This window comes from Agathobaculum sp. (assembly GCF_034098985.1).
Classification (GTDB): Bacteria; Bacillota; Clostridia; order Oscillospirales; family Butyricicoccaceae; genus Agathobaculum.
Genome location: NZ_JAXEOA010000014.1, coordinates 56,173 through 111,439, shown reverse-complemented (window position 1 = coordinate 111,439; position 55,267 = coordinate 56,173). Strand labels below are relative to the sequence as shown.

Here is a 55,267-nt window from a genome sequence, read left to right as displayed (position 1 = left end):
AAATCTGATGAACGGTGCCTTTCCCTATTCTCTGGACGCGGCTGTGCGAAGCATGGTTGGCGCGCTGGACAGCTTTCCCCTTCTCGCGGTGCCACTGTTTATGCTATCCGGCATCATCATGGCGCTCGGTGGCGTTTCTGAAAAGCTGTTCAATTTTTTTGCCTATTTCATTGGCAATAAAACCGCCGGATTTCCCTGCGCAGTCATCGTGACCTGCCTCTTTTATGGCGCGATCTCGGGTTCGGGGCCTGCGACTACTGCAGCTGTCGGCGCGATGGCTATCCCATTTTTGACGGCAATGGGATATGACGCATTGTTTGCAACCTCGCTTGTCGCCGTATCAGGCGGGTTGGGCATTATCATTCCGCCTAGCATCCCTTTCATCGTCTTTTCCTCTACGGCTGGTGTGTCTACTTCCACGCTATTCATCGCGGGCGTGATCCCAGGACTGCTCATCGGCGCCTGCTTGATGGTTTACACCTATTTTTACTGCCGTAAACACGGAGAAGACAAGGAAAAACTTCGAACAAACTATGCCGCAATTCGCAGCAAGGGCTTTTTGCCACTTCTGAAAGAGAGCATTTGGGCACTGCTTACACCGGTAATTATTTTGGGAAGCATCTATGGTGGTATCGCTTCTCCTACCGAGGCTGCAGTAATTTCGGTGTTTTATGCGTTGATTATCAGCCTGTTTGTTTATAACACCATAACACTCAAGGATATTCCCAATTTGCTGATGGAAACCGTAAAAACCTATGGGCCTATTTTGTTCGTAATTGCCAGCGCTGTGGCGTTCAGCCGTGTTTTAACCATGCTGCGCATCCCGCAGGAAATCAGCGAAGGGCTGCTTTCCGTCCTGTCTAACAAAATCGTGATCCTGCTGGTCGTCAACCTCATTTTGCTGGTAGCCGGCATGATTATGGACGCGCTGCCAAATATCATGATCCTCACGCCGATCCTGCTGCCGGTTATGCAGGCGATCGGCATTAACCCGATTCATTTCGGCGTATTCATGATTGTCAATCTCGCAATCGGTTTTGTAACGCCGCCAATGGGCATCAACCTTTACGTGGCCAGTTCGATGACAAAGATTCCGGTAACGCAAATCGCGCGTATGGCCCTCCCGTTTATTGGGGCGTTCTTGGCTGCACTGGCGATGATTACTTTCATCCCTCAGATCAGCTTGTTCCTAACGCAGTTGTAACTATTTAAAACATAGGAAAAGAAAAGGAGATCGGAACATGAAAAAGACCAAGAAATTATTTAGTTTAACAAGTATGCTGCTTTGCGGGGCTATCCTGCTTTCCGCCTGCGGCACGCCGGCACAAAACGCGGACGTGGCTGAGCCTGCTGACAATGGAGACGCAAAGAATACGGCGGTTACCTATGAATTCACCGCGGCCTGCAATGTGCCAGAAGACACGCTCAACTATGCAATTTTCTCGAAAATGAAAGAGCTGCTTGAAAAGGACGAGCGTATCAAGTTTAACATTTATACAAACGGCCAGCTTGGCGGCGACCGTGAAATGATGGAAGGGCTGGTTGCTGGAAATATCGACTTTGTGACAACAATCACTGCCGGTATCATCGACTTTATTCCGGAAGTCGGCGTGTTCGATATGCCCAACGTGTTTCCCGATGTGGAAACCGCCAGAAAGGTTTTGGATGGAGACTTCAATACCGTAATGAGTGAAAAATATGAAGCCGGCGGTATCAAACTTTTAGGCACGGTCGATTCCGGCTTCCGTCAGCTTACCTCCAACAAGCCAATTCAAACGATCGACGACCTCAAGGGCCTCAAAATCCGCACGACCACCAATAAAAATCACATTGCATACTGGACTGCTCTAGGCGCGAACCCCACGCCGATGGATTTCGGCGAAGTCTATATCGGCTTGCAGCAGGGCACGATCGACGCGGAGGAGAACCCCTATGACTTTATCGTAAGCAACAAATTCTATGAAGCGCAAAAATATGTGGTGGAGACCAACCACGTAATCCATGCCACCGTTTTGATTGCAAATAATAAAACGTATCAAGCTTTGCCGGACGATATTAAGGCATTTGTTGACCAGTGTGCGGCAGAAGCAATTGCCAGCACCCGTCTGCTCTCCGACAAAAATATTAAGGAGAAAAAGCAGTTTGTGCAGGACAACGGCATGACCATCCTTGTTCCGGACGACGCACTGCGCGCTGCGATTAAGGAACGTGCAGAAACCGTGTATGACAGTATTCGCCAAGCTGTGGGTAACGATTTGGTCGACAAACTGCTCGAAGAAGTAGAGAAGGCATCCCATTAAGAACGTTGATATTTTACGGTACAATGAACAGGAATGAGGGCAATTATGCTGGATATCATTATAAAAAACGGCCAAGCGCTGGATCCGCTGCTTGGAACTTGCAGCGGGATGGACATCGCGATACAAAACGGGAAAATTGTTAAAACCGATGCCAAAATCGAGGAAAACGCCAAAATCGTATTGGATGCGGCGGGCTGTCTGGTTTCGCCGGGACTGATCGATTTTCATATTCATATGTTCCGTGAGGGCTCGGAGCATGGTATCGACGGGGACGTCGGCCTGCTTCCGAATGGCGTTACTACCGCGGTTGATGGCGGCACTTGCGGCGTCAGTAACTATCGCGCATTTCATAATACCACGGTTGCACATTCGCTGCTGCGCGTCAAGAGTCTTGTTAACGCCTCGTCCACTGGACTGATGAGCACGTTATACGATGAAGTCGTCGATCCCAGGTTTTTTGACATTGATAAGCTTCAGGCGCTTTTTCAGGAATATCCGGATGAGATTGTTGGGCTTAAAATCCGAACTTCAAAGCAAATCACCTGCGGTCTGACGAGCGAACCGCTCGCTGGCGCGATTGAGGTGGCCGAAAAGCTGGGCTGTCCAGTGGTCGTGCATGTCACCAACCCTTCGATCGACTGCGCGGAAATCGCGCGAATGTTGCGTCCGGGCGACGTTTTCTGCCACGCGTTCCAAGGACGAAACAACACCATCATCGGGGAAGATGGAGGGATAAAGCCCGAGGTTTGGGAAGCGCAGCGGCGCGGCGTCCTGTTTGACGCTTGCAACGGAAGCTGGAACTTCTCGTTCGACGTGGCGCGCCCCGCGCTTGAGCAGGGATTCCTGCCGGATATTATCAGCACGGATCTTAGCTGGTCTTCTTTCTATAAGCACCCTGTCATTTCACTACCATTTATTATGTCAAAATACCTGAATATGGGTATGTCACTTGAGGATATTTTCAGTCGAACCATCCTGCGTCCAGCGCAATATTTGGGGCTTGAACAGGAGCTTGCGACGCTTCGTGAGGGCTCGGAGGCCGATGTGGCAATCTTCCGCATCTCCGAGCAGGACGCGGTGTTCTATGACTGCGACCAAAAGGAACTGCGCGGCAGCCGCCTGATCATCCCACAGGCCACGATCAAGGGCGGAAAAATGATGTACCGGCAAAGCACACTAGTCTGATTACCGCGCGGTCAATTACTCAATGTGGGACAAAGAGGAGTACATCAAAAACGAAAGCAAACACATCTGAACCATCGCGCAGATTGAGCATGTCGATGTCGTCCCAGACTTAGAGGCTATTGCGGCGCTGCCCGTTATTTTCGGTTTTGCCATTTGCCCCCAACGACTATGCAATGAGCATGAACACCCGGGAATAACATTTTACGGCCGCCTCCCCCTGAGACTAAGGCAGTAATAAAATCGGCGAAATTCTTAAGAAAACCGGCAAGCCTTTTGGTGTGTCTGGCGCATATAGGGAGCAGTTCGTTGCCGACTGGCTTCAGCGCGGTGTTAATTGGATGTGCATGAATTTTGATTTTAACTATATTGTCAACCGCGACAACGCGGTGCTCCGACAGCCCTGGACAATTGTCCGGGGCTGTCCTATCAGCAAGCAGGCAAAAAATAGGGCGCACCCAATAGAAAGGGTACGCCCTTTTTCTGCGCTGGAAACACCAAACAAACACCAAGCACAATTTCAAAAGAATCAAAATCGCCTTAAAAGTACGAAAAAGCCGCTATTTCTTTCGAAATAACGGCTTAATCTTGGTACGCCAGAAGGGATTCGAACCCCCGACCTTTTGGTTCGTAGCCAAACACTCTATCCAGCTGAGCTACTGGCGCATATCACAATTCATTCAACTGCCTAAATAGAATACCACAAAGTTTTCCACGTGTCAATCATTTTTTTCAAATTGTGTATGGTTGGTTGTGTAAAAGTCAAATTCGTGTTAGGATATAGAAAAAACGGTGTGATTTTGTCGAGGAAAGATACCATGCAATTAATTGATGTCCCCCAAAAACCGGGGGTGGATGTGCGTCGGGATGTGCTGTGGGGCGCTTTTTTTCTCAGTGTTCTGTGGTGTGAAGCGGTGTTTCGTTTTACACTCGCTTCTCCGGCGTTTTCCGGACTGCTGTTCGGCACGCTATTCGCGGGCGCCTATGCGCTGTTTGCGTGCGGTGTTTCCATGCTGCTGCCGCCGCGCGGCGCGCGTGTTTGGACGGTCGTGGCTGCGGCTTCGCTTTGGTTTTTTTACTTATCGCAGGCTGTGTATTACCGCGTATTCCAGACCTGCTATCCGGTCTATTCCATGCTCAACGGCGGGCAGGTGATGGGTTTCTGGCGGCAGATTCTCTCCGCGTTTGCCGACCGCTGGTGGCAGTGCGCGCTTATAAGCGTGCCGCTGATCCTGCTGTTGACCTACACACTAAAGCGTACTTACCGTCCGCGCGCGCCCCGCTGGGGAGTTACGCTGCTGTTCACCGCGCTGCTGTGGCACATGCTGGTGCTTTCCGCGGTTCCCGCGTTCGGGACGGGTGCGGGTACGCCCTACGACCTTTACTATAACGGTGGCAGCATCAAGCAGGCGGCGCAGCAGCTCGGTCTGATGAACGCCTTTCGACTGGATGCGGAGCGCACGCTGTTCGGCTTCCCGGCGGGCACGGGGCTACAAGCGGTCGAATTGCCGCCTGAGGAAGAGAAGCCATCCGGGGGAACGCCTGAAGAACGGGTCTATGCGCCGAACACGCTTCCAATTGACTTTGACGCGCTGCTCGCAAGCGAGACCGACCCGGGCGTACGCGAGCTGCACCGGTTTTTCTCGTCCCGCCAGCCGACCATGCAAAACGAGATGACCGGCATTTATCAGGGCTATAACCTGATCTACCTGACCGCTGAGGGCTTTTCGCCCTATGCAGTCGACCAGACGCTGACGCCCACCCTATATAAAATGGTGCACGAAGGCTACCAGTTCACCAACTTTTACAACCCCATCTGGAATGTGTCCACGATCGATGGAGAGTATGTCAACTGCCTTGGGCTGGTGCCAAAGGCGGGGGTGTGGAGCCTATACCAGTCGCGCGAAAACGCGCTGCCGTTTGCGCTTGGCAACCAATTTGAAAAGCGCGGCTATCAGACCAACGCTTACCATAATCATACGTTCGATTATTACCGCCGCGAGGTGTCGCATCCCAATTTGGGCTACACTTATAAAGGACTTGGAAGCGGCGTCAACGTCGAGGCGGTCTGGCCCGAATCCGATCTGGAAATGATGCGGGTAACCATGCCGGAGTATGTCGGGAATTCACCGTTTCACATTTATTATATGACAGTTTCCGGCCATATGGAGTATAATTTCTATGGCAATACGCAGTCGGCCCGCCATAAGGACGAGGTGCAGGGACTGCCGTATTCGGACGCGTGCAAGGCATATGTCGCGTGCAACATCGAGCTTGACCGTGCGATGGCCTATCTACTCGAGCAGCTCGAGCAGGCCGGGATCGCAGACAAAACAGTCATCGCCATGGCACCCGACCATTATCCCTACGGACTGACCAACGAGCAGATTAGCGAATTTCTAGGACATCCGGTCGACCCAGCGTTTGAGCTTTACCAATCGACGCTGATCCTCTATGTGCCCGGCATGGAGCCGCAGACAGTCGATAAGCTGTGCTGGAGCGCCGATATCATGCCGACGCTTTCCAACCTGTTCGGCCTGCCGTACGATTCCCGCCTCATGACCGGACGCGATATTTTTTCGGACGCGCCGCCTTTCATCCTGTTTGAGGACCGCTCCTTTATCACCGACCGTGTGCGCTATAACGCGAACACAGGTGAGGCTTTCTGGGCGGAGGGACAGCAGCCGGATGAGGAGTACCTTACGGCGATGCGGCAGGCTGTCTCCGCTGAATTTACGGCCGCTGCGCGTATCATTGAAACCGATTATTACCGGCATGTTTTGCCCTGAAAGCCGCGCCGCCGGCAGCGGGGACGGCTTTCCCTTGTCAAAACGTGAAAATGGGTGTATAACTGATTTATGCTGCATCAAGATGGCGCGCACCGGGGCACGCATACGGCGGACAGCCGACCCGGGAAAATATGGCCGTGGCGGCACAATCTTTTATGGGACATTCCTATCGGGCTGTTTCTTGCGCTCGGCATCTGGTTTTTATGTCTGAAAACCGCGCCGGTGATCCCCTCAACCTTTTTCACTATGCCGCTTTTAGGGCTTTTGAATTTTGTGCCCGTCGTGCTCGTACTGTTGGGCGCGGCGTGCCTGTTTGGAAACGTATTCGCGGGCGGGACGCTGACGCTCGCGCTGTTCGGCGTGCTTAATTTCGCCAACCGCCTCAAGATCGACGCGCGCGACGATCCGCTCGTGCCGCAGGATCTGACTATGGTGCGCGAGGCGCTTGAAGCCGCCTCCGGCTATGACCTGCAAGTAGACGGAGGCCTGCTCGCGCTGTGCGTTTTGGCAGGGATTGCAATGCTGCTGTGCGCCGCGTTGCTGCGGACGGAAAAGCTGCGTCTCCCGCGCGGGATTTGCTGGGGGATGCGTGCTGCGGGGTGCGTGGTGAGCGTGGTAACACTCGTATTGCTAACGCACACGGTATACGCTTCAGCGGATATTTACGCCTCTTTTCCGATCACCAACCGTTTCAATATGACCACGGTCTATAACGAAGCAGGCTTTAATTACAGCTTCCTGCACAATGCGACGCAGTATTCCGTCCAGAAGCCGACCGGCTTTTCCAAGACGGAAACCGAGCGGCGCATTTCGGAAACACCGGTGGGGGAGAACGATCCCAACCACGTCAATGTGCTGTTTGTGATGAGCGAGGCGTTCTGCGATATCACCAACAACGAGCACTTCACCTGGTCGCCCGGCAACGACCCGCTTCAGAATTTTAACAAGCTTAAAGGGTCGGACCGCGCGGTGTCCGGCCATTTGGTCGTCTATAACTATGGCGGCGGCACGGCCAACACCGAATTCGACGTGCTTACCGGTATGCAGACCGGTATGCTGTCGGACGCGGGTCTGTCCGCGTTCCGTGTGCTGCACAAGAACGTCAGCTCCGTGTTCCGCGAGGCGGCGGACGAGGGCTATCAGACGCAGTTCATCCATCCGGGCAAGGCATGGTTTTACAACCGTCAGAATATATACCGCTTTTTGGGAGCGGACGAGATCATTTTTGAGGATGCGTTTGAAGAGCCCAAGTATCGCGGCGGCTATATTTCGGATGAAACACTGACCGGATATGTGCTGCGAAACTATGAGCAGCACGCGGCGGCGGGGCAGCCGCAGCTGACTTATGTGACAACGATTCAAAACCACATGGCCTATTCGGACAATAAATACGGCGGCGTGGACGGCGTGCTGGCGGAGCTGGAGACCGACCAGCCGCTCGACGAGACAGCCGACCATATGCTTCGCGTGTACACCGAGGGCGTTCGCGACGCGGACAAGATGCTGGGTGAGCTGACCGCGTATTTTGAGACGCGGGACGAGCCCGTGTTGCTCGTCTTTTACGGCGACCACCTGCCCAGCATGGGCGAAGACTATCTATGCTACCGCGCGCTCGGCATGGACATGACGGACGACCCTGAAAGCGAGGCGTGGCTGACCGCGTATGCGCCGCCTTTTCTGATGTGGACGAACGAGGCCGGCGCCAAGGCACTCGATTTTAGCACGCTCGCTTCGCGGCTCGGCATTCCGGAGGACGGCAAGCTGAGCGCGTCCTATCTGGGCTCCGCTGTGCTCGACGCGATCGGCTGCGGACAGGACGATCCGTTTTTCCGCTTTGTGAGCGGAATGCGGAGGCAGCTCCCGGTCCTCCAGCGCGGCACCGCGGTCGACGCGCGGGGGGATTATCACAGCAGCATCCCGCCCGAATACGCGGACGCGGTCAGCGAATACCGCGACCGGGTGTACTACCGCATGAAATATGAGACAGTTCCATAAAAAAGCCGTGGGCGTATGCCCGCGGCTTTTTTATATTTCAGGAAAGCAGTTTGCGGTACACGTCCCCGCTGCCGGGTTGGCCGACCACGGAGAGCGACGCCTTGGAAAAATCGAACACCTGCCGCGCGAGGTGCAGCACATCGTCGGCCGTTACCGCGTCGTAGCGCGCAAGCACCTCTTCGATCGGGCTGACCTCGCCGCGCATCAACTCGCTCCGGCCAATGGTCATCATGCGGGTGCCCGTGTTTTCGAGGCCCATCAGTATCGTCGTCTTGACCTGCTCGCGGCAGCGCGAGAGCTCGTCGGCCTCGGGGCCGTCCTCGCAGAATGCGCGCAGTTCTTGTACGATCAGCTCGAGCGCCTTTTGTTCAGTCTCAGGGCTGAGGCCGGTATAGAACGAGAGGATGCCGGTGTCGAGATGCGGCGCGGTGAAGGAGTAAATGGAATAGCACAGGCCGTTTTGCTCGCGCACGGTCTGGAACAGGCGGGAGGACATGCCGCCGCCCAGAATGGAGGACAGCAGGTTCATTTCATATCGCTGCTCGGAAAGCAGCGATACGCCCGGGAATGTCAGGCACAGATGATTTTGCTCGATCTCCTTTTCACGCAGCAGAAGGCTGGGCTGGTAGAGCGCGGGTGTGACCGTGTTGCGGCCCTCCCCCTCCATTTGTGAAAACAGATCGCAGATATAATCGAGGTCGGCCTCCGTAAAGCTGCCCGACACCGAAATGACCGTGTCCGCCGGGCGGTAATAGTCGTGCAAGTAGGCGTGCATGGCCTCGGAATTGATGGTCTGCAGCGTTTCCGCAGTGCCTAAGATCGGGCGGCCGAGAGAGGAATCCCGATAGCACTGCTCGAACAGCTTGTCAATCGCCACATCCTCGGGCGAATCTTCGTACATGTCGATCTCCTCGAGCACAACGCCGCGTTCGAGCTCGATGTCGCTTTGGGCGAACAGGGAATGCATGAACATGTCGGCCAGGATGGATACGGCGGTTTGCAGCCTCTTGTCGAGCACTTTCATGTAATAGCAGGTGCATTCTTTGTCGGTAAAGGCGTTGGCCTGCCCGCCAAGCGCGTCCATGGCGATGGCAATATGCCGCGCCGAGCGCTTTTCCGTGCCTTTGAAGATCATGTGCTCGATGAAGTGCGAAATGCCGCCGAGTGCGGCCGGCTCATACCGGCTGCCGTTTCCGATCCAAATACCGACCGAGGCCGTCCGCACATGGTCGATCCGCTCCGAAATCAGGCGGACTCCGTTTGGCAGCACGCGTTTTTCATACATATCCTGTTTCCCCTTTTCTTGATATAGCTAAACGGCCGGGCGAGGCGCCCGGCCGTCTGTCTGCAGTTAATCGGAAAGGCCGGCCTTGTAGGTCTCCTGGTCGTAATACAAGCGGTTTCCGTTCTCGTCGAGGCGGTAATAATCGCCCTCGGAGTCGCAATAGTCGCCGGTAGCGGGATCGTAGGAACCGCCCTCTTCAGCGAGGGAGGCCGGGTCGTCCCCGCCTGCCTGGCCGGAGGAGCCGGCGCTTCCCGCGGGGCCGGTCGGCTCGGTGTCGAAATCGAGGCCGCCGAGCGGGCCGGTACCCGTACTGCCGCCGGTCTCATTTTCCCCGTCGTCTCCGGACGGTGACGGGCTTTGTCCGTGCGAGGCCGACGTATTGCCCGGGAATACATCGTTGTAGATGTATTCGTGGATATGGTCGGCCGCGGTTTCGAGGTTAAACAGGATGTATTCGCTCGAAGAGCCGTAATACTGCCACTCGTCGTCGAGCGGCAGGCGGGTATGCTCAAGCGCAGGCATGCCGCCCTTGACAGCGCCGACAATCAACGGCGCGAGCTCGGTCGGGGAGAGCGAGGTCGTCACATTGGGCACGAGCTTCTGCATCAGGCCAAGCAGCTTGTTCGCGTTCATGTCCTGAATGCTCTGGAACAACGCCTGCAGTACGATGGACTGCCGCTCGACGCGGCCCCAGTCATCGCCCGTGCCGCCTTTTCGAATGCGGCCATAGCAGAGCGCCTGCACGCCGTCGAGCTTTTGCTTGCCGGCTTTTTCGACGGATGCAAACTCCTTTTTCTGCTCGATGCCGTAATCGCGGATCACGCGGTTGAGCTCGTCCAGCTCATAGTCCTGCACGTCGATCTCCACGCCGTCGAGCGCGTCGATGATCGTGACGAGCTGCTCGAAATCGACCGCGATATAGTCGGTGATATCGGTGCCAAAATTCTGGTTGATCGTCTTGATGGCAAGCGTGGGCCCGCCGAGGAAATAGGCGGAATTGAGCTTGTCCTCTCCGTGGCTCTCGATGGTCACAAGACTGTCTCGCATGAGCGAGATCAGCTTAATCTTGCCCCGCGTATTGTCCACGGTCACGATCATCATGCAGTCCGAATGGCTCTGCGTGTCGCCCTCGCGCGTGTCCAGTCCGAACAGCGCGATGTTGGTGATGTTTTCATCGGCCTTAACGCCCGCTGCCAGATCTTTGGAGTTGAGGCCGCTGTCGTAGTTATAGCCGAAGAACGTCCGGTAAGCATATAGGCCAAGGCAGAAAACGGTTGCCAGAATGACGACGAGGGACAGCACGCGAACCAGCGTGCGCTGCAAACGTTTGAGCGACATAAAATCAGTCCTGGAATCCGTGCGCGAGGATCTGCTCGGTTAGCTGCAGAACGCGCAGGGTATTGGTATAGTTGACCTTGCCGACCGGCATGCCGGCCGTGACCGTGATAATGTCGCCGGCTTTGGCGCCGGTGGCTTCGGTAGCGGCGCAGGCGGACAGCTCGAACAGCTCGGTGTCCGAGGAGGGACGTGTGGGAACGAGCACCGGCGTCACGCCCCACGACATGGTCAGGCGGTGATAGGTTTTCTCGCTCGGCGTCGCGCCGACGATGGGCGCACCCGGACGGTAGGACGAGACAGCGCGCGCGGTCGAGCCCGACTCGGTGAACGCGACGATGCACTTCGCACCCAGATCGTGCGTGGTCGAACAGGTCGCGTGGGCGATGGCGTTGGTCTTGTCGTCACCCGAAACATCCATGTTCTGGAACTCGAGGCGGGTGGTGCGGCGGCGGTCATAGTGGATGGTGCGCTCGGCGTTTTCGGCGATCGTGCTCATCGCGCACACGGTCTCGACCGGATACTTGCCCACCGAGGTCTCGCCCGAAAGCATGATGGCGGAGGTGCCGTCGTAAACGGCGTTGGCCACGTCGGACACCTCGGCGCGGGTCGGACGCGGGTTTTTGGCCATGGATTCGAGCATCTGCGTCGCGGTGACAACGCGCTTGCCGCGCGAAATGCAGGTCTTAATCAGGTGCTTCTGGATTTCCGGCAGCTCTTGGAAAGGCACCTCAACGCCCAGGTCGCCGCGGGCGACCATGACGCCGCTGGCCTCGTCGAGAATCTCGGCGATGTTGTTGACGCCTTCCATGTTTTCGATCTTGGCGATGATCTCCACATCCTCCTGGCCGTTCGCCTTGAGGATGGCCTTAATGTCGCGCACGTCCTGCGCGGTGCGGCAGAACGAAGCCGCGATAAAGTCGATGCCCTGCGTAAGGCCAAACTCGATATCCGCGCGGTCCTTATCGGAAAGGTAAGGCATATTCAGCTTGATGCCGGGCACGTTGACCGATTTACGGTTGGACAGCGGGCCGCCGTTTAAGGCTTTGCAGACGATGTCGGTGCCGTTTTTCACCTCGACCACGTCGAATGCGACCAGGCCGTCGTCAATCAGGATGCGGGTGCCGGGCTGCACATCGGCCGGCAGGCCCTCATAGGAAATGGAAACGATCGTGCTGTCGCCCTCGATATCGCGCGTGGTCAGCGTGAAAAGCTGGCCGTCCTGAATTTCAATTTTGCCGTCCTTATAGGTCTTGGTACGGATTTCAGGACCCTTGGTGTCCAGCATAATGCCGATCGGCAGGCCGAGCTCCTTGCGGGCATGTTTTACCGCATCCATGCGGGCTTTATGCTCCTCGTGTGAGCCGTGGCTGAAATTCATGCGGGCAACGTTCATGCCGGCTTTCATCAGCTCGGCGAGCACCGGGCCGTCGGTCGCGGGACCAAGCGTACAAATAATCTTCGTTTTGCGCATCGATTCTAATACCTCTCTCTGACATTTCATTCTGCTATACACTCTGACACATTTTTAACACGCCTATTTTACCAGTTTCGCGGGTTGTTTGCAATCTTTGCGGCGGCCTGTTTGTCCATTTTCATGTTTTTCTACAAAAAACGGGGTGCGCGGCCCTTTCATCTTGTGTTTTCTGATACGGTTTAGTATAATAAGGGAGCAAAGGCCGCGTTGGCTTTCACAATTTGTACACATTTTGCGGAGAAACAGGGGAAATTATTTATGCAGCAGCCGGTTTTGGTGATTATGGCAGCGGGGATGGGCTCGCGCTACGGCGGCCTCAAGCAGATCGACCCGGTCGGTCCGAGCGGGCAGGCCATCCTTGATTATTCGATTTACGACGCGCACCGCGCCGGGTTCCGGCGCGTGGTGTTCATTATCCGCCCCGAACTGCGGGGCGCGTTTGAACAGGCGGTAGGCCAAAAGGCGTCGCGCTTGATGCAGGTTGATTATGCGTACCAGACGCTTTCGCGCCTGCCCGAAGGGCTTTGCGCGCCCGCGGGACGGGAAAAGCCGCTCGGCACAGCGCACGCCGTCTGGTGCGCGCACGAGCTGGTGGAGGGCTGCCCGATAGCGGTCATCAACGCGGACGATTTTTACGGCGCGGACGCGTTCCGCAGGATCTATGACTATCTTGCCGCGGCGCGGGATGACGATAAATACCGCTACTGCATGGTAGGCTACCGCGTGGAAAACACGCTTACCGAAAACGGCACGGTGTCGCGCGGGGTATGCACGACGGATGAAAACGGCTTTCTCACCCGCATCGTCGAGCGTACGGCGATCTCCAAACAGGCGGACGGCCGGATTGTCTACGCGGCGGACGGCGGCGAAGATGCGGGCGAGATCGCGGAGGGAACGCCCGTCTCGCTGAACCTTTGGGGATTTACTTCCTCGTTTGTGGGAGAGCTGGATGCAGGGCTGCGCCGGTTTTTCGAGGAAAAGCTGCCCGGAAACCTGCTGAAAGCCGAGTATTACCTGCCGTCTGCGGTGGATGAGCTGCTGAAAACGGGCAAAGCGACCGCACAGGTGCTGAAGACGGATTCGCGCTGGTTCGGCGTAACCTACCGCGAGGACAAGCCGGTCGTTACCGAAGCCGTGCGGCGGATGACGGAACAGGGCGAATACCCCGCCGATTTGTAAAGGAGCCGGGAAAATGGATTTTTCGACCGCGTTTATCGCGCTGCGAGACCGCATGGCCGACGCCATGCAAAAAGACTTTGTAAACCGCGTCAATTACGAGATCGGCGGGCGCATGGCCGCATTGTACGGCTCGTTCGGCGTGACGAGCGAGCGCAAGCTGCTCGGCCTTGTCGGTCTGGGCAATTCGGGGCACGCGCATGAATATCGCGCCCTTTTCGCCGCGCCCTCGCTCGACGCACAGGCAATGGAAGACTGGTGGCAGTATGCGCTCAGCCTGGAAAAGCAGCTTGTCGAGCCTGACCGCGATCACGTGTTCTCCATCGTCTCGATTATTTTGGTGACCGATGGACTGGAGAAGCCCCTGCAGAAGCAATTGCGCAAGCTCAACCAGGAGCGTCAGTTTGACGGTGAAGCGCAGGCGGGCTGGTCATCTATCCGCTTTGCTGTGGCCGACCTGGGATCGCGCAAGGTGTTTTCCAACCGGTTCGGCGAGCCGCTCAAAAAAGTGGTTGCCGCGTGGCTGTGACCGCGAAAAAAAGCAGAAAACTCTTGAAAACGCGGAAAAATTGTGATATAGTACCTTGTACGCAAGCAGAAACGCGCCTTTCCCGGCGCCAGAAATAGTTGGAGGAATGGAAAACATGACTACCGCACAAATCGCTTTATCTGTTGTAATGATCGTCGCCAGCCTGTTCCTGATCATCGTCGTGCTGCTGCAGAGCGGCGCGCAGCAGGGCTTGGGCGCTGTATCCGGCGGCGCGGAAACGTTCTTCGGCGCGGGCAAGGCCACGGCGGCCGATAAAGTGCTCGCCCGCCTGACCTCGGTCGTCGGCGTGATCTTCGTCATCGCCGCGATCGTGCTCAACCTGATCCACTGATGACACGCACGGCGCAGGGCTTGCTGCTCGCAGGCTTTCTCTTGTGCGCCGCGTTCACCGCGCTGCAGCAGGTGCAGTACGGCATGATCTGCGGCCGCAGCGAACAGAGGCAGGACGACCCGAAAGCCAAAGCCTGCCGGAAACGGGCGGCTGTTTCCGCGATTTTGGGCGCGGCGCTGCTGGTGGCCAATATCGTCATTGGAATGCTGACACGGTAAAACAAGAAAAAGCATGGAGTCGAGGCTCCATGCTTTTTTATTTTACAAACAGGCTTTCGAGCAGAGGACGCACGCCGTCCCACTCGCTTTGGTGCAGGCAGCAGAGGCGGTCATGCGCGATCTCCCGCATTTCGCCGCCCAGTAGGCGGATGGGTAGGGGAACGCCCGGCTGATGCGCGCGGTCGAATGCCTCCAGCGCCGCGAACGCCATGCCGCACACCTCGCTGCCCGGCCGGAACGCGGGTACGCCGTCCGCGCGGTGGAGGAACGCGTGCGCCAGCTCGTCGTCAAAGCCGCCTGCGCCGCCGCGATCGTACTGCTGGCGGTATGCGCCCGCGACGGTCAACATGCCCGTGGGAAGCGTGAGCCCGACCTCCTCGCGTGCTTCGCGCGCGGCGGCTTCGGCGGGCGTTTCGCCCGGGTCGATGTGCCCCGTGGCGGTCAGGTCGTAAAAGCCGGGATAAAGCGGCCGGTCTTCCGCGCGCTGCTGCAGCCAAAGGCCATACTCTCCCTGCCAGACGCCGCATACCCATAAATGGCACACCTGATGATACAGCCCCTGCGCATGTACGACCGATCGGGGCCGCTCGCCGCACGGCCTGCCGTCTGCGTCGTAAACGGTGATGAGCTCACCGTCCTGCTGGGTCAACAGGAGGGCTTCCTTTTGCGGGCGCGTCAGTTTTTTAAGCGCGGCTTCGCGGCGCATGGCGGCGCTTTGGCTCTCGTGAAGCTCGCTGTAAGCCAGTTTGACCGGGCCGCGCCCGCGCGTGTATTTCGCGCCGCGGCCGCTGTTGTGCGCGGCGAGCCGCGCGGTTAGGTCATTCGTCCAGCCGCAGTACAGTGTGTCGTCCGCGCAGCGCAGGATATAGGTGTAACCGGGGCTTTCCATCAGAGTCAGACTCCTTTGCCATGGAAAACAGGAGGGCGTCCATGCGGCGCCCTCCTGCTTTGATGTTCGGTTTATACTTCGCCGTTCTGCTGCTCTTTTTCGGCTTTGCGCTTGTTGTACATACGCTTGGTGATGAGATAGCCGATGCCGGCGCAGATAATAGCCATGATGGTGGCGCTTGGCATCTTGTCACCGTAGCCCATTTTATCCAGCGCCATGCCGATCAGGCCGGTCAGGATGTAACCGAGCGCGACGCCCAGCGCAGCGCCGTGAAAGCAGATGCGGGGCAGGCCGAAAATTCTGATTTCAGACGGGTCCAGATCTTCCTCGATCTCCTCTTCGGCTTCCTCCGGGGTCAGGACGATCTGATCCTCGCTTTCGGCCGGAACGGCGGACAGTTCGTTCGTTTCGGCTTCCGTCTGCTCCTCCAGCTTGTCGTTCGGTTCGCTCATGGGGCACATCCTCTCTTTAGATCGATTATTGCACAGCGCTTTGCGTCGGGATGATGATGGCGGCGACGATATACACCCAGAAACCGGCCGATCCCAATGCGCACAGCAACACCCACGCCAGACGAACCAGCGTTGGGTCGATGCTGAAATACTCACCGACGCCGGCGCATACGCCGCACAGCATCCGGTTGGTTTCGCTGCGATACAATTTCTTGTCGTTCATAGCAATTGCTCCTTTTTACTATCATAAGGTTTTTGGAATGGGTAGTCAAGTTAATCTTGCGTGGTGACGTCAATCGTGCCCGCGCCGACATTGAGTTCGAGCTTGCGCGAGCCTCCCGATGAGGAACGGTAAGTTCCGGCGAGTCCGCCCGCAAGCTCGTTTCCGTTTAGGGTCACGCTGCCCATCGAGGCGGCGACTTCGTAGCCGTAGTCGCTTTCCTGTCCGGTAAGCTGGAGCGAGGCGTTTCCCAAACCGCATTCTACTTCGATCTTTGCTGCGTCCAGCGGTTCGTTTAAGAACAACTCGCCCGCGCCGATATTAAACTCAGCCTTTTCGACGGCAAGCGGTATATCAATGGTGAGCGAGGCCGCGCCGATATTGCATTCCAGCTTGTCGAATGCCATTTCAGGCAGCGTAATGGTCGTTTCAGTGCTGTTTTTATGGCGGAGAGAAAGCTCCCAGGTGCCGCCGTGCATCTCGCTTTTGCGTACGATCGCGCCGCTGCAATCAAATTCATCGCCTTCGACGATACGGTAGTCCCCGCCGTCAAACGAGAGCTCGAGCTTGCGGATGTCGGGGGCGGGGACATCGTCAATGTCCGGCACGTAGACTTTGTCCCAGCCAACCACGCTGAAAGAACGGTCGTCGTCATCATCGAAGAACCAGCCGGAATGATAGCCGCCGTCGTCGCGCCATTCGCGGAAACGAAGGCCGTCGCGGACGTGCGAGTCAATGAATTCGCCCGCGTCCCATAGGGACTCGCGCACCGAATGGAGCGCGCCGTCGTAATAGGAACCATAGAGTTCACCGCCGGCAAACGCGCCAGCGATACCCATACCGCAGCCCAAAGCGAATAGGATCAGACAGATGGTGATAAGTTTTTTCATTTCTTGACACCTCGAATCTTGTCAATCGGCCACCGCAGGATGGCGACAAAGCCGCGGAAAACGGGCGGGATAAACAGCGTGCACAGCTTGACGACCAGCATCGCCGCCAGAATGCCGAGCGCAAGGCAGGCAAACCCCGCGCCGAGTGTGACGACCGCCGAAGCAGGGGTCCACCAGATGAAAAACGAGCATATAATGAAGCCTGCGCCCAATGCGAGCAGCACAAGCGGGACGCACGCGGCGAGCACGACCACAGTGACCACTGCCGCAAATATCACGCCGAGTACTGCGAGCAGCACGCCAAACACCGCTGCGGCAACCGGTATGCCGACCGGGATCGCAAAAATCGCGATCACCAGCAGCAGCCATGGATTGATGCCGCGCCATGTGCGCTTGGGGGCGGCCTGCGCCGCGCCGGCTCCCGTCTGCCCGGTTTGGGACGAACCGCCCGCATGGGGCGCGGCGGTCAGTTCACGATAATCGGCCAAAATCTGCGCCGCCACCGTGTCGGGCGCGCCCAGGTCGCGCGCGGCCTGTTCCTCGCCGGCGGGGCCGGCCTCATCGAAGTATTCCTCATAGTAGCGCAGGGCGTTGGCGCGCTCTTCGTCCGGCAGGCCGGACAGCGCTCCCCGCAGCGCTGCAAGATATTCGTTTCTGTTCATGATGCCTGCCCTCCGAAAAAGATTCTGTCGATCCCATTGCGGTAGTTCTGCCAATCGATGCAGTGCTGCCGCAAGCGTGCGCGTCCGTGCTCGGTGATGCGGTAATACCGGCGGTTTCGTCCTGCATAGTTTTCGTCGTAGCTCGTTAGATATCCGTCTTTCAGCAGCCGCCGCAGCACAGGGTACAGCGTGGATTCGGAAATTTCGATCACCTGCCGCACCTCCTGTGTGATGCGGTAACCGTATGTGCTTTCCCGGTCAACTACTGCCAGCACGATGCCGTCCAGCAGAGGAGACGCGATGGGATAGGACATGGGATCACCTCGTTTCTGTGTTTGTAGCAATATTATATGATGTATAATATGCGGTGTCAACAGGTATTTCAAAAAAAGATTTGAACGGCTTGTAAATTTCGTCAAAAGCATACACCGGAATGCGTGAAATTACATTGTATTTCTTGCGAAAATAGCGTATAATGGTATCCGTATAATAATAGCTGCTAAAGAAAGGGCGTTTTAGCGGAATGAAGCTAGCCATATTGTTCGGAGGCGTTTCGAGCGAGCACGAGGTATCGTGCTTGTCGGCCGCCTCAATTTTACGAAATCTGGATCAAAGCAAATATGAAATTTACGCCGTCGGCATCACGAAGACCGGACGGTGGTTCTATTATCCGGCGCACGATCCCGCGCTCGTTGAAAACGGCGCTTGGGAACGTGAAGCGGCGCTTGTGCCCGCGCTTTTGTCACCCGACCGGGAAACGCACGGCCTGCTCCTCCTGCGCGGGGACAGGACAGAGGCGGTCCGCGTCGACTGTGTGTTCCCGGTGCTGCACGGCATCGGCGGGGAGGACGGCACGGTGCAGGGACTTCTGGAGCTTGCGGGCATCCCATACGTCGGCTGCGGTGTGGCCGCTTCGGCAAACTCGATGGATAAATCGATCACTAAGGTGCTGGTGGACGCCGCAGGCGTGCGGCAGGCGCACTATTATCTCGCGCTGCGCCCTGATTTTGAGCGGGACGCGGCTGCGGTCGCAGCGAAAGCTGCGGAAACGATCGGCGCGTTCCCGGTGTTTGTCAAGCCCTGTTCATCGGGCTCGTCGGTTGGCGTGGCCAAGGCGGTGGACGCGGAGAGCCTGCTCGCCGGGCTGCGCGAGGCGTTCCGGCACGATGAAAAGGTGCTGGTTGAGGAATTTATCGACGGGCATGAGGTCGAATGCGCGGTGCTGGGCAACCGCGACCCGCTGGCCTCGACGGTCGGCGAGATCGCGCCCGCACAGGAGTTCTACACGTTCGACGCAAAGTACCACGACGCTTCGTCACAGCTGTACATCCCGGCGCATATCTCGCACGAGCAGATCGAGACCGTGCGGCAAAACGCGGTGCGCGTTTATACCGCGCTCGGCTGCCGTGGGCTTTCTCGCGTCGATTTTTTCTGCACGTATCGGGATGGGGAGATCGTTTTCAACGAACTCAACTCGATCCCGGGCTTCACTTCGATCTCCATGTATCCCAAGCTGTTCGGGCATGGTGGCATCGGCTATGCCGAGCTGCTCGACCGTCTGATCTCCCTTGCGCTGGAGGAGCACCATGGATAACCGCGCGATCGGCGTGTTCGATTCCGGCCTCGGCGGGCTGACCGCCGTGCGCCGGATGCACGAGATCATGCCGGAGGAGAGCATCATTTACTTTGGCGACACCGGCCGTGTGCCCTATGGTACGCGCGGACGGGACACCATCATCAAATACACGCTGCAGGATATCAATTTCCTGATGCAGTACGACCTGAAAGCGATTGTCGTTGCCTGCAACACGGCTTCCGCCGCGGCGCTCGATACGGTGCGGGGCGAATGCCCGGTGCCGGTGTTCGGCACGGTCGAGCCGTCGTGTGACAAGGCGCGGAGCGTGACGAAAAATGGCAGGATCGGCGTGATCGGCACGGCGGCGACCGTGCGGAGCGGCGTATTTGAGCGAAGCCTTTGCGGCGCTGAACCCGCGCTTCATGTGCGGACGCTGGCGTGTCCGCTGTTCGTGCCGCTTGTGGAAAACGGCCGCGTACAGCGGGGCGATATCGTGATTGAAACCGTGGTGCGCGAGTATTTGCAGCCCATGCGGGACGCGGGCGTGGATACGCTCATCCTTGGCTGCACGCACTACCCGTTGCTGCGCGACGTGATCGCGGATTTTATGGGCGGGGGCGTAACGCTTGTCGATTCAGGCGCGGAGGCTGCCAACGCGGTCAGGCGCGCGGTCGCGCCCGCCGCAGACGGGGCAGGAAAAACGCGTTATTTCGTATCGGACGATCCGGCGGGATTTTCCCAGCTTGCCAGCCTGTTTTTGCAGGAGGACGTGTCCGGCCCGGCCGGCCTCGTCGACATCAGCGCCTATTAAACCCTGATTGAAAACGTGTTTTCAATCGAACACGGAGTATTATATGAAAAAAGACGTATGGCTGTCGATCTCGTCGACCCAGCAGTTTGAGGACTGCGACGAAGAGCAGATCGATCTGGTCACCGCAGCGACGCTGTATCATCGCGCGGGGAAGTACTATATTATTTATGAGGAAAGCGAACTGACCGGCCTTATGGGCACCAAGACCACGGTCAAGCTCGATGGGAAATCGGTTTCGCTTATCCGGACGGGCGCGTATCCGTCCCATATGCTGTTCGCCGAGGACCAGCGGCACGTCGGCTTGTACCAGACCCCGGTCGGCACCGGCATGACGATCGCCACACACGCCTCGCGTGTGTACAATACGGTCGGCGAGGACGGCGGTGAGCTCATCATCGACTATACGGTCGAGGTGGACAACAGCGTGATGGGCCAGCACCATTTTGAAATGACCGTCACCACAGAACCCCTGCAATAAATTCAAAAATACACGGAGAGTGAACAGATGAACGCATATGAATTTGCGCGCACAGAAGCGGCGCGGGTCGTAGAGGCGGCCTACCGTAAGGCGGTGCAGGCTGGGGAACTGCCCGAGGGCGAGATCCCGGCCGTCGCGGTCGAAACGCCCAAGGACGCGTCGAACGGCGACTGGGCCTCGACATTCGCCATGCAGTGCGCAAAGCCGCTTCGCATGGCCCCGCGTAAGATCGCGGAAGCGCTCGTGTCCCATCTGGAGCTGGCGGAGAGCTGCTTCGACACGGTCGATATCGCAGGCCCGGGCTTTCTCAATTTTACGCTGAACCAGTCCTGGTATCAGGACGCGGTGCGCGGCGTGTTCGAGATGGGCGCGGACTACGGCCGCACAACGGCCCAAAAGCCGGAAAAGGTCATGGTCGAGTTCGTGTCGGCCAATCCGACCGGGCCGATGCACATGGGCAACGCGCGCGGCGGCGTGCTGGGCGACTGCCTTTCCGAGGTGCTCGACTGGTCGGGAAATAACGTGACCCGCGAGTTCTATATCAACGACGCGGGCAACCAGGTGGATAAATTCGCTCACTCGGTCGAGGGGCGGTATATCCAGGAGGTGCGCGGAGAGGACGCGGTCGCGTTCGATCCCTCGTGGTACCAGGGCGACGATATCAAGGCGCTCGCGCACGATCTCGTAGAGCAATACGGCGGAAGCCTTTTGGATAAGGCTCCGGACGAGCGGTTCCGCATCATTGAGGAATACGGCCTGCCGACCAATATCGCGCGCATGGAGCGCGACCTCAAGCGCTACAAGATCGATTACGACGTCTGGTTCCGCGAAAGCGAGCTTCACGAGAGCGGATACGTCGAGGAAACCATGAAGATGCTGACCGAAAAGGGCGCGACCTACGAGACGGAGGACGGCGCGCTATGGCTCCGCTCGACTGATTTCGGCTGCGACAAGGACGATGTGCTGCGCCGCGCAAACGGGTTCTACACCTATTTTGCCGCCGATATCGCCTACCACCGCAACAAATTTGAAAAGCGCGGGTTTGACCGCGTCATCAACATCTGGGGCGCCGACCATCACGGCCACGTCAAACGCCTGCAAAGCGCGCTGGACGCGCTCGGGCTGGACGGGACGAACCGGCTCGAAATCGTTTTGATGCAGCTCGTGCGCATGATGCAGGGCGGCGAGGTCGTCCGCATGTCCAAGCGCACGGGAAAAAGCCTGACGCTTACCGACCTGCTGGATGAGATCCCGGTGGACGCGGCGCGTTTCTTCTTTAATTCGCGCGCGGCTGAAACGCAGATGGAATTTGACCTTGACCTGGCGGTCAAGCAGGATTCGGACAACCCGCTGTATTACGTGCAGTACGCGCATGCGCGCATCTGCTCGGTCATCAAAAACTGCACGGAGGAGGGGATCGCGCTTCCTAACCCGCTGAACGCCGACCTTTCCGTTCTGACCGGGGCGGACGAGCGCGCGCTCATCAAGGAGATTGCGCTGCTTCCCGAGGAGATCGCGCAGGCCGCACAGAGCCGCGACCCATCGCGCCTGAACAAATACGCGGTGTCGCTCGCGCAGCTGTTCCACCGCTTCTACAACGCGTGTCGCATCAAATGCGACAACGAGGCGCTGTGCACCGCGCGGCTGACGCTGTGTATGGCGGCGCGGCAGACGATCGCGAACGCGCTGCGGATCATCGGCGTGGACGCGCCCGAAAAAATGTAAGGAAAGAAACAGAAACACCGCGGATGCAAAGGGGATAACCGTGAAAGCTCTGAAAAAACTGACCGCAATCGTACTTTCCGCAGCGCTTTTGCTCACGCCGGCCGGCGCGGTGACAAAGGACGGCGAAAGCGAGACTTGGTTCGACGGCATCTGGGCGCTGATCGACGCGTTCGGCCTTAAGGCCGAGGACAACCCGTATGTGCTGCAAAACTATATCAACAGCTATCTGGAAAAGCACCCCGAGGAGATGTACGAGGTCTTGAACGCGATTCTCGCCCAACTTGACACCCACTCGATGTACCTGTCGAGCGAGCAGTATTCACAGGGCTTTTCAACGCTTGAGGGCTATGTCGGCATCGGCGTGGGCATGGAGCAGACCGCGAACGGCGTGCTGATCGGTGAGGTTCTGCGCTATTCTGCGGCGGAAGAGGCCGGATTGCAGGTGGGTGACCTGATCCGCAAGGTCGACGGTGAGGACGCCTCCGCGTGGACAACCACCGAAATGGCCGAAAAGCTGCGCGGCGCGGAGGGTACCAGCGTCAAGCTGACAGTCCTGCGGCAGGGCCGCGAACTGACGGTGACCGTGACGCGCACGACCATCAACCGCGTCTATGTTTCGAATAAAACGCTGGCGGACGGCGTGGAATACATCAAGGTCAGCGCGATGGGCTCGACAAACGACTGGAAAGCCTTCGAGGAGATCTGGGACGGCCTGCCCGCCAAGGGCACGCGCGCGGTTGTTTTGGACCTGCGCGGCAACGGCGGCGGCGTGATCGACGTAGCGCTTAAAATGGCCGATAAGATGGTTGAGGACAAGGACGTCTATCTCGCCGGGGTGCGCTGGCGCAAGGATATGGGCGGCCTGGAGACCACCTACTCCAAGGGCGGCGGTCTGCCGCTTAATAAAATCACCGTTTTGGTGGACGAAGGCACCGCCTCGGCCGCCGAGCTGCTCGCGGGCAGCCTCAAGGAAACGGGGACGGCTACCCTGATCGGGGAAAAGACCTATGGAAAGGGTCAGGGGCAGTTCCATCTGGATCTCGTCAACGGCGACAAGCTGGTCATCACCACGCTTGAACTCGAACTGCCCAAATCGGGCGTTTATGAGGGCGTCGGCATCACGCCCGACCTGCTGATCGACAACAACCTAGTGACGGTCAAGGCATCGTCGCTCACGCCGCTCGACACGGAAAACGCATTGTATTTCGGGCAGACGTCGGACGCGGTGTACGCGATGACCGAACGCCTTGCACTGCTCGGACTGATCGACGAGGCGCGCGCCTCCTTTGACGGCGATACGCTCGACGCGGTTTCGGCGTTCCTTTCTAGCTATGAAATGGAAAGCGCGCTGTATGCATCCCCGGAGATGCTGAGGGCGCTGGACGGCGCAATGCAGACGCTGGACGGACAGAGCTATGTGCTCGACAACCAGCTGCAGACCGCGCTGGAGATCTGCAAGCTGGCCGCCGCCAAGCCGCAGCGGTATGCGGTCAAAGCGGACGGCGGCTGGCGTAAGACCCAGTAAGTAACGATTTATCGCTGCGCCCGGAAAAGGCGCGGGAGGGGCTTAATGGATACCATTCCTTTGTGTCATGATTCTCAGTTGATTCTGGTAAACGCGGACGCGCTGCCGCTCGCATTGCGCGAGCCGCGGCGGTTCGCCGGCGCGCTCGCGCCCGACGGCGAGACCTGCCGCGCGTGGGCGCAAAAGTTCGACTCGCTTCCGGTCGGCCTTGCGCTCGACTGCCCGGCGGTGCCGGAGGACGAGGAACCGCGGCCGCATACGCTGCGTTATATCGAGCGGTGCAAGGCCGTATTCCGCGACCGGCTGCACGACGACGCGGCGTTCTACTATGTGCGCGGCGCGTCGGGCTTTCCAGCGCTTCGCGCGGCTGTGCTCGCGCTGACCGACCTTTCGGGGCGCACCGTGATCGCAGAGCTTCCCGTCGAGGACGACGAGGGCCATATGCCGGACGGCACTGAGACGCGCGCCGCCATCGGCGTGTTACAGCGCATCGGCGTGTCCACGGTCATCCTGGCCGCGCACACCCCGGAAGCGCTGACCGAAACGCTCGAAGAGGTCGCGCCCTACGCGCGGCTGTCGGTCGGTGTGTCCATCCATTCGGCGTGGCTTCGCGCGGGCACGCCGCTTTACAACACAGAGCTGTTCCTGCCCGTCGAACACGATGGTGAGGCGCGCCTTCTGGAAGCGCTCGAGGCGCATGGGGAGCTGCGCACCGTGCCGCGCGACCATGATGATTTCATCCTGGCGCCCGACGGCAACCACGCGCATTTTATTGATCCGACGATCGATATTTCGGACGAAATCGAGGTCGGCCACCGGCTGGAGGAGGCGCTCGTCGATTTTGAGGACGAGTCGGGCGCGTTAAAGCTCGTGCTGGAGACTGAGGACGATGTGATCGCGCTCGAGGAGCAACGGCACATGATTTCGCGCCCGGTCTGCCTGTGCGCTGAGTCCGCCGAGCTGCTTGAGCAGGGACTCCGGGTGTATCCCGGCCTTGCGCTGTATGACGGCACATGGGAGCAGCCCGAGGAAGTGCTGCATTATCTGGAACAAAAATACGGGCTGATCCGTCTATAATTTTTGTGCGCCCATCTTAGGAGGTACCTGCTTGGACTGGAAAGAAGTGACCATTTATACGACGACGGCCGGCGTGGAGCCGGTCGCCGCTTTGCTGCTCGACCATGGCGTCGAGGGCTATGTGCTTGAGGACGCGGCCGACTTCGAGGCTTTTCTGAAAGATACCGAGATATACTGGGATTATGTGGATGAGGAGCTCGTGCGCGAAAAGCGCGCGCAGGAAACCTGCCTGAAGATCTATCTGTCGGACGATGAGGCCGGGGCGGGGCAGCTTGCCGCGCTGGCCGCCGCGCTGGAAAACCTCAAAGCGCGGGACGCGGAAAACGCATGGGGCCGCCTGTGTTTCGATACCGGCGTTACCCGGCAGGAGGACTGGGAATGGGGCTGGAAGCAGTATTTCAAGCCGTTTCCGGTAGGCAAAACATTTTTAATTAAGCCGTCCTGGGAGACGGTGGACGACGCGGGCAACCGCCGCATTCTGGAGATCGATCCTGCATCCTCTTTCGGCACAGGCAGCCACGATACGACGCAGCTTTGTATGGCCGCGCTGGAAAAGACAGTGCGGGGCGGCGAAGCCCTGCTCGACATGGGGACGGGTTCGGGCATTCTGGCGATCGCGGCCGCCATGCTGGGCGCGGAAGTGCGCGCGGTCGTAGACATTGACGAAAACTGCCTCAAGACCGCGGCGGAAAACGCCGAAAAAAACGGCGTTTCCATCGGCATGGGCTTCTGCGGCGACGTGCTGCGCGAGCCTGCGCTCGCGGAAAAGCTGGGCGGGGCGTACGATATCATCGTCGCCAATATCGTGGCGGATGTGATCATCGGCATGGCGCCGCTGTTTCGGGATAAACTGAAGCCGGGCGGCACACTGATCTGCTCCGGCATCCTCAACGAGCGCGCTGAAGAGGTGCGCTCGGCGCTGGAGGCGCAGGGCTTTGCCATCACAGAAGCCGCGCACAGCGACGATTGGAGCGCATTTACCGCGAAAAAAGCCCCTTTTTGAAGCGGCACTTGCAAAGTCCCCGGATTTTTGTTAGAATAGGAAAGGATTTTTCGCGGAAGCGGGAGACCCGAAGCCAGACCGAGGTGCAGGTATGCCGAGATTTTTTGTGAGCGAAAGGCCGGAAAACGGCCTACTGACGCTGCGCGGCGAGGACGCGCACCACGTCGGCCGCGTGTTGCGGCTGCAGGAGGGCGACGCGCTGACGCTGTGCGACGGCGCAGGAACCGATCACGATTGCGAGATCGTTGCCATTCGCACGGGCGAGGTCGTTTGCGGCGTGCAGAACACGCATCCGTCGCGGGGTGAACCGAAACAGCGTGTATCGCTGTATATGGCACTGCCGAAGGGCGATAAAATGGAGCTGGTCGTGCAGAAAGCGGTTGAACTTGGCGCTTTTGAGATCTGCCCGTTTTTGTCGGCGCACTGCGTATCGCGGCCGGAGAAGACCGATAAGAAAGTTGCCCGCTGGCAAAAGATTGCGGACGAAGCCGCGAAACAGTGCGGCAGGGGGCTGCTGCCCCATGTGCACCCGGTGATACCGGTCGCTGAGGCGGTCGTTAGGGCGGCAAAAGCGGATACCGCGCTGTTCTTTTATGAAAATGAAACGAAAACCGGCCTGCGGGACGCGCTGCAAGAAGGCGTTGGCGGTACGGTATCGATGCTGATCGGCCCAGAGGGCGGCTTTGCCCCGGCAGAGGCCGACGCCGCCGTGCAGGCGGGGCTCAGGAGTGTGTCGCTCGGTACGCGCATCCTGCGATGCGAGACCGCACCCATCGCGGCGCTCGCGGCCGTGCTGTACGCGGGCGGCAATATGTGATAGAAAAGGGAGTTGAGTGCATTGGCCAATACCAAAAAGCCAATCAGCCAGGAAGAATATACGACCAACAAGGTGCTGACTGTATTCAGCGTGTGCCTGCTCGGCGTGCTCGTGCTGATGATTCTGCAGCGCCTGCTGGACTACGCCAACACTTGGCGCGTAGGTATGATCATGCAGAAATGCCTGCTGGTGCTGGGCGCGGCGGGCGTAATTTGGGGAGTTGTGCTGTTCTGGCGCGAAAAAACCGGCAAGCGGGCGGCGGCGCGCCGCATCCTGTGCAGCCGCAATGTGCTGATCGCCAGCGTCATTCTGGTGATCGCGATGAGCGTCATTGGCCTCTACGGATCTGCGCCGATCAAGGTGTTGTATGTCATCCTGCCCGTGCTCGCGGTCTATTATTTGATTTATCATTCTTATGCGCCCGAGTTTTTTGTCATTGCGGTAAACTGCGGATTCGCGCTCGGTCTGGTCTGGGTCGTGCGGCAGGCGCAGGTTTCGGCGAATTATTCTCATTTGGCCTATATCGCGGCGGCTGTGATGGCGGCGGTTGCGTTGATTCAGGTAATCTGCGTGCTGGCGCTGCGCGGAAGAAAAGGCAGATTCCGCTTCAACGGACGCGAGATTGACTGGAAACTCAGCCGGAACGCCTACACGATGCTGGTGCTCACGCCGGTTGTCATGGCGGCGGTTGTTCTTGCGGCGGCGCTGCTGCCGGCGGCCGGGCTGATCTGCATGGGCGTCACGGCGGGCTATGTGTTCGTCACCGCGGTGTACTATACCGTCAAATTAATGTAAGATTCGACCCCTTTTGCGGGCGGCCTGTGGCCGTCCGCTTTGTTGTCGCATGGGGAGGGCGCGATGAAGCGTTTTTTTAAATTTCTGACTGTGGCCGCCGTGCTCGCATGCGCGGGGCTGGTTGTTATGTATCCCTATCTGCGCGCGTCCCGGGTGCAGAGCCCGTTTGAAGCCGCAGCGCTTCTACAACAAGAACTGCGCGCGGGCGGGGACGAAGTGACGTTTCGCACACAGGATGTGGAGCTGGATAGTGTGTATACCGCGCTTGAGGCGATCTACCCTTACGCGTTTTCCCTGCATTCAACCACGCGCCCGAACGGTACGACGACGCTCCGGGTCGAAGTGTCGCGCCAGAGCCGCCAGAAGCAGGCGCGCGAGTACGCGGGACAGCTGGCTGCCGATGCGGTGAAGCCCGGAATGGACGCCTGGGAAAAGCTGCGCGCGCTGCACGATACGCTGGTGCGCCTGTGCGAGTACGACAGCGAGACGGCCGAAAGCGAGCGGCGGTCGGGCGCGGATGCGCCCTTTGCAGCGGACGGCGCGCTGCTTGACCATAAAGCGGTGTGTGCGGGCTATGGGCGCGCTTTTGCCATGCTTTGCGAGGCGGCGGGCTTGCGTGCGGTCTATGTGACCTCGGAAGAAATGGATCACGGATGGAATGCCGTCCGCCTCGACGGCACGACCTATTTTATCGATTGCACCTTTGACGATCCCGTGCCGGACCGCGGCGAATATGCCGGCTCCGATTACTTCATGAAGACCGCCGAGGAACTCGCGAAAACGCATCAGTGGGACATTCCGTTTTATGAGCATGTGCTGGATGGCCTATTGTGAAAGATTTTGAAGATTTTCCTTGACAAACAAAGAGGCTTATCATATAATAAGATACGTCGCCGACGAATGGACGACTGTGGAAACGGATATGGCGGTATAGCTTAGTTGGCTAGAGCGTCCGGTTCATACCCGGAAGGTCATTGGTTCAAGTCCAATTACCGCTACCATTTTCCCTGGCCCGTTGGTCAAGCGGTTAAGACACCGCCCTTTCACGGCGGTAACGCGGGTTCGATTCCCGCACGGGTCACCATTCGGAAGTTTAGCTCAGCTGGGAGAGCATCTGCCTTACAAGCAGAGGGTCAGCGGTTCGAGCCCGTTAACTTCCACCAACAAATCCCGCGTAATCGTGAGATTACGCGGGATTTGTTTTATTTTTTTGGACTTTTTTAATAAATTAGAATGGCTTCGGCACGGTCCGGTACACTAGGATGCCCCCATTTATTCGACAAAATACACAAAGCGAACCGGAAGACCGTAGGTAGAAATTTGATTATATGGTATAAATACCCTATATAGAAAGGGGGTTTATCCCGTGTTTACAAAATTTCAGCTGCGAAAGGCGTTTTCAATGCAAGTCGTGAACGCGCGGCTTCGGCTTAATTTGTCACAATTTCAGGTCGCGGAGAAGATGTCGGTTTCTGTGCGATGGGTACAGCGGATTGAATCGGGTGCAAAACTGCCTGGTTTTTATCTGGCAATGCGGTTGATCGCTTTTTTACAGATCGATATGCAAGAACTGCTGGCAGCGATATCAAATAACCCGGAACAACAAAGCGAAGCAGGATCGGCAGGGTGAGAATATGCGATACTGGTATATTGTTTATATGGAGCAGCTTGCGTACGATCGGCTGAAATACCGTGCCTACGGTATCCGGTGTTTGTGTGAGGACGCGGACGGCGTGCAAGAGAAGGCGCGCGTCGGGGATGTCTCCTGTGACTGGTGGGCGGTGTGGGAGCTGGCGTATTTATGCACAAGGCATCAACTCCGCCCTGCGCAGCTGATGGACGTGGCGGCGGATTGGGTAGCCGATGTGACGACGGTCGTGTGATGCGGCGGCAGTCTGCCGAAGCCCAACGCGGTTACATTTTTCCAATGTTTTGGATGTTGCAGATTTTGGTGTAACCAACTATAATGTGTATATATGGCTTTTATGATGAATTGCAGTTGACCGTCATCCTGCTGTAAGCGCGTGGAGGGATTTCTTATGAAAATGGCAAAACCGGCAGTGGTACTCGGAGTTTTGACCTTGTTGTGGGGAATTCCCATCGCAGGGGCGGCGGACTGGGATATCGCGTCGGGGCCGCTGGTGATAGACGCGCCCGGCACCTACCACATCACGCAGTCAGCGGAGCGGACGGACAATGCCATTTCTATTACGACCACAGAGGATGTGACGCTGGTTTTGCAAGGCGTGCACATGGAAACGTCTGGAAGTGTTCCGATCTCCGCTGCGGGCGGAGGGCTGACGATCGAGCTGATTGGAGAAAACAAGATTGCGGCGGCCAGCGCAGACGACGGCGTGATTTCCGGTATTCAAAACCCAGCTGGGCGGCTGGCCATGAAGCCGTCGGGCGACGGCGGCAGCCTGACGGTCGCGGTCGATGCGAACTGTTTTCCTACCACTGCGGGTACCTGCTCGGGCATTGTTTGCGGAAGCTTTGTAAACGATGCGGATCTCCAGATCTCCGTTGCCGGAAGCGATAACAGCAATTGTCCGCTGGCCGCGATTTACTGCAACGACAAATCAGATGCCGCGGTCTTTCAAAACAACGCTGTTTTGAATCTGCGGGTGCGCACGGACAGTGTGCAGAGCGGCGCTTTTCCCTATGCAGCGGGCGTAATGGGCTATTTAAAGGATTTTACCAATACCGGATCGATCCGTGTGGACGTGCGCAATACCAATAAGGATGCGTACGGGATTTCTTATTACATGCGGGATGGCGGCGCGCTGTCGAATATCGGTGAAATAGAACTGGGGGTTGCCGCGCTGGGCGGCACGGGAGAAGGCTTTACTGGCAGCGGCGGTTTCTCAAACAACGCGACTGGAATTGATTTGCGCTGCGGTGGCGCGGCGGCGTTTGAAAACGATGGAAACATTGCGATTTCCGCTGTTAATTATGGCAATAGTGTAAACAATGCGTTTGAATATGCTGATGCAGTTTCCATCATGGGGGGCGGTGAGCCTGCTTACCTGACGAACCGCGGCTCAATGGTTTTGAAAGCCGCTTGCGGATACAGCTATGGCATTTATGCGGAAAACTGGGGCAGTTTCGTGACCATACGCAACTATGGGGAAATGGATATTTACGCGACTACCCGTGGACAGGAAACTGGCGATATCGACCATGTGGACAACTGGGATCTGGCAAGAGGGATCTATGTCGCACAGGTTTGCGAAAACCGGGAAAATCCCATATTGGTGTTGGAGGACGGCTCGGAGACGAAGATTGTAACGGATGCGGAAGCGGGCTATTCGGTCAGCGAGGATCAATTGCAGGCGGCGGTGGTGGACCAATACTATGAGGAGGGCCCACGTCTGGAGTCCGCTCCACCGCAGATCGAATTGAAAGATGGTCTGGCGGTAGAACAGGGCGGCGGCGTGATTCAGCGGTTTCCACAGGAGCAGGACGAAGGAATGTATTATTATACGACGGCTTTCGGCCCGGACGCGGATCACTATGCAAAATCCCTTTATGTAGTATCGCCCCGCATCAGCATCGCACTGACGCTCGACGGCCAGCCGTATCGCGGCCAGCAGGTGGCGCTCGACGCCGCGTCCACGGCCGATTTCCCGAGTATTGCAGCGGCGGAGAAAAACGGTGTATACACAGCGACGGCTGTTTCCGGCGCGTATTACATTTATGTCAACGGCGTCTGCGTCAATCCGGGCGAACCGCTTTTGGTGGGGCAAGTGGGCGCGCAGACCAGCGTGGCGTATTACACGCTTTCTTTTGACTTGAACGGTGCCGGGGGCGCGGAGCCGTCCGGCCAGATCGTGCTGAGTGGGCAGAAGCCTAGCGAGCCCGCCGCGCCCAGCCGCAGCGGTTATCGTTTCCTCGGATGGCGCACGAAAGCTGCGGGGGGAGAGCCATTTTCCTTTGAACAGGCAGTCACCGCCGTCACGCGAGTCTATGCCGCATGGGAGAAAACGGGCAGTTCTGGTTCGGGCGGCGTTTCTTCCAGCACCACTTCAACCACAACCAACCCGGATGGCTCCAAAACGACGACCGTAACGGATCAGCGCACCGGTACGGTCACTGAAACCACCATAAAAGCGGACGGCGGCTCGGTCAAGGTGGAAACGGCTAAGGACGGCACCGTCACCACGACGGAAAAGCAAAAGGACGGCACACAGGTAAAGACCGTGTCCACGCATGAGCATACCACTGCGGAGGTGGAAATCCCGAACAGCGGCGCGGAGACTGAAGTCACGATTCCCGTACCGGACGTAGGCCCAGGCACCGTCGCCGTGATCGTCAGGGAGGACGGCACGAGGGAGATTGTAAAGACCAGCCTGCCGACCGGAGAGGGCATCGCGGTGACGCTTTCAGAAAATGCCACGCTGGAGATCATCGACAACAGCAAGGTGTTCGATGATGTGACAGAGGATACATGGTACGCGTCCGCGGTGGAGTTTGCCACAGCACGCGAACTGCTGCAGGGCACCGGCGGGCAAGCGTTCAGCCCCGCAGAGTCCACCACTCGCGCCATGGTCGTGACCATGTTGTACCGGCTGGAAAACGAGCCGGACGCGGCGGCCGGCGACTTTACCGATATCCCGCAGGGCAAGTGGTACAGCGACGCCATTGCCTGGGCGGCTGTCAATAAGGTTGTCGAGGGTGTTGGTGCGGGCCAGTTTGCGCCGGAGCGGTCAATCTCCCGCCAGGAACTGGCGGTGATCCTATATCGTTACGCGGGCAGCCCCGCTCCGCCGAATCTGGCGCTGACCTTTGCGGATGCGGAGCAGGTGAGCGGCTATGCCGAAAACGCGCTGCGTTGGGCGGTCGCGGAGGGCATCGTCGCCGGTAAGCCCGGCAACCTGCTGGACCCTGAGGGGAGCGCGACCCGCGCGGAAGCCACGGTCATGCTTCAGCGGTACTTGATGACAGAATGGGGATAGACCTTAATCCCCCTAACTAATAAAAAGTCCTGAAAACTGTCTGATCAAACAGCTTTCAGGACTTTTTGCTTGCGTATGACGGCTGATTGCGCATAAAAGGCGACAGAAACAACAAGTTACATATCAAAGATTTGTACATTTTGAGTGAGATTTTGTGTAACCAGCGTGATATAATGGAGATACATGGAAATAAATATTTTGAGGAAAAGAAGTGTTTGAAATGAGGGTGAAACGGATCTTAGCGTTGGTGTGCGCATTTGCAATGCTGCAAAGTGTGCCTGCGCTGGCGGCGTCCACGGAGGACGGCATGTATACATATGTCGCTAATGAAACCGGGGTGACGCTGACACAGGTGAAAAATGTCATGGATAAAGAGTGCGTCCTGCCGGATGAGTTGGACGGCAAGCCGGTGACCGCGCTTGGCGCGTCGATCTTCAGCGGCGTGGGCGGCTATTATATGGAAAGCGTGACTATCCCCGCGACTGTCGAGCGAATCGATCCGTATTTTATCGGGTTCTACCGAAAAGATGGCGGCGCGGGGCTGCGTGAGATCCGCGTGGCCGAGGGGAACGAACATTTCCAATCCATAGATGGCGTGCTGTATTCGGCGGACGGGAGCGAGCTGCTGTACTACCCCTGCTACCGGCCGGGGGACGGCTTTGCCGTACCCGAAGATGTGCAGGCGATCGGCGGTTATGCTTTTTACAACTGTGCGCCGCTCGGTAATATTACGCTCCCGGCGGGCTTAAAAACCATTGGGGAAAGCGCGTTTTACGGCGCGGGATTGTCTGCTATCGAGCTGCCGGATGGTCTGGAGCGCATCGGCGACAGCGCGCTTGCCTCCACCGGGCTGACCGAACTGTCGATCCCTGCCACGGTGGAGGAGATCGGCAGCAAAGTGCTGGGAAACTGCGATAACATCACCGCGATCACCTTTGCGGGCGGCACGGTGCCGGATGGCTTCCTTTATAACTGCGACAACCTGCAATCGCTGACGCTCGAAGAGGGCGTGACCGCGATCGGCAAGGAGGCGTTTTACGGCTGCACAGATCTGACGCAGGTCTCGATCCCGGCGAGCGTGCGTACGGTTGGCGCAAAAGCGTTTTATGACTGCTGGAACCTGCGGGATGTGACCGTCGCGGACGGCGTCGAGGCTATCGAAGAAAAAGCGTTTTATGGCTGTAGGAAAATGGAGTCGCTTTCGCTGCCGGACAGCGTGCGTACCTTGGGCGACGGTGCGCTTGCGGGCAGCGGGCTGACGGAATTTACCGTCCCCGCCGGGGTAACGGTGCTGCCCAATGAGCTGTTTTTAAGCTGCAAAAAACTTGAACGCGCCGAGTTTCCCGATACGGTGCAGGCCATGGGGATCAGTGTTTTTTCCGGTTGCGAAGCGCTGCGCGACGTGCGCCTGCCCGAAGGACTTGCCGAACTGCCGGCATATACGTTTTCCGACTGCAAAGCGCTCACTGATATTTCGCTGCCTGATTCTATCACACGCATCGGCAACAGTGCGTTTCATTCGTGCAGCACGCTGGCCGGGATCGAGCTTCCCTCAAACCTAAAAGACTTGGGCACATTCGCTTTTTATGGCTGCATGATGCTGCGCTCCATCCGCATCCCGGAGGGCGTGACCGTGCTGAAAAACAGCGTGTTTAACTTTTGCTGGTCGCTGCAGTCGGTCGAGCTGCCGGACGGGCTGGTTACCATTGAACCATACGCGCTTGAGCAGTGCAAAGCGTTGCAGTCGATCGAATTCCCCGCATCGCTCACAACGCTCGACTCCCGCGCCATGATCTATATGCCTGCGCTGCGGCAGGTGACGTTCCGCGGGGACGCGCCGGTTTCGACCGACGCGCTGACGCATACGGAGCGGCTTTACAATCCGCTTAAGTCATGCGAGGCCAGACAGACGATCACCGTTTATTACCCTGCAAACGCGGATGGATTTGGCTCCGGCAGTATTTGGGACGTGGATTATATTGATTTGCAGCCCCTTCCCGAAGAGGGCAAGCCCGTAGGACCGGAGCCGATCCCGACCGCGGTCAAACTGTCCGCCGTGCTCGAGCACAGCCGGCAGGACGAGCTGATCCTATGGCTGACAGTCGACGTGACGCCTAAAACCTATGTAAACGGAGATATCTCTGACCCGACGCTCGCGCCCTCCGGCGCGCTGACAGCCACGCTGAACGGCGATACTCTGCCGCAGCCTATCCACTTCGTGGGTGGGGGAACCCCCACGCATGCGACATTCGGTTATACGGTGAGCCAATACCCGGTCGGCACGACTTTGAGCGTGCAGGTCACGCTCGCGGACAGCATCGGCTTCACCGGGTCCTCCAGCAATACGCTGACGGGCAAAACCGCCTGGCCCGCGTGGGACCAGCAGCTCCCGTTTGTCGAGGGCGACGCGTCCGCGATTAAGCCGGAGGAGCAATACAGCTTTGTGACGGACAGCCGTGGGGACGGCGTGATTATCACGGCAGTAAACGGGGAATTGGCCGACCGCACGGAGATCATTCTTCCGCAGACGCTGGACGGCAAGACGGTGACCGGGCTGGGAGACCGCCTGTTTGCGGCTTGCAGCAATCTGGCGTATGTGACGATTCCGCAAAGCGTTACCTTGCTGGGCAAAGAGATGTTCCAGAACTGTGTTTATTTGAGCTCGGTTTCCCTGCCGGACAGCGTTGAAACGCTGCCTGAGGGTTTGTTTGCCGGATGTGCGAAGCTCGCGCTGGTCTATCTGCCCAAAGAGCTGCAGCGGATCGAACCGCGCGCGTTTGCGGACTGCAAACGGCTGGGCAGCATCACGCTTCCTGCAAAGCTCGCCCTGCTCGACAAGGATGCATTCGCGGGATGTGACGTGCGCGAACTGACTTTCGCGGGGGATGCGCCGGAATTCACGGGAGGCACGGCGGGCTCGTTCGGAGCCAACACTATCCTGAAGTATAAGGCCGGGGCAAAAGGCTTTGACAAAGCACCCTGGAATGCCATGCGCACACAGGATCAGACGAATACCGGCACCTCCTCAGGCGGCGGTGGCGGCGGCAGCGCCCCGTCCGGCACGGGAGCCAAGCCGACGGTCACGATCACAGGCCAGATGGTATCCGACGCCGTACAAAAGGCGGAAAAGCCGGGCGAAGCCGTTGTTTTGCAGGCGCCGGCCAAGCAGGACAGCGCAGCGGTCGCCGTCAGCCTGCCGGATTCGCTGTTTGAAACAGTGGCGCAGCGGCAAACGCCGATGGTGACGCTGCAGACGCCTGTCGCGGATATTTCGCTCGACGCGGACAGCTTGCGCGCAGTCGAGGCAGCGGGCGCGAAAGACGTTGTGGTTTCGGTGGAAAAGAGTACGGCGGCGGCTAGCGCTGTGCCGGTATATGATATCCAGATCACTGCCGGCGGAAAAGAAATCTCCCAGTTTGGGAATGGCCGGGTGACGGTCGCGCTGCCCTATGCCCCGGCGGCGCAGGAAAACCCGTCGTCTCTGGTGGCCTGCTGGCTGCGGGACGACGGCACGGAGGAGATCGTCCGGAATTGCGCGTGGGCGGATGGCAAGCTGACGTTTGCGACCGGGCACCTGTCCCGTTATACAGTGGTTTCCCGTCCGTCGGCGTTCAGCGATGTATCAGACGCTGCGGTATCCTTTGCAGCTGCACGTGGAATTCTAAACGGCGTGGGCGGCGGAAAATTTGAGCCAGAAGCTACGGCTGACGGTGCAATGGCACTGGCGGTGCTGGCGCGGCTGTCCGGCGCTCCGGTCGACCATTCGAAGGGCTGGCGTGCGGGCTACTGCGCTTGGGCGGCGGAACAGGAGCTTCTGCCGGAAGGCTTTTCCCCGGACGCGCCGCTTACCGGTCAAACTCTGTCTGCGCTGCTGAAAGCGGAGAATATGGCCGCGCCGGCCGCGCTTGCGGACACACAAGGGAAGCTGACACGTTTGCAGCTGGCTCGAGCAATCGAACAAACGGTGAAAGAAAACCTGATACAGCCGGCTTGATCCGGCCCCGATGATAAAAAGCCTATATCCCATATGGGATATAGGCTTTTTTGCGGCGTTTGCCGAAAATCAATACAAAGGCATTGACTGCGTCTGGGCAGAAAGTGATATACTGGTAAAAACCCCAGTGCCGCCGGACGGGGGCGAAAGGAGCGTATCCATGAAACGCAGTATTCTCAAAAACAAATATTTTCTGTATCTGACCGAGTTTTTCGCGGGCATGTCGGTCATGGCGGTCGAGCTGGGTGCCAGCCGTCTACTTGCGCCCTATTTTTCCTCGTCGCAAATCGTGTGGACCATCATCATCGGCACCATCATGATCGCAATGGCGCTCGGCAACGTCTGGGGCGGCCGCAGCGCGGACAAAAACCCCGACCCCGACCGGCTTTACCGCCGGCTGCTGTTCGCGGCGGTATGGATCGCTTTCATCCCGCTCGTCGGCACCTATGTGATCGCGGGGATATCGGTCGTTCTGGCGGTGTTTATTCAGAAGCAGTTTCTGGTTTGGGCGGCGTTCGCGGCCTGCATGGCGCTGTTCGTGTTCCCGCTGCTGCTTTTGGGCACGGTCACGCCGTCGCTCGCCAAATACACGATGGATAACCTCGAGGACAACGGCCGCACAGTCGGCACGTTGAACGCTTTGAACACCATCGGCAGCATCATCGGCACGTTCACGCCGACCTTCCTCACCATCCCGGCGTTCGGCACCTCGGTCACGTTCCTGATTTTCGCGGGCATCCTGCTCGCGCTCGGGCTTGTCTATTTTTTGTCGGGGACGAATAAAAAGAAAGTGCTGTGCGGCGTGAGCGCGGGCGTCTTTGCCGTGAGCTGCCTTGCCGCGCCGCAGGTGCGGCTGGCATTCTGGCAGAACGGCGTGCTCTTTGAGGGCGAATCTATCTATAACTATTTGCAGGTGCGCGAGACCGACCGCTCGGTCATCCTGTCGACCAACGTCATGGCGGGCGTGCAGTCGATCAAGATGAAAGCGGGCGGGCTGACCGGACTTTACTACGATTACGCGCTCGCCGCCCCGTTGATGACGGGAGCGGACCCGGCGCAGCCGCTCGACCTGCTCATTCTCGGCATGGGCACGGGCACCTATGCCAGCCAGTGCCGGACGTATTTCCCGCAGATCACGGCCGAGGGCGTCGAGATCGACGAGAAGATCACAGGTCTTGCCTACGATTATTTTGATCTGCCGGACGATATACCGGTCTCCACCTATGACGGACGCGCGTTCCTCGCCGCTTCGGACAAGCAGTACGACGTCATTATGGTCGACGCGTATCAGGATATCACAATTCCGTTCCAAATGTCGTCAGTCGAGTTTTTCGAGCTGGTGCGCGGCCATCTCAAGGAGGATGGCGTGCTCGTGGTCAACATGAATATGTATTCCGAGGAGAACAACTCGATCAACGACTATCTGGCCGACACGATCGCCTCAGTGTTCCCGCACGTATGGACGGCGGACGTGCCGAATACGACCAACTGCGAGCTGTTTGCAGGACTGAACCCAGCGTGCGCGGACAACCTCGCGCGCGCGGCCGGCGGCTTGCAGGACAGGAGTCTCGCGGAGATGATGGGCAAGGTGTCCGCCGCGCTGACACCCTATCAGCCGGGCGGACGGCTGCTCACTGACGACAAGGCCCCGGTAGAAATGCTGGGCATGAAAGCGATCGATGAGATCATCGGCGGCGAGCTTGCTTATTACCGGGATATCTTCGAGCGGGAAGGGCTCGGCGGCCTGATCCAAAGCATGGCGGCATAAAAAGGAGCGGCAACAGCCGCTCTTTTTTTGTTACAGCAGGTCGAGCCGGTCAAGCACGACCGCAAGCTGCTCGCGCGTGGAAAACAGCCGCGGGCCGGTGCCGTCCAGCACGCCCTTTTCCGTGGCCTTGGCCCACGCCTCCTTGGCGTAGTTGCTGGGCGTCTGCGCCTCGAGCTGCTTTAAGTAGGTGTTCATCATCTGGTTGAACTGCTCCTGCGTCACCTCGTCGTCCTCCTCATAATCCGTATAAGCATAGTCCATGTCTACTGCACCCGCAATGCCGGGCACGTGGCCCCGGTCGGTGTACTGCCAGACGTCGTAACGCCCCGCGTATGTCGGGCGCTCACTCCACTGGGCAAGCCAGATGCCGCAGTCGCTGCCGAGCGCCGCTACATCAATGTAGTTTTCCAGCCAATATTCGCTCGCATAGACGCCCAGCTTTCGCCCCGACGGGCGCATTCCCTCAAGCCAGCTTTGGCAGATGGCGGTCACGTGGGCGCGTGTGAAAGAAAAACCGTGCTCTTCTTTATAATGGTCGGCATCCTCCATGTCGAGCCAGACCGGGAACTCAAACGATTTGCCCTCGATCAGCCGCTGTGTATGCTGGGCCTCGCGGGCGGCCGCAGCCGTGTTCAGCGCATAGCTGTAAAAATACGTTCCCAGAGGAAGCCCCGCCTGCCTTGCATTGGCGTAATAATCCGAAAACCGGAAGTCCTGACCGCTCTGGCCGTATCCACAGCGCAGGATGGCAAACTGGATGCCGGCATTCTTCACTTGGGTCCAGTTAATTTCGCCGTCAAATTCGCTGACGTCGATTCCATGCGTCATTGATTCCCCACCGTCCTTTCGCCTCCATGGTATGCGCCGCACCGCTTTTCCATGCCTATTTTCGTGAGAACCCTATTTCCGGGCCTATTTTCCGGCAAAGTCCGCGCATTTGCTGGGTTATACTGGAAAAACAAGGGAGGCATTCGAAAGATGGACAAGCAGAAAACCAAACGGACCGCGCCGCAGGCGGTCGGCTGGGCGGCGGCCCGGCTTGCACAGGCAATGAATGAAGAACGCCTGCATTTTGTGCTGCGCGGCGTTGAGCGTTTTGCGCTTTGCGCAGTGCTCGCACGCGGGACGGTGCTCGGCGGCTATGCCCCCTTCGGACTTGCAATGGCGGCGGCGCTCATGGTGCGCGGCGCGGGATTGTCGGCGATCGGCGGCGTGTTTTTCGGCGCGATGCTGCTACAAGGCGGTACGCGCAGCGCGGTATATGCGGCGGCGGCGCTGCTCGTGCTGTGCGTAGTCAACGTATGCGGCGGACTTAAAATCGTCAAAAGGGCATGGTTTGCGCCCGTGATCGCGGCGCTTTCGGGCGCGGCTTGTACATTTGTATTCCTGCCGGTGGGGCAAGCGCTCACCATACCCGTGCTGATGACCTTTGCCGCGGCGCAGGCGCTGACCTTTGCCGCTTGTATGGTATACGGTATAGCGCTGTCGCCCCCGCGCGAGCAAAATGATTGGAGGCGGCCTGCAACGCTCTTGGCGCTTGCGGCGACCGTGCTGCTGTCACTCTCCGATCTGGAAATTTTCAGCCTGATCGCGCCCGCACGGATCGCGGGGCTTTTGATCGTGCTTGCGGCGGCCTATTTGGGCGGTTCGACCACGGGCGCAGCGGCAGGCGTGGCGTTTGGCGCAGCGATGGATCTGGCGGCGGGGCAGGGCGCGCTGTTCACCTGCGGCTTTGGCTTGTGCGCACTGGTTTCCGGATTGTTTCGCGAGCATGGGCGCGCGTGGTTCGCGCTGACAGCTCTTGGCGCGGGGCTGTGCGCCGCGCTTTTGGGCGCGGATAATGTACTGTTTGTCCCGCTCATTTTAGAGACGGTGTGCGCGGTCGCACTGTTTGCGGCGATGCCGCCGTTTGTCTGGAGCGCGCTGCGGCAGACGCTGCTGCCAGACACGCTGATGGGCGAAGCCGCGGGTCTGCGCGTGCGGCAGTCGGCGGGCAAGTGCGCAAGTGAGGTCGCGCAGGCGTTTTATGAGTTGTACCTCGCCATGCTGACCGGCGCGAGCGCGGGCCGCGCTGCGGGCGACCAGAACGTGCGCGTCGTATTCGATAAGGCGAGCGACCGCGTGTGCAAAAACTGTGTGCTGTGTTCGCAGTGCTGGCAGCGCGATTATGTGACCACGCTATCCGCACTGAACGACGTGACGCAGCCCATGCTGAAGCGAGGCAGGGCCGAGCTTTCTGATTTCCCCTATCATTTTGCTTCGCGCTGCGTGCATCTGCCCGAACTGATGCGCGCCATCAACAGCGCGCTGTTCGCGCTGCGCGAGCGGCAGAGCGCACGGCGGCAGGAGGAGGAGCATCAGAACCTGCTCGCGCGGCAATATGCGGGCATCACCGACATCCTGCGCCAGATCGGCGCGGAAGCCACACAGGACTATACCGCCCAGCCCCTGCGCGAGCAGCAGGTGCGGCGGTATGCGGCGGCGTTCGGCTGGATCGAGCGGGTAGCGGTATTCCGGGACGGCGGCGGACGCATGGTGGTCGAGCTGTTTGGCGAGGGCATCGACGATGTGCTGAAACAGGGCGCGGGCTTTACCGCCGGGCTGTCGGCGCTCATCGGCGTCGGGCTGGCCGCGCCTCAAAAGGTGGAGGACGAGCTGGGCGCGCGGCTGGTGCTGCGCGAGCGCGCACCGTACCGCGTGATCGTCGGCGCGGGGCGGCAGCAAAAAGAGGGGTCGTCGGTCTCGGGCGACAGCGGCTGCTATTTCCTGACCGACGCGGGCGTGGCCTGCCTGCTGCTTGCGGACGGCATGGGCACGGGCGCGGCCGCGGCGCAGGACAGCCGGACGCTTTTGTCGTCCATGGAACGCTTTTTGCGGGCGGGCATCACGCCTACGGACGCGCTCAAAGCGGTGTCGCCCGCGTTCCGGCTCCGGTCGGACGGCACGCGCTTTGTCACGCTCGACGTGCTGACGCTCGACCTGTTCACCGGGCGCGCGGAGAGCCTCAAATGCGGCGCGGCGCCCACCTATTTCCGCGCGGGCGGCACATGGTCGCGCCTGGACTGTAAAACGCTGCCCATCGGCCTTGCCGAACAGGACGAGCAGGCAGATGCAGTGCCGCTCCGCTTGGGTCATGGCGATCTGTATGTCATGCTGTCGGATGGGGTGTGCGACGGCACGGACGACGGCTGGGTGATCGAAACGCTGCAAAACCACGCGGGCGAAAGCCCCAAGGAGCTGGCAGCCCGGCTGGTGCAGGAAGCGCGCGGCCGCGGCGCGGATGACGACCGCACTGCGCTCGTGCTGCGCGTGGAAAAAAGCTGAGATGGTTAAACCTCCCTTTTGCCGGGCATACTGCCGGTAAAAGGGAGGTTTCGAGTGTTATGGTCAAGGGCGTCAGCCGCCGCGTGGTCGTTGTGGAGCCGGACAACCACGCGCTTTTTGAACAGGCGATTTTTTTGGTGCGCGATTATACCGTGCCGCAGCGCGAGGTGCTGCGGGAGGCCTGCCGCATTGCCGACCGATATCTGACAGCCACGCCGACGCGCCGCTATGCGCGCAGGCGATTCACAGTGGCGCAGCTCGCTTTGGCGTTCGCGTCCGGCGCGTTTTTGTGCTGCCTGATCTGGTTGCTCGCGGTCTTTATTTTGTAAATAAATTGTCAATTGCGGCCCCTGCCACTTGTTTCGGCAGGGGCCGCTTGTTATACTACTATATAAAGTGAGGAATGAGAAACATAGGAAAGAAGGAACGGGCATGACAGCCGACCAGTTCTTTGGACTGTTCCATCAATACGGACTGATTTTGATCTGCGCGGTGATTTTTTGCGAATATATGAATCTGCCTTTTTTCCCGGCGGGCGTTATCATGCCGTGCATGGGCGTGCTGATTGCGCAAAGCGAGCTTTCGCTTGTGCTGACGATCGCGCTCTCGGTCATTTTCGGGCTGATGGGCAGCTTGGTGCTTTACGGGCTGTGCTATTGGGGCGGTGAACCCATCATGCACAAGCTGTTCGGCAAAAGTGAGAAGTTCCAGTCGTTTGTCGATAAATGCCATGCGTATATTAACGTGCAGCATGGGCGCGGGCTTGCGTTCTGCCGCATCATCCCGGTGCTGCGGACGATCGTTTCCATCCCGGCGGGGCTTTTGCGCGTGCCGGTCAAGTGGTTTATCGGCTGGTCGGCGCTGGGTATTGCAGTCTGGAACACCGCACTCATTTCCTTCGGCTACCTCTTCAGCGAGAAAATACTAACCATGTTTTGACAGACCGCCGCGTATTGCGGCGGTTTTCTTTTGTTATCGCTTTGAAATTTGCAAAAAGTGGGGAACTATGCTAAAATGTAATGCGTGAAAATTCGCCGTAGGGGGAGAGCAATGCACATCGGAAACATTTCCCTTTCAGGACGGCTCGCACTGGCGCCCATGGCCGGCGTGACCGACCGCGCGTTTCGGCAGATTTGCCGCGAGCACGGCGCGGCGCTGACCTATACCGAAATGGTTTCGACCCGCGCGCTCTGCTACCAGGATAAAAAAACGCCCGGCCTGCTCGCGCTGGGCGAAAACGAGCATCCGGCGGCAGCGCAGGTGTTCGGGCACGACCCTGAAAGCATGGCCGAGGGCGCGCGCATCGCGCGGCAGGTCTCGGGCTGTGATATGATCGACATTAATATGGGTTGTCCCGCGCCAAAGATAGTGAATAATGGGGACGGTTCGGCGCTGATGAAAACGCCCGTGCTCGCCGCGCAGATCATCGAAGCGGTTAAGCGCGCGGTCGACGTGCCGGTGACGGTCAAATTCCGCAAGGGCTGGGACGAAAACAGCATAAACTGCGTGGAGTTTGCCAAAATGGCCGAAGCGGCGGGGGCGGACGCACTCGCGGTACACGGCCGCACACGCGCGCAGCAATACAGCGGACAGGCCGACTGGGACGCGATCCGCGCGGTCAAGGCCGCAGTGTCCATCCCGGTGATCGCCAACGGCGATGTATCCGAGCCGGAGGACGTGCCGCGCATCCTCGCACACACGGGAGCCGACCTTGTGATGATCGGGCGGGGCGCGCTCGGCGACCCGTGGATCTTTGAACGGGCGAACGCGCTGCTTGAGACCGGTGCGTGCCCGCCGCTGCCCCCGTTCGCGGAGCGACTCGATATTGCCGTGCGGCAGATCGAACTCGCGGCGGCATACAAGGGCGAGCGTGTCGCCATGTTGGAGGCGCGCCGGCATGTGAACTGGTATTTAAAGCGGCAGAGCGGGCTGAAAGCGTTTAAAACGCGCATTTGCGCGCTCGAGCGGCTGGACGACCTATATCCGATCGTGGAGGAGCTCAAACAGACAACACAGGACTGACGCAGACGGGAAAGGAGGCGGCCATGAACGAGGAAAAAACGATCCTCGCCCGGGCCAGGCGCGGCGAGCTCGCCGCGTTTGAGCAGCTGGTCGCAATGTATGAAAAGCGCGTGTTTGCGGTCGCGCTGCGCTCGTGCGGCTCGCCTGAGGACGCGGCCGATATCGTGCAGGAGGCGTTCCTGCGCGCATGGCGCGCGATGGACAGCTTTCGGGGCGACAGCGGTTTTTCCACATGGCTGTTCCGTATTACCATGAATTTGTGCGTCGATTTTGCGCGCCGCAAAAACGCCGCGCCGCAGACGCAGCCGCTTGTCGGAGAGGATGAAAGCGAACGCGAGATCCCGGATTCCGCGCCGACGCCCGAGGAGCGGCTGGAAAACAGCGAGCTGGGCCGTGAGCTGGCGGCTGCGCTCGCCGAGGTGTCGGAGGATCACCGCCGCATCGTGCTGCTGCGCGATGTATCGGGCCTGAGCTATACGGAGATCGCGGAAGTGCTGGAGATTTCGGAGGGCACGGTCAAATCGCGCCTGTCACGGGCGCGGCTGGCTCTGCGCAGCGTTCTTCTCTCGCGGGGGAACATTCTGGCGGGCGCCTCGTCTAAGGAATCGAGAGGAGGCGAGGAAGCATGAGAGATTGTGAATATTTCGAGCTGCTCTGCTCAAACAGCGTCGACGGCACGCTGACCGAGGAAGAACAGTGCGCGCTCGGCGAGCATTTGGAGAAATGTCCCTCGTGCGCCGCGCTGAAACGGGATCTGGAGCAGATGCAGGAACTGTTTTCGGCGGACGTTGAGGTTCCGGAAAGCCTGCATGAGCATATTATGGAGCGCGTCGAACAGGAGGCACGGCTGACTGTGGTGCAGCCCGAACGCCCGGTGCGCCGGATGCCGGTATTTACAATGGTGGCCGCGGCTGCCGTTGTCGTGATGGTTGTGTTGGGTGGTGGCGTGGGCCGCTTTTTCGGTACCGCGGGCGGAGATATGGGCGGCAATGGTGCCGCCGCGTCGGCCGATGCGGCGGCGGATACAATGGCAGGCGCGGGTGCAGATGATTTTACCGCGGAGGAACAGATGAAAATTGCCGAGCAGGCTCAAAAAGATGTGGAGCCTGCGGAAACCGATGGGGAGCAGGCACAGCAGAATGTGACGCAAGCGCCGGAACCGGCTTCCGATAACAGCGCGCCGGCAGCCGCTGGCGGCGGTGTGGGCAGCCCGACCGCGCCGGTCATCTCGCAGCAGACGGAGGGCAGCCAGCCTGAAATGCAGGCGCTCGCGCCCGAAGGACGCGCGGTGCCGGCTTCCGACGAGTCGCAGCAAAAGCCTGCCGTTTATAACATGGAAAGTGCGCCGACGTTGCCGCAGGGCGTGCAGGGCATGCGGGTGGCGAGCTGCTATCTGGCTTCCGGTTCGGGCGAACTGCCCGGTGTGGAGGGCACGCTGCTGGTTTCCGAAAACGGCTACTCCTATTTTTCAGTGGCAAACAACATGACGGTCATTGAAAAGACTCTGGACAGCCTCGAGAAAGCCGGATATGCGGTGTCGGCCTACGACGACGTCAATTTAGTGACCGACAGCAAGGCCGAGGTCTGGCTGCTGATCACCTATCAAGCAAGCTGAAAAAAGCCGCCTGCGGGCGGCTTTTTTGGGCAAAATGGGAGTTCGGCTGAAAAAATGGAGAAAATTCTAGAAACCGCTTGACTTTGGGAAAGAATCGTAGTAACCTATAAAGGCACCTGCGAAAGCGGGGAAAACGCGATGATGCCGGAGATTGCTGCCGTTTGGCAGGTAACTTCGGCGGAGTAGGTCCGACAATCGGGCGGTTGAGATAACTGCTATCAGCCGGAGGGCATTTGTGCCCCGAGGCAAAAACGCAATGTTCCTGCGTAAATTCGGGACTCGCAGCACCCTGCTGCAAAGCCGATGGCACGAACCACTTCGTTTCTTTGTTGACCGGATCCTGACACGATAAGTGTGCCCGGTTATTTTCATGCCCGGACGTGATACACACGGCGGGGTTGCAGTTTCTCTCCGTAACGAGTGGACGCATTATTATAATGTATGTCACACATACGAGGAGGAAAAACACCATGGCAAACGCACAGAAAATCCGTATTCGCCTCAAGGCGTACGACCACGAGCTGATCGACCAGTCGGCCGAGAAGATCATTGAGACCGCAAAGCGCAACGGCGCGAAAGTTTCCGGCCCGATCCCGCTGCCGACCGAGAAGCAGATCGTCACCATCCTGCGTGCTGTTCACAAGTACAAGGATGCGCGTGAGCAGTTCGAGCGCCGCACCCACAAGCGCCTGATCGACATTATCAACCCGAACCAGGCCACCATCGAGGCGCTGACCACGCTGGACCTGCCGGCGGGCGTTGAATTCGAGGTCAAGCTTTAATTTTGTTTACAAGCCGCTGGATTAACCCACCGGTGGTTTGAAGCCCTGCCGCGTTCCAGCGGCGAGGTCATGTTGGCGGCACAAGCCGTCAACCAATAACCTTTAAGGAGGAAATACACTATGCTGAACAAAGCAATTATCGGCAAGAAGGTCGGCATGACCCAGATCTTCGACGAGACCGGCAAGGTCATTCCCTGCACGGTCATCGAGGCCGGCCCCTGCGTCGTGACCCAGATCAAAACCGAGGAAAAGGAAGGCTACAACGCCGTCCAGTTTGGTTTTGCGGATGTGAAGGAGCGCAAGCTGAACAAGCCCCAGCTCGGCCACCTGAAAAAGGCGGGCGACGCGCTTAAGAAGTACCTCAAGGAGTTCCGCTTTGAGGACTGCACCAAGTTCCAGATCGGCGACGTGATCAAGGCCGACATGTTCGTGAGCGGCGACTGCGTCGACGTCACCGGCACTTCCAAGGGCAAGGGCTACGCAGGCGTTATCAAGCGCTTCAACGCCGGTCGCTCCCCGATGAGCCACGGCGCCGGCCCGATGCACCGCCATCAGGGTTCGATGGGCGCGTGCTCCGACCCGTCCAAGATCATGAAGGGCAAAATGATGCCCGGTCACATGGGCGCCGAGCAGGTCACCGTGCAGAACCTGGACGTTGTAAAGGTCGATCCCGAGCTCAACCTGATCGCCGTTTGCGGCGCGATTCCCGGCCCCAAGGGCGGTATCGTGTTCCTGAAGAACACCGTCAAGAACAACAAGGTTGCCAAGGGCGAGGCTGGCGTCAGCAAGAACCCGCAGAAGGCTTCGGCCAGAAAGTAAGGGGAGGAGGAATACCACATGCCTACAGTAGCAGTTTACGATATGACCGGCAAGAAGACCGGCGAAATGGAGCTCAATGAAGCCGTTTTCGGCATCGAGCCCAACATGACTGTGGTTCACGCCGCGGTCAAGAACTACCTGGCTAACCGCCGTCAGGGCACGCAGTCGACCCTGACCCGCGCCGAGGTGCGCGGCGGCGGCATTAAGCCGTGGCGCCAGAAGGGCACCGGCCGCGCCCGTCAGGGCTCGATCCGCTCCCCGCAGTGGACGCACGGCGGTATCGCCCTGGGCCCCAAGCCCCGTTCCTACAACTATTCGCTGACCAAGAAGACCAAGCGTCTGGCCATGCTCTCCGCGCTGTCCGCCAAGGCGGCTGCGGGCGAGATCGTCGTGATCGACGGCCTCGATCTGGGCGAGATCAAGACCAAGACGTTCGCTGGCTTCCTCGGCGCGATCGAAGCGACCGGCAAGAGCCTGGTCGTCACCCCCGAGGTGCGCGTGAACGTTGTCAAGTCCGCGGCCAATATCCCCGGCGTGCGCACGACCATCGCGTCGACGCTCAACGTTTATGACATCCTCAACGCCGACAAGTTCATCATCGACAAGGCGGCGGTCGAAAAGCTCCAGGAGGTGTACGCATAATGAAGTTCACGTATGATGTGATCCGTAAGCCGATCATCACCGAGCGTTCGATGTCCGGTATCCAGGATAACAAGTACACGTTCGAGGTCGCGGCTGACGCGGGCAAGATCGAGATCAAGAAAGCGGTCGAGGAGATCTTCGGCGTTAAGGTGCTCAAGGTCAACACGATCAAGCTGCCCGGCAAGTGGAAGCGCATGGGCGTCCACGTGGGCAAGCGCCCGGACATCAAGAAGGCGGTCGTCACGCTGACCCCGGATTCGAAGAAGATCGAGATCTTCGATAACATGGTCTAAGCCCGAGGGCGGACCGAACAGCTCCTCCTGTGGGGAGAGAGCATTTATGGGGAAGACACCCCGATAACGAACAGATTTTAAGGAGTTGAAAATCCAAATGGCTATCAAGACTTTCAACCCGACGACGCCCTCGCGCAGAAATATGACTGTGCTTTCCTACAAGGGCCTGTCCAAGGTGAAGCCCGAGAAGAGCCTTCTCGAAAAGGTCAAGAAGACCGCCGGCCGCAACAGCTATGGCCGTATCACCGTCCGCCACATCGGCGGCGGCAACAAGAAAAAGTACCGTATCATCGATTTCAAGCGCCAGAAGATGGATATGCCCGCGACTGTCCTGACGCTCGAATACGATCCGAACCGTTCGGCGAATATCGCGCTCGTACAGTATGAGGACGGCGAAAAGGCCTACATCCTGGCTCCTGAGGGCTTGGCGGTAGGACAGCAGGTCCTCTCCTCTGCCGCGGCCGACATTAAGCCCGGCAACTGCCTGCCGATCGCGAACATCCCGGTCGGTACTGTGATCCACAACATCGAGCTGTACCCCGGCAAGGGCGCGCAGCTGGTCCGTTCCGCCGGCGTCGGCGCGCAGCTGATGGCGAAGGAAAACGGCAAGGCGATGGTCCGTCTGCCCTCCGGCGAACTGCGTTATGTCCGCCTGGACTGCAAGGCGACGATCGGCGTTGTCGGCAATTCCGACCACTCGAACGTCCAGCTCGGCAAGGCCGGCCGTACCCGCCACATGGGTATCCGCCCGACCGTCCGCGGTTCTGTCATGAACCCGTGCGACCACCCGCACGGCGGCGGCGAGGGCAAATCGCCGATCGGCCGTCCGTCTCCGGTCACCCCGTGGGGCAAGCCGGCGATGGGTTACAAGACCCGTAAGAAGAATCACCGCACCGACAAGCAGATCGCTCGTCGTCGCAACGGTAAGTGAGAAAGGAGTTAACGTAATATGGGCAGAAGTATCAAGAAGGGCCCTTTTGTGGCTCCTGAGCTTATCAAAAGAGTCGTTGAAATGAACGAGAAGGGCGAGAAGAAGGTCCTCAAGACCTGGTCCCGCGCCTCCACGATCTTCCCTGAGTTCGTCGGCCACACCTTCGCGGTGCACGATGGACGCAAGCATGTTCCGGTTTATGTTACCGAGGACATGGTTGGTCACAAACTGGGCGAGTTTGCTCCCACCCGTACCTATCGTGGTCACGCGGGCAGCAGAACCTCCAATAACGGCAAGTAAGGGAGGATGAACGAAAACATGGAAGCAAAAGCGATTGTAAGAAACGTTCGCATGACGCCGCGCAAGGTCAAGCTGATCTGCGACCTGATCCGCGGCAAGGATGCGGGTACCGCGATGGCGATCATCATGAATACCCCCAAGGCTGCATCTGAAGTTATGGCGAAGCTGCTCAAAAGCGCGGTGGCCAATGCCGAGAACAACCACGGCATGGATACCGATAAGCTGTACGTCAAGATGGTGCACGTCGCGCCCGGCCCCGTTATGAAGCGCGTGATGCCGCGCGCACAGGGCCGTGCGTTCCGAATCCTCAAGAGAACCTCGCATATCACGCTGGTTCTTGGCGAGAAAGAATAAGGGAGGTTAATCGATGGGCCAGAAAGTAAATCCGAACGGTCTCCGTGTCGGCGTTATCAAGAATTGGGATTCCCGTTGGTTCGCGAAGGACAATGTGTTCGGCGACCTCCTCGTGGAAGACTATAACATCCGCAAGATGCTCAAGAAGCGTCTGTACGATGCAGGCGTTCCGGCGATCGAGATCGAGCGCAAGAACGACGAAATCAAAATCATGATCCAGTGCGCGCGTCCCGGCATGGTTGTCGGCCGCGGCGGCGAGGATATCCAGAAGCTCGAAGCCGAGCTGACCCGCAAGTACGGCAAGAAGGTCAAGTGCTCCATCATCGAGATCAAGAACCCCGATACCAACGCAACGCTCGTAGCTGAGAATATCGCGGCGCAGCTCGAGAAGCGCATCGGCTTCCGCCGTGCGATGAAGCAGTCCATGGGCCGTGCGATGCGCATGGGCGCCAAGGGCATTAAGGTTTCCTGCGGCGGCCGTCTGGGCGGCGCGGAAATCGCCCGCACCGAGCACTATCATGAAGGCACGATCCCGCTGCAGACCCTGCGTGCGGATATCGACTATGGCTTCGCCGAGGCCAATACCACCTATGGTAAGATCGGCGTCAAGGTATGGATCTACAAGGGTGAAGTCCTGACCGGCGGCCCGCGCCTGGGCCGTTCGATCGAGGCGCCCAAGCCCGCGTTCGAGCGCCGCGACCGCCGTCGTGACGACCGCCGCGGCGGCGACCGCCGTAACGGCGGGTTTAACAACCGCAACGGCGGCGGTTTCAACCGCAATGGCGGCGGCCAGGGCCGTCCCGCAAGACAGGAAGGAGGCAACCGCTAATGCTGCTCCCCAAGAGAGTAAAATACCGTCGCGTGCATCGTGGCCGCCTCAAGGGCAAGGCTACCCGCGGCAACACCGTGACCTACGGCGAATTCGGCCTGCAGGCCACTGAGCCGAGCTGGATCACTTCGAACCAGATCGAGGCTGCCCGTATCGCCATGACCCGTTATACCAAGCGCGGCGGTCAGGTTTGGATCAAGATCTTCCCTGACAAGCCGGTAACCGAGAAGCCGGCCGAGACCCGAATGGGTTCCGGTAAAGGCTCGCCCGAGTACTGGGTTGCAGTTGTGAAGCCCGGCCGTGTACTGTTTGAGATCGCAGGCGTTTCTGAGGAGACTGCCCGCGAGGCCATGCGTCTGGCCAGCCATAAGCTGCCGTGCAAGACCAAATTCGTAACCCGTGAGACCAAGAATGGCGGTGAAGCATGATGAAGGCAAGTGAGATCCGTGAACTGTCGGCCGAAGAGCTGACTGCGAAGCTCGGCGACCTGAAGAAGGACCTGTTCAATCTTCGCCTGCAGCACGCCACCAATCAGCTTGACAACACCAACAAGATCGTTGAAGTCAAGCACGACATTGCACGTGTCAACACCGTTCTCCGCGAGAAGCAGCTCGCGGACAAGGCGTAAGGGAGGTAAGCGAAGTTGAGCGAAAGAGCATTGCGCAAGACTCGCGTAGGCAAGGTTGTTTCCGACAAAATGGATAAGACCATTGTCGTCGCGATTGAGGATCGCGTTCAGCATCCTCTGTATAAGAAGGTTATTCCGCACACCTTTAAGCTGAAAGCACACGATGAAAACAACGAGTGCAAGATCGGCGATAAGGTCAAGGTCATGGAGACCCGCCCGCTGTCCAAGGATAAGCGCTGGCGCTTGGTCGAAGTGATCGAGAAGGCAAAGTAAGGAGGAGAGCACATGGTTCAGCAGGAAACATTTCTGCGTGCGGCTGATAACAGCGGCGCGAAAGAACTGAAAGTCATTCGTGTTCTCGGCGGCTCCGCGCGCAAGTACGGCAATATCGGCGACGTGGTCGTCTGCTCGGTGCGTAAGTGCACCCCGGGCGGCGGCGTCAAGAAGGGCGACGTGGTCAAGGCCGTCATCGTCCGTACCGTCAAGGGCCTGCGCCGCGCGGATGGCAGCTACATCCGCTTTGACGAGAACGCCGGCGTTATCATCAAGGAAGACAAAAACCCCAAGGGTACCCGTATCTTCGGGCCCGTGGCGCGCGAGCTGCGCGACAAGGATTACATGAAGATCCTGTCGCTGGCTCCCGAAGTACTGTAAGGAGGTCGCCGAATTATGAATACTCTGCATGTAAAAACGGGCGACACCGCAGTCGTTCTTTCCGGCAAGGAAAAGGGCAAGCGCGGCAAGGTGCTGTCTGTCAATCCGAAAAAGGGCATGGTTGTGCTTGAGGGCGTCAACATGATCAAGTGCCACACCAAACCCCGCCGCCAGGGCGAGACCGGCGGCATCATCACCCGCGAGGGCGCTCTGCGCGCTTGCAAGGTGATGCGCGTATGCCCCAAGTGCGATAAGCCCACCCGCCCGGCGCACAAGCTGCTCGAGAACGGTACGAAGACCGTTGTCTGCAAGCATTGCGGCGAGACACTGTAAGAAGAGGAGGATGCAATCAATGGCCCCGAATATGAAAGCGAAATACACTGCGGAAGTTGCTCCTGCTCTGATGAAGAAATTCCAGTACAAGAGCACGATGCAGATCCCTACGATCGATAAGATCGTGGTAAACGTCGGCTGCGGCAAGGAAGCGAACGGCAACTCGAAAGTTATCGAGTCGGTTGTGCGCGACATTACCGCGATCACCGGCCAGAAGCCGGTCGTCACGACCGCTAAGAAGTCGGTTGCGAACTTCAAGCTTCGCGAAGGCATGCCGGTCGGCGTTAAGGTCACCCTGCGCGCTGAGCGCATGTGGGAGTTCCTCGACCGTCTGTTCAACGTGGCGCTGCCCCGTGTCCGCGATTTCCGCGGCATCAACGGCGACGCGTTCGACGGCCGCGGCAACTACGCCCTCGGCCTCAAGGAGCAGCTGATTTTCCCTGAGATCTCCTATGACCAGATCGATAAGGTCCGCGGCATGGATATCGTCATCTGCACCACGGCGCAAAACGATGAAGAAGCGAAAGAGCTGCTCACACTGATGGGCGCTCCGTTCGCCAAGTAAGGAGGAGAATGTAAATGGCTAAGAAATCTATGATCCTCAAGCAGCAGGCAAGCCCGAAGTTCTCCAGCCGTGCGTATAACCGCTGCAAGATCTGCGGCCGCCCGCACGCTTACCTGCGCGACTTCGGCATCTGCCGTATCTGCTTCCGCGAGCTGGCCTACAAGGGACAGATCCCGGGCGTGCGCAAGGCTTCCTGGTAAACCAGCACCCGACAAACCGGCCCTACCGGTTGTCCACAAAGCGTTTTGACGGGAACAAACCCTCTTTTTCGACGAAAAATGTTCAGTTTGTTGCTTGTCAAGTGTGCTGAAAAGATGATATAATAAGCCGATAGCCCGCCTTTGCGGGCTTAACGGCTGTTATAGAATAACAGTTTTTCACAGGCCGCTGTCCGTGGAAGGGCCACGGTACAGTGTAAAGAAAAGTGGGAGGCAAACAGGCCAATCAGAGGATTTAACCCGCCTCGATTGCTGCACTACCCCCAAACTTCTTAAAAGGAGAGCATAAAATATGCAGATCACCGATCCTATCGCGGATATGCTGACCCGTATCCGTAACGCCGGCAATGCACGTCATGCCAGCGTGGACGTTCCCGCGTCCAAAATGAAGAAGGCAATTGCCCAGATCCTGCTCGACGAAGGCTATATCAAGTCTTACGAAGTCGTAGACGGCAACGTGCAGGGTATCATCCGCATTGTGCTGAAGTATGTCGACGGCCGCCAGAAGGCGATCACCGGCCTCAAGCGCGTATCCAAGCCCGGCCTGCGTGTCTACGCGGGCTCGCAGGAGCTCCCCAAGGTTCTCCGCGGTCTTGGTGTTGCCATCGTTTCCACTTCCAGAGGCGTCATGACCGACAAAAAGGCCCGCGAGCTGAATGTCGGCGGCGAAGTCCTCGCATTTGTCTGGTAAGGGGAGGTATAAAATATGTCTAGAATTGGTAGAATGCCGATTGCCGTACCGGCTGGCGTCGACGTAAAGATCGACGGCAACGTGATCACGGTCAAGGGCGCCAAGGAAACCCTTACCCGCGAGATCCATCCGAACATGTCCGTCAAGGTGGAAAACGGCGAAATCCTGGTTACCCGTCCGAACGACGAGAAGGAAAACCGTGCGCTGCACGGCCTGACCCGCAGCCTGGTGAACAACATGGTTGTCGGCGTCACCGAGGGCTACAAGAAAGAGCTGGACGTTATCGGCGTCGGCTACCGTGTAGCCAAGCAGGGCAAGGATCTGGTTATGAACCTCGGTTACTCGCATCAGGTAACAATGAGCGAGATCGACGGTATTTCGATTGAAGTTCCCAACCCGAACAAGATCATCATCTCCGGTCCTGACAAGCAGAAGGTCGGCCAATTTGCCGCGGAAGTCCGCGAGAAGCGTCCGCCGGAGCCCTACAAGGGCAAGGGCATTCGCTACGTGGATGAGTATGTCCGCCGCAAGGAAGGCAAGACCGGCGCTAAGAAGAAGTAAGGAAGGAGAGTGTGCTAAATGGTTTCTAAGAAAGATTCGAATAAGGCGCGTCTGCAGCGCCATAAGCGCGTTCGCGCGAAAATCAGCGGCACCGCCGAGCGTCCGCGCCTCGACGTATACCGCTCCGCCAAGAACATCTACGCACAGGTCATCGACGATGTCGCCGGTGTTACCTTAGTCTCCGCCTCGTCGACTGAGAAGGACTTTTCCGAGTACGGCGGCAACAAGGATGCGGCGAAAAAAGTCGGCATGCTGGTTGCGGAACGCTGCAAGGCCAAGGGCATCGAAAACGTTGTTTTCGACCGCGGCGGCTATCTGTACCACGGACGAGTCAAGGAACTCGCTGAGGGCGCCCGCGAGGGCGGCCTGCAGTTTTAAGTCGGGAGGAGGTAAAACATGGCTTTTAATAGAAACGATAAGCGCGAGGACGAGTTCTCCGAGAACGTCGTAGCGCTCAACCGCGTCGCCAAGACCGTTAAGGGCGGCCGTATCTTTAAGTTTGCGGCGCTGGTCGTCGTGGGCGACGGCAAGGGTACTGTCGGCTTCGGCCTGGGCAAGGCTTCGGAAGTTCCGGACGCCATCCGCAAGGGTATCGAGGACGCGAAAAAGAACCTGGTCAAGATCTCGCTCAAGGGCACCACGATCCCGCACGAGGTCATCGGCGCGTTCGGCGCCGGCCGTGTGCTCCTGAAGCCTGCCGCTCCCGGTACCGGCGTTATCGCCGGCGGCGCGGTTCGTGCAGTCGTCGAGGCTGCCGGCATCAAGGACATCCGCACCAAGTGCCTGCGTTCCAACAACCCGCAGAACGTCGTCACGGCCACGATGGAGGGCCTCAAGAGCCTGCGCGACGCCGCTCAGGTTGCGGCGGTTCGCGGCAAGACTGTAGAAGAGCTGTAAGGAAAGGGGTAATAACCAATGGCAAACATGAAGATTACCCTGAAAAAGAGCCTGGTCGGCCGCTTGGATAAGCATATCGCGACCGCTCATTCTTTGGGGCTTAAGAAGATCAATGATGTAACCGTTCAGCCGGACAACGCGCAGACGCGCGGCAAGATCCATCAGATCGGTTATCTGCTCGAAGTTGTAGAGGAGGCGTAACCGATGAAGCTTCACGAATTATCGCCGGCTCCCGGCGCGACCAAGCCCGCTTACCGCAAGGGCCGCGGCGCCGGCTCGGGCAACGGCAAGACCGCTGGCCGCGGCCATAAGGGCCAGTGGGCCCGTTCGGGCGGCGGCGTCCGTCCCGGCTTTGAGGGCGGCCAGATGCCGCTGGCGCGCCGCCTGCCTAAGCGCGGTTTCCACAATATTTTCGGTACCACCTACGCACCGGTCAATGTTTCCGCTCTTGAGAAGTTTGAAGACGGCACCGAGGTCACTGCAGAGGCTCTGCAGGCGGCCGGTATCGTCAAGAATGCTCGTGACGGCGTCAAG

The 55,267-nt window shown here is 58.7% G+C and carries 61 protein-coding genes and 4 tRNA genes (2 of these 65 running past the window's edge); 54 read left to right on the top strand and 11 right to left on the bottom strand.

The window, feature by feature from the left end; translation table 11 throughout:
- The 3 genes in view from SO058_RS04325 to SO058_RS04315 are tightly spaced (at most 45 nt apart) and all read left to right on the top strand, a layout consistent with a single transcriptional unit that may run on beyond the window.
- On the top strand, positions 1–1,204 hold the 3' portion of the coding sequence (locus SO058_RS04325; protein WP_320841768.1) for a TRAP transporter large permease. Its footprint begins 92 nt before the window's first position; only the last 1,204 of its 1,296 coding nucleotides appear in the window; its start codon lies off the left edge, out of view; it ends in the stop codon at positions 1,202–1,204.
- Between the two features lie 37 nt (positions 1,205–1,241).
- A complete protein-coding gene (locus SO058_RS04320; RefSeq protein WP_320841767.1) occupies positions 1,242–2,300 on the top strand; it encodes a TRAP transporter substrate-binding protein in 1,059 nt (352 codons plus the stop codon).
- Between the two features lie 45 nt (positions 2,301–2,345).
- Positions 2,346–3,485, top strand: coding sequence for a restriction endonuclease (locus SO058_RS04315; RefSeq protein WP_320841766.1), 1,140 nt, complete (start codon positions 2,346–2,348; stop codon positions 3,483–3,485).
- Positions 3,486–4,071: 586 nt separating this feature from the next.
- Here the strand turns inward: SO058_RS04315 and SO058_RS04310 are convergent.
- A tRNA-Arg gene (locus SO058_RS04310) sits at positions 4,072–4,148 on the bottom strand.
- A 152-nt stretch (positions 4,149–4,300) separates the two neighbouring features.
- Here SO058_RS04310 and SO058_RS04305 point away from each other — a divergent pair.
- Entirely contained in the window at positions 4,301–6,271 is a 1,971-nt protein-coding gene (locus SO058_RS04305) for an LTA synthase family protein (RefSeq protein ID WP_320841765.1), read from the top strand.
- Between the two features lie 69 nt (positions 6,272–6,340).
- A complete protein-coding gene (locus SO058_RS04300; RefSeq protein ID WP_320841764.1) occupies positions 6,341–8,266 on the top strand; it encodes an LTA synthase family protein in 1,926 nt (641 codons plus the stop codon).
- 37 nt (positions 8,267–8,303) lie between these two features.
- Here SO058_RS04300 and SO058_RS04295 read toward each other — a convergent pair whose 3' ends face one another.
- The 3 genes from SO058_RS04295 to pyk form a co-directional block, all read right to left on the bottom strand.
- A complete protein-coding gene (locus SO058_RS04295) occupies positions 8,304–9,551 on the bottom strand; it encodes a M16 family metallopeptidase (RefSeq protein WP_320841763.1) in 1,248 nt (415 codons plus the stop codon).
- Positions 9,552–9,617: 66 nt separating this feature from the next.
- Positions 9,618–10,889: an LCP family glycopolymer transferase gene (locus tag SO058_RS04290; RefSeq protein WP_320841762.1), complete on the bottom strand. Its 1,272-nt coding sequence runs from the start codon at positions 10,887–10,889 to the stop codon at positions 9,618–9,620.
- Positions 10,890–10,893: 4 nt separating this feature from the next.
- Entirely contained in the window at positions 10,894–12,360 is a 1,467-nt protein-coding gene (pyk, locus tag SO058_RS04285) for a pyruvate kinase (protein ID WP_320841761.1), read from the bottom strand.
- 261 nt (positions 12,361–12,621) lie between these two features.
- Here pyk and SO058_RS04280 point away from each other — a divergent pair, with 261 nt between their 5' ends.
- From SO058_RS04280 to SO058_RS04265, 4 genes are all read left to right on the top strand, one after another.
- Entirely contained in the window at positions 12,622–13,542 is a 921-nt protein-coding gene (locus SO058_RS04280) for a nucleotidyltransferase family protein (RefSeq protein WP_320841760.1), read from the top strand.
- Between the two features lie 13 nt (positions 13,543–13,555).
- A complete protein-coding gene (locus SO058_RS04275; protein ID WP_320841759.1) occupies positions 13,556–14,068 on the top strand; it encodes a hypothetical protein in 513 nt (170 codons plus the stop codon).
- Positions 14,069–14,183: 115 nt separating this feature from the next.
- Positions 14,184–14,420: a preprotein translocase subunit SecG gene (gene secG, locus SO058_RS04270; protein WP_320841758.1), complete on the top strand. Its 237-nt coding sequence runs from the start codon at positions 14,184–14,186 to the stop codon at positions 14,418–14,420.
- On the top strand, positions 14,420–14,638 hold the full coding sequence (locus tag SO058_RS04265; protein ID WP_320841757.1) for a hypothetical protein: 219 nt from the start codon (positions 14,420–14,422) through the stop codon (positions 14,636–14,638). The genes secG and SO058_RS04265 overlap by 1 nt, the downstream gene beginning before the upstream one ends.
- A 37-nt stretch (positions 14,639–14,675) precedes the next feature.
- On the opposite strand, the gene SO058_RS04260 is transcribed toward SO058_RS04265, so the two are convergent.
- The 6 genes from SO058_RS04260 to SO058_RS04235 form a co-directional block, all read right to left on the bottom strand.
- The gene (locus tag SO058_RS04260) at positions 14,676–15,527 is read right to left on the bottom strand and encodes a GIY-YIG nuclease family protein (RefSeq protein ID WP_320841756.1); all 852 of its coding nucleotides are present in this window, start codon (positions 15,525–15,527) and stop codon (positions 14,676–14,678) included.
- Between the two features lie 71 nt (positions 15,528–15,598).
- Positions 15,599–15,979: a hypothetical protein gene (locus SO058_RS04255; RefSeq protein ID WP_320841755.1), complete on the bottom strand. Its 381-nt coding sequence runs from the start codon at positions 15,977–15,979 to the stop codon at positions 15,599–15,601.
- A 25-nt stretch (positions 15,980–16,004) separates the two neighbouring features.
- Positions 16,005–16,202, bottom strand: a complete 198-nt coding sequence (locus SO058_RS04250; RefSeq protein ID WP_320841754.1) for a PspC domain-containing protein — start codon at positions 16,200–16,202, stop codon at positions 16,005–16,007.
- A gap of 50 nt (positions 16,203–16,252) precedes the next feature.
- A complete protein-coding gene (locus SO058_RS04245; protein WP_320841753.1) occupies positions 16,253–17,089 on the bottom strand; it encodes a hypothetical protein in 837 nt (278 codons plus the stop codon).
- Positions 17,086–17,751: a DUF1700 domain-containing protein gene (locus SO058_RS04240; RefSeq protein WP_320841752.1), complete on the bottom strand. Its 666-nt coding sequence runs from the start codon at positions 17,749–17,751 to the stop codon at positions 17,086–17,088. Before SO058_RS04240 ends, SO058_RS04245 begins: the two co-directional genes overlap by 4 nt.
- Entirely contained in the window at positions 17,748–18,065 is a 318-nt protein-coding gene (locus tag SO058_RS04235; protein WP_320841751.1) for a PadR family transcriptional regulator, read from the bottom strand. The genes SO058_RS04240 and SO058_RS04235 overlap by 4 nt, the downstream gene beginning before the upstream one ends.
- 209 nt (positions 18,066–18,274) lie before the next feature.
- Here SO058_RS04235 and SO058_RS04230 point away from each other — a divergent pair, with 209 nt between their 5' ends.
- The 18 genes from SO058_RS04230 to SO058_RS04145 all read left to right on the top strand — a co-directional run bounded on the left by SO058_RS04230 (position 18,275) and on the right by SO058_RS04145 (position 38,275).
- The gene (locus SO058_RS04230; RefSeq protein ID WP_320841750.1) at positions 18,275–19,345 is read left to right on the top strand and encodes a D-alanine--D-alanine ligase family protein; all 1,071 of its coding nucleotides are present in this window, start codon (positions 18,275–18,277) and stop codon (positions 19,343–19,345) included.
- The gene (gene murI, locus SO058_RS04225) at positions 19,338–20,138 is read left to right on the top strand and encodes a glutamate racemase (RefSeq protein ID WP_320841749.1); all 801 of its coding nucleotides are present in this window, start codon (positions 19,338–19,340) and stop codon (positions 20,136–20,138) included. The genes SO058_RS04230 and murI overlap by 8 nt, the downstream gene beginning before the upstream one ends.
- Before the next feature lie 43 nt (positions 20,139–20,181).
- Entirely contained in the window at positions 20,182–20,616 is a 435-nt protein-coding gene (locus tag SO058_RS04220) for a DUF1934 domain-containing protein (RefSeq protein ID WP_320841748.1), read from the top strand.
- A gap of 27 nt (positions 20,617–20,643) precedes the next feature.
- The gene (argS, locus tag SO058_RS04215; RefSeq protein WP_320841747.1) at positions 20,644–22,341 is read left to right on the top strand and encodes an arginine--tRNA ligase; all 1,698 of its coding nucleotides are present in this window, start codon (positions 20,644–20,646) and stop codon (positions 22,339–22,341) included.
- A 40-nt stretch (positions 22,342–22,381) separates the two neighbouring features.
- Positions 22,382–23,866: a S41 family peptidase gene (locus SO058_RS04210; protein WP_320841746.1), complete on the top strand. Its 1,485-nt coding sequence runs from the start codon at positions 22,382–22,384 to the stop codon at positions 23,864–23,866.
- Positions 23,867–23,911: 45 nt separating this feature from the next.
- Positions 23,912–24,943: a hypothetical protein gene (locus SO058_RS04205; RefSeq protein ID WP_320841745.1), complete on the top strand. Its 1,032-nt coding sequence runs from the start codon at positions 23,912–23,914 to the stop codon at positions 24,941–24,943.
- 31 nt (positions 24,944–24,974) lie between these two features.
- Complete coding sequence (gene prmA / locus SO058_RS04200) at positions 24,975–25,946, top strand: 50S ribosomal protein L11 methyltransferase (protein ID WP_320841744.1); 972 nt, start codon at positions 24,975–24,977, stop codon at positions 25,944–25,946.
- 91 nt (positions 25,947–26,037) lie between these two features.
- Complete coding sequence (locus SO058_RS04195; protein WP_320841743.1) at positions 26,038–26,763, top strand: 16S rRNA (uracil(1498)-N(3))-methyltransferase; 726 nt, start codon at positions 26,038–26,040, stop codon at positions 26,761–26,763.
- A 21-nt stretch (positions 26,764–26,784) separates the two neighbouring features.
- Positions 26,785–27,558, top strand: coding sequence for a hypothetical protein (locus tag SO058_RS04190; RefSeq protein WP_320841742.1), 774 nt, complete (start codon positions 26,785–26,787; stop codon positions 27,556–27,558).
- Positions 27,559–27,621: 63 nt separating this feature from the next.
- A complete protein-coding gene (locus SO058_RS04185; protein ID WP_320841741.1) occupies positions 27,622–28,392 on the top strand; it encodes a transglutaminase domain-containing protein in 771 nt (256 codons plus the stop codon).
- A gap of 90 nt (positions 28,393–28,482) precedes the next feature.
- Positions 28,483–28,559, top strand: a tRNA-Met gene (locus tag SO058_RS04180).
- An 8-nt stretch (positions 28,560–28,567) separates the two neighbouring features.
- Positions 28,568–28,642 (top strand) — tRNA-Glu (locus SO058_RS04175).
- A 3-nt stretch (positions 28,643–28,645) separates the two neighbouring features.
- A tRNA-Val gene (locus SO058_RS04170) sits at positions 28,646–28,721 on the top strand.
- Positions 28,722–28,924: 203 nt separating this feature from the next.
- Complete coding sequence (locus SO058_RS04165; protein ID WP_320841740.1) at positions 28,925–29,188, top strand: helix-turn-helix domain-containing protein; 264 nt, start codon at positions 28,925–28,927, stop codon at positions 29,186–29,188.
- A gap of 4 nt (positions 29,189–29,192) precedes the next feature.
- Positions 29,193–29,441, top strand: a complete 249-nt coding sequence (locus tag SO058_RS04160; protein ID WP_320841739.1) for a DUF6514 family protein — start codon at positions 29,193–29,195, stop codon at positions 29,439–29,441.
- 156 nt (positions 29,442–29,597) lie between these two features.
- A complete protein-coding gene (locus tag SO058_RS04155) occupies positions 29,598–32,513 on the top strand; it encodes an S-layer homology domain-containing protein (RefSeq protein WP_320841738.1) in 2,916 nt (971 codons plus the stop codon).
- Between the two features lie 220 nt (positions 32,514–32,733).
- Positions 32,734–36,507, top strand: a complete 3,774-nt coding sequence (locus tag SO058_RS04150; protein WP_320841737.1) for a leucine-rich repeat domain-containing protein — start codon at positions 32,734–32,736, stop codon at positions 36,505–36,507.
- 160 nt (positions 36,508–36,667) lie between these two features.
- The gene (locus SO058_RS04145) at positions 36,668–38,275 is read left to right on the top strand and encodes a spermidine synthase (RefSeq protein WP_320841736.1); all 1,608 of its coding nucleotides are present in this window, start codon (positions 36,668–36,670) and stop codon (positions 38,273–38,275) included.
- A 30-nt stretch (positions 38,276–38,305) separates the two neighbouring features.
- Here the strand turns inward: SO058_RS04145 and SO058_RS04140 are convergent, their stop codons facing one another.
- The gene (locus tag SO058_RS04140; RefSeq protein ID WP_320841735.1) at positions 38,306–39,103 is read right to left on the bottom strand and encodes a glycoside hydrolase family 25 protein; all 798 of its coding nucleotides are present in this window, start codon (positions 39,101–39,103) and stop codon (positions 38,306–38,308) included.
- Between the two features lie 150 nt (positions 39,104–39,253).
- On the opposite strand from SO058_RS04140, the gene SO058_RS04135 reads away from it, so the two are divergent.
- From SO058_RS04135 to rplO, 27 genes are all read left to right on the top strand, one after another.
- On the top strand, positions 39,254–41,599 hold the full coding sequence (locus tag SO058_RS04135; protein ID WP_320841734.1) for a SpoIIE family protein phosphatase: 2,346 nt from the start codon (positions 39,254–39,256) through the stop codon (positions 41,597–41,599).
- A 59-nt stretch (positions 41,600–41,658) separates the two neighbouring features.
- A complete protein-coding gene (locus tag SO058_RS04130; RefSeq protein WP_320841733.1) occupies positions 41,659–41,928 on the top strand; it encodes a hypothetical protein in 270 nt (89 codons plus the stop codon).
- Positions 41,929–42,031: 103 nt separating this feature from the next.
- A complete protein-coding gene (locus tag SO058_RS04125) occupies positions 42,032–42,538 on the top strand; it encodes a DedA family protein (protein ID WP_320841732.1) in 507 nt (168 codons plus the stop codon).
- A gap of 111 nt (positions 42,539–42,649) precedes the next feature.
- Positions 42,650–43,621, top strand: a complete 972-nt coding sequence (gene dusB, locus SO058_RS04120) for a tRNA dihydrouridine synthase DusB (protein WP_320841731.1) — start codon at positions 42,650–42,652, stop codon at positions 43,619–43,621.
- 23 nt (positions 43,622–43,644) lie between these two features.
- Positions 43,645–44,250, top strand: a complete 606-nt coding sequence (locus tag SO058_RS04115) for an RNA polymerase sigma factor (RefSeq protein ID WP_320841730.1) — start codon at positions 43,645–43,647, stop codon at positions 44,248–44,250.
- On the top strand, positions 44,247–45,236 hold the full coding sequence (locus SO058_RS04110; RefSeq protein WP_320841729.1) for an anti-sigma factor family protein: 990 nt from the start codon (positions 44,247–44,249) through the stop codon (positions 45,234–45,236). The genes SO058_RS04115 and SO058_RS04110 overlap by 4 nt, the downstream gene beginning before the upstream one ends.
- A gap of 470 nt (positions 45,237–45,706) precedes the next feature.
- Positions 45,707–46,018 (top strand): 30S ribosomal protein S10, encoded by a 312-nt coding sequence (gene rpsJ / locus SO058_RS04105; protein ID WP_031475667.1) that lies wholly within the window; start codon positions 45,707–45,709, stop codon positions 46,016–46,018.
- 123 nt (positions 46,019–46,141) lie between these two features.
- On the top strand, positions 46,142–46,837 hold the full coding sequence (gene rplC / locus SO058_RS04100) for a 50S ribosomal protein L3 (RefSeq protein ID WP_320841875.1): 696 nt from the start codon (positions 46,142–46,144) through the stop codon (positions 46,835–46,837).
- A gap of 18 nt (positions 46,838–46,855) precedes the next feature.
- Positions 46,856–47,479 carry a 50S ribosomal protein L4 gene (gene rplD, locus SO058_RS04095; protein WP_320841728.1) on the top strand — a complete coding sequence of 208 codons (624 nt, stop codon included), beginning with the start codon at positions 46,856–46,858 and terminating at the stop codon, positions 47,477–47,479.
- Complete coding sequence (gene rplW / locus SO058_RS04090; protein ID WP_320841727.1) at positions 47,479–47,772, top strand: 50S ribosomal protein L23; 294 nt, start codon at positions 47,479–47,481, stop codon at positions 47,770–47,772. Before rplD ends, rplW begins: the two co-directional genes overlap by 1 nt.
- Positions 47,773–47,869: 97 nt before the next feature.
- Positions 47,870–48,703 carry a 50S ribosomal protein L2 gene (gene rplB / locus SO058_RS04085; protein WP_320841726.1) on the top strand — a complete coding sequence of 278 codons (834 nt, stop codon included), beginning with the start codon at positions 47,870–47,872 and terminating at the stop codon, positions 48,701–48,703.
- An 18-nt stretch (positions 48,704–48,721) separates the two neighbouring features.
- Positions 48,722–49,003, top strand: a complete 282-nt coding sequence (rpsS, locus tag SO058_RS04080; RefSeq protein WP_320841725.1) for a 30S ribosomal protein S19 — start codon at positions 48,722–48,724, stop codon at positions 49,001–49,003.
- 18 nt (positions 49,004–49,021) lie between these two features.
- A complete protein-coding gene (gene rplV, locus SO058_RS04075) occupies positions 49,022–49,357 on the top strand; it encodes a 50S ribosomal protein L22 (RefSeq protein ID WP_320841724.1) in 336 nt (111 codons plus the stop codon).
- A gap of 13 nt (positions 49,358–49,370) precedes the next feature.
- Positions 49,371–50,186: a 30S ribosomal protein S3 gene (gene rpsC, locus SO058_RS04070; RefSeq protein WP_320841723.1), complete on the top strand. Its 816-nt coding sequence runs from the start codon at positions 49,371–49,373 to the stop codon at positions 50,184–50,186.
- Positions 50,186–50,614, top strand: coding sequence for a 50S ribosomal protein L16 (gene rplP / locus SO058_RS04065; protein WP_320841722.1), 429 nt, complete (start codon positions 50,186–50,188; stop codon positions 50,612–50,614). Before rpsC ends, rplP begins: the two co-directional genes overlap by 1 nt.
- Positions 50,614–50,814, top strand: coding sequence for a 50S ribosomal protein L29 (gene rpmC / locus SO058_RS04060; RefSeq protein ID WP_320841874.1), 201 nt, complete (start codon positions 50,614–50,616; stop codon positions 50,812–50,814). The genes rplP and rpmC overlap by 1 nt, the downstream gene beginning before the upstream one ends.
- A 15-nt stretch (positions 50,815–50,829) precedes the next feature.
- The gene (gene rpsQ / locus SO058_RS04055; protein WP_320841721.1) at positions 50,830–51,087 is read left to right on the top strand and encodes a 30S ribosomal protein S17; all 258 of its coding nucleotides are present in this window, start codon (positions 50,830–50,832) and stop codon (positions 51,085–51,087) included.
- A 12-nt stretch (positions 51,088–51,099) separates the two neighbouring features.
- The gene (gene rplN / locus SO058_RS04050) at positions 51,100–51,468 is read left to right on the top strand and encodes a 50S ribosomal protein L14 (protein WP_320841720.1); all 369 of its coding nucleotides are present in this window, start codon (positions 51,100–51,102) and stop codon (positions 51,466–51,468) included.
- Positions 51,469–51,483: 15 nt separating this feature from the next.
- Positions 51,484–51,801, top strand: coding sequence for a 50S ribosomal protein L24 (rplX, locus tag SO058_RS04045; protein WP_320841719.1), 318 nt, complete (start codon positions 51,484–51,486; stop codon positions 51,799–51,801).
- Positions 51,802–51,820: 19 nt separating this feature from the next.
- Positions 51,821–52,366, top strand: coding sequence for a 50S ribosomal protein L5 (gene rplE / locus SO058_RS04040; RefSeq protein ID WP_320841718.1), 546 nt, complete (start codon positions 51,821–51,823; stop codon positions 52,364–52,366).
- A gap of 14 nt (positions 52,367–52,380) precedes the next feature.
- Positions 52,381–52,566, top strand: coding sequence for a type Z 30S ribosomal protein S14 (locus SO058_RS04035; RefSeq protein WP_320841717.1), 186 nt, complete (start codon positions 52,381–52,383; stop codon positions 52,564–52,566).
- A gap of 310 nt (positions 52,567–52,876) precedes the next feature.
- Complete coding sequence (gene rpsH / locus SO058_RS04030; RefSeq protein WP_320841716.1) at positions 52,877–53,275, top strand: 30S ribosomal protein S8; 399 nt, start codon at positions 52,877–52,879, stop codon at positions 53,273–53,275.
- Between the two features lie 15 nt (positions 53,276–53,290).
- On the top strand, positions 53,291–53,836 hold the full coding sequence (gene rplF / locus SO058_RS04025; RefSeq protein ID WP_320841715.1) for a 50S ribosomal protein L6: 546 nt from the start codon (positions 53,291–53,293) through the stop codon (positions 53,834–53,836).
- Between the two features lie 18 nt (positions 53,837–53,854).
- Positions 53,855–54,214 (top strand): 50S ribosomal protein L18, encoded by a 360-nt coding sequence (gene rplR, locus SO058_RS04020; RefSeq protein WP_320841714.1) that lies wholly within the window; start codon positions 53,855–53,857, stop codon positions 54,212–54,214.
- Positions 54,215–54,232: 18 nt separating this feature from the next.
- Positions 54,233–54,733, top strand: a complete 501-nt coding sequence (rpsE, locus tag SO058_RS04015; protein ID WP_320841713.1) for a 30S ribosomal protein S5 — start codon at positions 54,233–54,235, stop codon at positions 54,731–54,733.
- A gap of 18 nt (positions 54,734–54,751) precedes the next feature.
- Positions 54,752–54,934, top strand: a complete 183-nt coding sequence (rpmD, locus tag SO058_RS04010; protein WP_280962542.1) for a 50S ribosomal protein L30 — start codon at positions 54,752–54,754, stop codon at positions 54,932–54,934.
- Between the two features lie 3 nt (positions 54,935–54,937).
- A protein-coding gene (gene rplO / locus SO058_RS04005) for a 50S ribosomal protein L15 (RefSeq protein WP_320841712.1) crosses the window boundary here: on the top strand, positions 54,938–55,267 show its 5' portion. The gene runs 111 nt beyond the window's last position; the window shows 330 of its 441 coding nt (coding positions 1–330); it begins with the start codon at positions 54,938–54,940; its stop codon lies off the right edge, out of view.

Excerpts from the sequence above, each read along its gene's own strand:
- SO058_RS04250 (WP_320841754.1), bottom strand. The coding sequence starts at position 16,202 with ATGAACGACAAGAAATTGTATCGCAGCGAAACCAACCGGATGCTGTGC.
- rpsS (WP_320841725.1), top strand. The coding sequence starts at position 48,722 with ATGGGCAGAAGTATCAAGAAGGGCCCTTTTGTGGCTCCTGAGCTTATC.
- SO058_RS04240 (WP_320841752.1), bottom strand. The coding sequence starts at position 17,751 with ATGAACAGAAACGAATATCTTGCAGCGCTGCGGGGAGCGCTGTCCGGC.
- rpsJ (WP_031475667.1), top strand. The coding sequence starts at position 45,707 with ATGGCAAACGCACAGAAAATCCGTATTCGCCTCAAGGCGTACGACCAC.
- SO058_RS04145 (WP_320841736.1), top strand. The coding sequence starts at position 36,668 with ATGAAACGCAGTATTCTCAAAAACAAATATTTTCTGTATCTGACCGAG.
- rplD (WP_320841728.1), top strand. The coding sequence starts at position 46,856 with ATGCCTACAGTAGCAGTTTACGATATGACCGGCAAGAAGACCGGCGAA.
- SO058_RS04300 (WP_320841764.1), top strand. The coding sequence starts at position 6,341 with ATGCTGCATCAAGATGGCGCGCACCGGGGCACGCATACGGCGGACAGC.
- SO058_RS04295 (WP_320841763.1), bottom strand. The coding sequence starts at position 9,551 with ATGTATGAAAAACGCGTGCTGCCAAACGGAGTCCGCCTGATTTCGGAG.
- rplX (WP_320841719.1), top strand. The coding sequence starts at position 51,484 with ATGAATACTCTGCATGTAAAAACGGGCGACACCGCAGTCGTTCTTTCC.
- rplF (WP_320841715.1), top strand. The coding sequence starts at position 53,291 with ATGTCTAGAATTGGTAGAATGCCGATTGCCGTACCGGCTGGCGTCGAC.
- rplW (WP_320841727.1), top strand. The coding sequence starts at position 47,479 with ATGAAGTTCACGTATGATGTGATCCGTAAGCCGATCATCACCGAGCGT.
- murI (WP_320841749.1), top strand. The coding sequence starts at position 19,338 with ATGGATAACCGCGCGATCGGCGTGTTCGATTCCGGCCTCGGCGGGCTG.
- dusB (WP_320841731.1), top strand. The coding sequence starts at position 42,650 with ATGCACATCGGAAACATTTCCCTTTCAGGACGGCTCGCACTGGCGCCC.
- SO058_RS04275 (WP_320841759.1), top strand. The coding sequence starts at position 13,556 with ATGGATTTTTCGACCGCGTTTATCGCGCTGCGAGACCGCATGGCCGAC.
- SO058_RS04320 (WP_320841767.1), top strand. The coding sequence starts at position 1,242 with ATGAAAAAGACCAAGAAATTATTTAGTTTAACAAGTATGCTGCTTTGC.
- SO058_RS04125 (WP_320841732.1), top strand. The coding sequence starts at position 42,032 with ATGACAGCCGACCAGTTCTTTGGACTGTTCCATCAATACGGACTGATT.
- rplV (WP_320841724.1), top strand. The coding sequence starts at position 49,022 with ATGGAAGCAAAAGCGATTGTAAGAAACGTTCGCATGACGCCGCGCAAG.
- SO058_RS04245 (WP_320841753.1), bottom strand. The coding sequence starts at position 17,089 with ATGAAAAAACTTATCACCATCTGTCTGATCCTATTCGCTTTGGGCTGC.
- pyk (WP_320841761.1), bottom strand. The coding sequence starts at position 12,360 with ATGCGCAAAACGAAGATTATTTGTACGCTTGGTCCCGCGACCGACGGC.
- rplN (WP_320841720.1), top strand. The coding sequence starts at position 51,100 with ATGGTTCAGCAGGAAACATTTCTGCGTGCGGCTGATAACAGCGGCGCG.
- rpmC (WP_320841874.1), top strand. The coding sequence starts at position 50,614 with ATGAAGGCAAGTGAGATCCGTGAACTGTCGGCCGAAGAGCTGACTGCG.
- rplP (WP_320841722.1), top strand. The coding sequence starts at position 50,186 with ATGCTGCTCCCCAAGAGAGTAAAATACCGTCGCGTGCATCGTGGCCGC.
- SO058_RS04220 (WP_320841748.1), top strand. The coding sequence starts at position 20,182 with ATGAAAAAAGACGTATGGCTGTCGATCTCGTCGACCCAGCAGTTTGAG.
- SO058_RS04255 (WP_320841755.1), bottom strand. The coding sequence starts at position 15,979 with ATGAGCGAACCGAACGACAAGCTGGAGGAGCAGACGGAAGCCGAAACG.
- SO058_RS04290 (WP_320841762.1), bottom strand. The coding sequence starts at position 10,889 with ATGTCGCTCAAACGTTTGCAGCGCACGCTGGTTCGCGTGCTGTCCCTC.
- rpsE (WP_320841713.1), top strand. The coding sequence starts at position 54,233 with ATGGCTTTTAATAGAAACGATAAGCGCGAGGACGAGTTCTCCGAGAAC.
- SO058_RS04230 (WP_320841750.1), top strand. The coding sequence starts at position 18,275 with ATGAAGCTAGCCATATTGTTCGGAGGCGTTTCGAGCGAGCACGAGGTA.
- rplR (WP_320841714.1), top strand. The coding sequence starts at position 53,855 with ATGGTTTCTAAGAAAGATTCGAATAAGGCGCGTCTGCAGCGCCATAAG.
- SO058_RS04135 (WP_320841734.1), top strand. The coding sequence starts at position 39,254 with ATGGACAAGCAGAAAACCAAACGGACCGCGCCGCAGGCGGTCGGCTGG.
- SO058_RS04150 (WP_320841737.1), top strand. The coding sequence starts at position 32,734 with ATGAGGGTGAAACGGATCTTAGCGTTGGTGTGCGCATTTGCAATGCTG.
- secG (WP_320841758.1), top strand. The coding sequence starts at position 14,184 with ATGACTACCGCACAAATCGCTTTATCTGTTGTAATGATCGTCGCCAGC.
- SO058_RS04035 (WP_320841717.1), top strand. The coding sequence starts at position 52,381 with ATGGCTAAGAAATCTATGATCCTCAAGCAGCAGGCAAGCCCGAAGTTC.
- SO058_RS04110 (WP_320841729.1), top strand. The coding sequence starts at position 44,247 with ATGAGAGATTGTGAATATTTCGAGCTGCTCTGCTCAAACAGCGTCGAC.
- rpsC (WP_320841723.1), top strand. The coding sequence starts at position 49,371 with ATGGGCCAGAAAGTAAATCCGAACGGTCTCCGTGTCGGCGTTATCAAG.
- SO058_RS04235 (WP_320841751.1), bottom strand. The coding sequence starts at position 18,065 with ATGTCCTATCCCATCGCGTCTCCTCTGCTGGACGGCATCGTGCTGGCA.
- rplB (WP_320841726.1), top strand. The coding sequence starts at position 47,870 with ATGGCTATCAAGACTTTCAACCCGACGACGCCCTCGCGCAGAAATATG.
- SO058_RS04155 (WP_320841738.1), top strand. The coding sequence starts at position 29,598 with ATGAAAATGGCAAAACCGGCAGTGGTACTCGGAGTTTTGACCTTGTTG.
- SO058_RS04305 (WP_320841765.1), top strand. The coding sequence starts at position 4,301 with ATGCAATTAATTGATGTCCCCCAAAAACCGGGGGTGGATGTGCGTCGG.
- SO058_RS04185 (WP_320841741.1), top strand. The coding sequence starts at position 27,622 with ATGAAGCGTTTTTTTAAATTTCTGACTGTGGCCGCCGTGCTCGCATGC.
- SO058_RS04315 (WP_320841766.1), top strand. The coding sequence starts at position 2,346 with ATGCTGGATATCATTATAAAAAACGGCCAAGCGCTGGATCCGCTGCTT.
- SO058_RS04280 (WP_320841760.1), top strand. The coding sequence starts at position 12,622 with ATGCAGCAGCCGGTTTTGGTGATTATGGCAGCGGGGATGGGCTCGCGC.
- SO058_RS04160 (WP_320841739.1), top strand. The coding sequence starts at position 29,193 with ATGCGATACTGGTATATTGTTTATATGGAGCAGCTTGCGTACGATCGG.
- SO058_RS04205 (WP_320841745.1), top strand. The coding sequence starts at position 23,912 with ATGGATACCATTCCTTTGTGTCATGATTCTCAGTTGATTCTGGTAAAC.
- SO058_RS04195 (WP_320841743.1), top strand. The coding sequence starts at position 26,038 with ATGCCGAGATTTTTTGTGAGCGAAAGGCCGGAAAACGGCCTACTGACG.
- SO058_RS04260 (WP_320841756.1), bottom strand. The coding sequence starts at position 15,527 with ATGGAAAGCCCCGGTTACACCTATATCCTGCGCTGCGCGGACGACACA.
- argS (WP_320841747.1), top strand. The coding sequence starts at position 20,644 with ATGAACGCATATGAATTTGCGCGCACAGAAGCGGCGCGGGTCGTAGAG.
- rpsH (WP_320841716.1), top strand. The coding sequence starts at position 52,877 with ATGCAGATCACCGATCCTATCGCGGATATGCTGACCCGTATCCGTAAC.
- rplE (WP_320841718.1), top strand. The coding sequence starts at position 51,821 with ATGGCCCCGAATATGAAAGCGAAATACACTGCGGAAGTTGCTCCTGCT.
- SO058_RS04115 (WP_320841730.1), top strand. The coding sequence starts at position 43,645 with ATGAACGAGGAAAAAACGATCCTCGCCCGGGCCAGGCGCGGCGAGCTC.
- SO058_RS04130 (WP_320841733.1), top strand. The coding sequence starts at position 41,659 with ATGGTCAAGGGCGTCAGCCGCCGCGTGGTCGTTGTGGAGCCGGACAAC.
- SO058_RS04140 (WP_320841735.1), bottom strand. The coding sequence starts at position 39,103 with ATGACGCATGGAATCGACGTCAGCGAATTTGACGGCGAAATTAACTGG.
- SO058_RS04265 (WP_320841757.1), top strand. The coding sequence starts at position 14,420 with ATGACACGCACGGCGCAGGGCTTGCTGCTCGCAGGCTTTCTCTTGTGC.
- rpmD (WP_280962542.1), top strand. The coding sequence starts at position 54,752 with ATGGCAAACATGAAGATTACCCTGAAAAAGAGCCTGGTCGGCCGCTTG.